43 protein-coding genes and 1 tRNA gene (2 of these 44 only partly in view) are annotated in these 57,671 nt (G+C 41.7%); 29 read left to right on the top strand and 15 right to left on the bottom strand.

The genetic code is table 11. From position 1 onward, the window contains the following. The 5 genes from AAHJ11_RS01000 to AAHJ11_RS01020 all read right to left on the bottom strand — a co-directional run. Positions 1-492 carry the 5' portion of an NADH:ubiquinone reductase (Na(+)-transporting) subunit D gene (locus AAHJ11_RS01000; protein WP_148367252.1) on the bottom strand. Its footprint begins 150 nt before the window's first position, so the window shows 492 of its 642 coding nt (coding positions 1-492); the start codon lies at positions 490-492; its stop codon lies off the left edge, out of view. Between the two features lie 21 nt (positions 493-513). Next, a complete protein-coding gene (locus AAHJ11_RS01005) occupies positions 514-1,188 on the bottom strand; it encodes a Na(+)-translocating NADH-quinone reductase subunit C (RefSeq protein WP_148367254.1) in 675 nt (224 codons plus the stop codon). A 13-nt stretch (positions 1,189-1,201) separates the two neighbouring features. Then, positions 1,202-2,374 carry an NADH:ubiquinone reductase (Na(+)-transporting) subunit B gene (locus tag AAHJ11_RS01010; protein WP_004306321.1) on the bottom strand — a complete coding sequence of 391 codons (1,173 nt, stop codon included), beginning with the start codon at positions 2,372-2,374 and terminating at the stop codon, positions 1,202-1,204. A gap of 121 nt (positions 2,375-2,495) precedes the next feature. Beyond that, entirely contained in the window at positions 2,496-3,845 is a 1,350-nt protein-coding gene (locus tag AAHJ11_RS01015; RefSeq protein ID WP_413578930.1) for a Na(+)-translocating NADH-quinone reductase subunit A, read from the bottom strand. Between the two features lie 204 nt (positions 3,846-4,049). Then, on the bottom strand, positions 4,050-5,450 hold the full coding sequence (locus tag AAHJ11_RS01020) for a C1 family peptidase (protein WP_413578931.1): 1,401 nt from the start codon (positions 5,448-5,450) through the stop codon (positions 4,050-4,052). Positions 5,451-5,668: 218 nt separating this feature from the next. Here AAHJ11_RS01020 and AAHJ11_RS01025 point away from each other — a divergent pair, with 218 nt between their 5' ends. The 18 genes from AAHJ11_RS01025 (at position 5,669) to AAHJ11_RS01110 (ending at position 29,795) form a co-directional block, all read left to right on the top strand. Next, the gene (locus AAHJ11_RS01025) at positions 5,669-6,898 is read left to right on the top strand and encodes a BamA/TamA family outer membrane protein (protein WP_320974667.1); all 1,230 of its coding nucleotides are present in this window, start codon (positions 5,669-5,671) and stop codon (positions 6,896-6,898) included. A gap of 137 nt (positions 6,899-7,035) precedes the next feature. Next, positions 7,036-7,782: a TolC family protein gene (locus AAHJ11_RS01030; protein WP_055236218.1), complete on the top strand. Its 747-nt coding sequence runs from the start codon at positions 7,036-7,038 to the stop codon at positions 7,780-7,782. Between the two features lie 11 nt (positions 7,783-7,793). Further along, positions 7,794-10,019 (top strand): hypothetical protein, encoded by a 2,226-nt coding sequence (locus AAHJ11_RS01035; RefSeq protein ID WP_320974666.1) that lies wholly within the window; start codon positions 7,794-7,796, stop codon positions 10,017-10,019. Then, entirely contained in the window at positions 10,009-11,340 is a 1,332-nt protein-coding gene (locus AAHJ11_RS01040) for an O-antigen ligase family protein (RefSeq protein WP_320974665.1), read from the top strand. The genes AAHJ11_RS01035 and AAHJ11_RS01040 overlap by 11 nt, the downstream gene beginning before the upstream one ends. Then, positions 11,337-12,311 carry a glycosyltransferase family 2 protein gene (locus AAHJ11_RS01045; RefSeq protein WP_320974664.1) on the top strand — a complete coding sequence of 325 codons (975 nt, stop codon included), beginning with the start codon at positions 11,337-11,339 and terminating at the stop codon, positions 12,309-12,311. Before AAHJ11_RS01040 ends, AAHJ11_RS01045 begins: the two co-directional genes overlap by 4 nt. Before the next feature lie 12 nt (positions 12,312-12,323). Beyond that, the gene (locus AAHJ11_RS01050) at positions 12,324-13,520 is read left to right on the top strand and encodes a glycosyltransferase family 2 protein (RefSeq protein WP_320974663.1); all 1,197 of its coding nucleotides are present in this window, start codon (positions 12,324-12,326) and stop codon (positions 13,518-13,520) included. A gap of 88 nt (positions 13,521-13,608) precedes the next feature. Next, a complete protein-coding gene (locus AAHJ11_RS01055) occupies positions 13,609-14,724 on the top strand; it encodes a glycosyltransferase family 1 protein (RefSeq protein ID WP_320974662.1) in 1,116 nt (371 codons plus the stop codon). A 1,001-nt stretch (positions 14,725-15,725) separates the two neighbouring features. Beyond that, positions 15,726-16,841, top strand: coding sequence for a glycosyltransferase family 1 protein (locus AAHJ11_RS01060; protein ID WP_281219743.1), 1,116 nt, complete (start codon positions 15,726-15,728; stop codon positions 16,839-16,841). Next, positions 16,834-18,288 (top strand): lipopolysaccharide biosynthesis protein, encoded by a 1,455-nt coding sequence (locus AAHJ11_RS01065; protein ID WP_281219744.1) that lies wholly within the window; start codon positions 16,834-16,836, stop codon positions 18,286-18,288. Before AAHJ11_RS01060 ends, AAHJ11_RS01065 begins: the two co-directional genes overlap by 8 nt. A gap of 41 nt (positions 18,289-18,329) precedes the next feature. Then, the gene (locus AAHJ11_RS01070) at positions 18,330-19,457 is read left to right on the top strand and encodes a glycosyltransferase family 1 protein (protein ID WP_320974661.1); all 1,128 of its coding nucleotides are present in this window, start codon (positions 18,330-18,332) and stop codon (positions 19,455-19,457) included. 28 nt (positions 19,458-19,485) lie between these two features. Then, on the top strand, positions 19,486-20,661 hold the full coding sequence (locus AAHJ11_RS01075; RefSeq protein ID WP_281219746.1) for a glycosyltransferase family 4 protein: 1,176 nt from the start codon (positions 19,486-19,488) through the stop codon (positions 20,659-20,661). Further along, positions 20,658-21,410: a glycosyltransferase family 32 protein gene (locus AAHJ11_RS01080; protein WP_320974660.1), complete on the top strand. Its 753-nt coding sequence runs from the start codon at positions 20,658-20,660 to the stop codon at positions 21,408-21,410. Before AAHJ11_RS01075 ends, AAHJ11_RS01080 begins: the two co-directional genes overlap by 4 nt. A gap of 18 nt (positions 21,411-21,428) precedes the next feature. Beyond that, positions 21,429-22,286, top strand: coding sequence for a glycosyltransferase family 2 protein (locus AAHJ11_RS01085; protein ID WP_281219748.1), 858 nt, complete (start codon positions 21,429-21,431; stop codon positions 22,284-22,286). A gap of 27 nt (positions 22,287-22,313) precedes the next feature. Further along, positions 22,314-23,090: a class I SAM-dependent methyltransferase gene (locus AAHJ11_RS01090; RefSeq protein ID WP_413578934.1), complete on the top strand. Its 777-nt coding sequence runs from the start codon at positions 22,314-22,316 to the stop codon at positions 23,088-23,090. Then, positions 23,074-24,630: a CotH kinase family protein gene (locus tag AAHJ11_RS01095; protein WP_281219750.1), complete on the top strand. Its 1,557-nt coding sequence runs from the start codon at positions 23,074-23,076 to the stop codon at positions 24,628-24,630. The genes AAHJ11_RS01090 and AAHJ11_RS01095 overlap by 17 nt, the downstream gene beginning before the upstream one ends. 30 nt (positions 24,631-24,660) lie before the next feature. Beyond that, positions 24,661-25,875: a glycosyltransferase family 2 protein gene (locus AAHJ11_RS01100; protein ID WP_320974659.1), complete on the top strand. Its 1,215-nt coding sequence runs from the start codon at positions 24,661-24,663 to the stop codon at positions 25,873-25,875. A 72-nt stretch (positions 25,876-25,947) separates the two neighbouring features. Further along, on the top strand, positions 25,948-28,617 hold the full coding sequence (locus tag AAHJ11_RS01105) for an ATP-binding protein (protein ID WP_320974658.1): 2,670 nt from the start codon (positions 25,948-25,950) through the stop codon (positions 28,615-28,617). A gap of 77 nt (positions 28,618-28,694) precedes the next feature. Then, the gene (locus AAHJ11_RS01110) at positions 28,695-29,795 is read left to right on the top strand and encodes an endonuclease/exonuclease/phosphatase family protein (RefSeq protein WP_320974657.1); all 1,101 of its coding nucleotides are present in this window, start codon (positions 28,695-28,697) and stop codon (positions 29,793-29,795) included. A 353-nt stretch (positions 29,796-30,148) separates the two neighbouring features. On the opposite strand, the gene AAHJ11_RS01115 is transcribed toward AAHJ11_RS01110, so the two are convergent. The 3 genes from AAHJ11_RS01115 to ettA all read right to left on the bottom strand — a co-directional run bounded on the left by AAHJ11_RS01115 (position 30,149) and on the right by ettA (position 37,225). Continuing rightward, positions 30,149-31,708, bottom strand: coding sequence for a hypothetical protein (locus AAHJ11_RS01115; RefSeq protein ID WP_258980425.1), 1,560 nt, complete (start codon positions 31,706-31,708; stop codon positions 30,149-30,151). Positions 31,709-32,011: 303 nt separating this feature from the next. Next, entirely contained in the window at positions 32,012-35,317 is a 3,306-nt protein-coding gene (locus AAHJ11_RS01120) for a TonB-dependent receptor domain-containing protein (protein ID WP_320975298.1), read from the bottom strand. Positions 35,318-35,533: 216 nt separating this feature from the next. Continuing rightward, positions 35,534-37,225 (bottom strand): energy-dependent translational throttle protein EttA, encoded by a 1,692-nt coding sequence (gene ettA / locus AAHJ11_RS01125; RefSeq protein WP_148367308.1) that lies wholly within the window; start codon positions 37,223-37,225, stop codon positions 35,534-35,536. 120 nt (positions 37,226-37,345) lie between these two features. Here ettA and AAHJ11_RS01130 point away from each other — a divergent pair. Beyond that, positions 37,346-37,418, top strand: a tRNA-Lys gene (locus tag AAHJ11_RS01130). A 112-nt stretch (positions 37,419-37,530) separates the two neighbouring features. Here the strand turns inward: AAHJ11_RS01130 and AAHJ11_RS01135 are convergent. From AAHJ11_RS01135 to AAHJ11_RS01145, 3 genes are all read right to left on the bottom strand, one after another. Next, positions 37,531-38,481 carry a helix-turn-helix domain-containing GNAT family N-acetyltransferase gene (locus AAHJ11_RS01135; RefSeq protein WP_298047014.1) on the bottom strand — a complete coding sequence of 317 codons (951 nt, stop codon included), beginning with the start codon at positions 38,479-38,481 and terminating at the stop codon, positions 37,531-37,533. 126 nt (positions 38,482-38,607) lie between these two features. Continuing rightward, complete coding sequence (locus tag AAHJ11_RS01140) at positions 38,608-40,479, bottom strand: PAS domain-containing sensor histidine kinase (RefSeq protein ID WP_320975306.1); 1,872 nt, start codon at positions 40,477-40,479, stop codon at positions 38,608-38,610. A 193-nt stretch (positions 40,480-40,672) separates the two neighbouring features. Then, entirely contained in the window at positions 40,673-42,058 is a 1,386-nt protein-coding gene (locus tag AAHJ11_RS01145; protein ID WP_148367311.1) for a GDSL-type esterase/lipase family protein, read from the bottom strand. 91 nt (positions 42,059-42,149) lie between these two features. Here AAHJ11_RS01145 and AAHJ11_RS01150 point away from each other — a divergent pair, with 91 nt between their 5' ends. From AAHJ11_RS01150 to mtgA, 3 genes are all read left to right on the top strand, one after another. Continuing rightward, positions 42,150-43,502: an MATE family efflux transporter gene (locus AAHJ11_RS01150; RefSeq protein WP_320975307.1), complete on the top strand. Its 1,353-nt coding sequence runs from the start codon at positions 42,150-42,152 to the stop codon at positions 43,500-43,502. Between the two features lie 164 nt (positions 43,503-43,666). Beyond that, positions 43,667-44,383 (top strand): OmpA family protein, encoded by a 717-nt coding sequence (locus AAHJ11_RS01155; RefSeq protein ID WP_148367314.1) that lies wholly within the window; start codon positions 43,667-43,669, stop codon positions 44,381-44,383. Then, positions 44,361-45,104, top strand: coding sequence for a monofunctional biosynthetic peptidoglycan transglycosylase (mtgA, locus tag AAHJ11_RS01160; protein WP_148367316.1), 744 nt, complete (start codon positions 44,361-44,363; stop codon positions 45,102-45,104). Before AAHJ11_RS01155 ends, mtgA begins: the two co-directional genes overlap by 23 nt. 91 nt (positions 45,105-45,195) lie before the next feature. On the opposite strand, the gene AAHJ11_RS01165 is transcribed toward mtgA, so the two are convergent. Beyond that, the gene (locus AAHJ11_RS01165; protein WP_004300346.1) at positions 45,196-45,699 is read right to left on the bottom strand and encodes an RNA polymerase sigma factor; all 504 of its coding nucleotides are present in this window, start codon (positions 45,697-45,699) and stop codon (positions 45,196-45,198) included. Positions 45,700-45,939: 240 nt separating this feature from the next. Between AAHJ11_RS01165 and AAHJ11_RS01170 the strand changes: the two genes are divergently transcribed. From AAHJ11_RS01170 to AAHJ11_RS01180, 3 genes are all read left to right on the top strand, one after another. Beyond that, positions 45,940-46,500: a LemA family protein gene (locus AAHJ11_RS01170; RefSeq protein WP_074557147.1), complete on the top strand. Its 561-nt coding sequence runs from the start codon at positions 45,940-45,942 to the stop codon at positions 46,498-46,500. Between the two features lie 45 nt (positions 46,501-46,545). Continuing rightward, entirely contained in the window at positions 46,546-47,508 is a 963-nt protein-coding gene (locus AAHJ11_RS01175; protein ID WP_074557146.1) for a M48 family metallopeptidase, read from the top strand. A gap of 125 nt (positions 47,509-47,633) precedes the next feature. Next, positions 47,634-48,131, top strand: coding sequence for a DUF4251 domain-containing protein (locus AAHJ11_RS01180; RefSeq protein WP_074557144.1), 498 nt, complete (start codon positions 47,634-47,636; stop codon positions 48,129-48,131). 8 nt (positions 48,132-48,139) lie between these two features. Here AAHJ11_RS01180 and AAHJ11_RS01185 read toward each other — a convergent pair whose 3' ends face one another. Then, complete coding sequence (locus tag AAHJ11_RS01185) at positions 48,140-48,763, bottom strand: trimeric intracellular cation channel family protein (protein ID WP_074557143.1); 624 nt, start codon at positions 48,761-48,763, stop codon at positions 48,140-48,142. A gap of 92 nt (positions 48,764-48,855) precedes the next feature. Between AAHJ11_RS01185 and wecB the strand changes: the two genes are divergently transcribed. The 4 genes from wecB (at position 48,856) to AAHJ11_RS01205 (ending at position 55,170) form a co-directional block, all read left to right on the top strand. Next, positions 48,856-49,944, top strand: a complete 1,089-nt coding sequence (gene wecB, locus AAHJ11_RS01190; protein ID WP_074557142.1) for a non-hydrolyzing UDP-N-acetylglucosamine 2-epimerase — start codon at positions 48,856-48,858, stop codon at positions 49,942-49,944. A gap of 317 nt (positions 49,945-50,261) precedes the next feature. Then, entirely contained in the window at positions 50,262-52,838 is a 2,577-nt protein-coding gene (locus AAHJ11_RS01195) for a DUF5686 and carboxypeptidase-like regulatory domain-containing protein (RefSeq protein WP_195650421.1), read from the top strand. A 6-nt stretch (positions 52,839-52,844) separates the two neighbouring features. Beyond that, positions 52,845-54,116 carry a replication-associated recombination protein A gene (locus AAHJ11_RS01200; RefSeq protein WP_074557141.1) on the top strand — a complete coding sequence of 424 codons (1,272 nt, stop codon included), beginning with the start codon at positions 52,845-52,847 and terminating at the stop codon, positions 54,114-54,116. A 97-nt stretch (positions 54,117-54,213) separates the two neighbouring features. Then, on the top strand, positions 54,214-55,170 hold the full coding sequence (locus tag AAHJ11_RS01205; protein WP_099145810.1) for a D-2-hydroxyacid dehydrogenase: 957 nt from the start codon (positions 54,214-54,216) through the stop codon (positions 55,168-55,170). Positions 55,171-55,338: 168 nt separating this feature from the next. On the opposite strand, the gene cydB is transcribed toward AAHJ11_RS01205, so the two are convergent. Further along, positions 55,339-56,481, bottom strand: a complete 1,143-nt coding sequence (gene cydB, locus AAHJ11_RS01210) for a cytochrome d ubiquinol oxidase subunit II (protein ID WP_004300336.1) — start codon at positions 56,479-56,481, stop codon at positions 55,339-55,341. Positions 56,482-56,518: 37 nt separating this feature from the next. After that, positions 56,519-57,671 carry the 3' portion of a cytochrome ubiquinol oxidase subunit I gene (locus tag AAHJ11_RS01215; protein WP_074557140.1) on the bottom strand. The gene runs 395 nt beyond the window's last position, so the window shows 1,153 of its 1,548 coding nt (coding positions 396-1,548); the start codon falls outside the window, past its right edge; its stop codon occupies positions 56,519-56,521.

Raw genomic sequence — 57,671 nt, forward strand, 5'->3', positions numbered from 1 at the left:
ACCGAGCAATGTTCCCGAGCCAAGCAGTTCGCGGAAGAAAGCGACGATTATCAAAATTTTGGCATATCCCAAACCATTACCTACACCGTCCAAGAAAGACTCCCAAGGACCATTCTGCATGGCAAATGCTTCCAGACGCCCCATCAGGATACAGTTAGTGATAATCAAACCTACATATACAGAAAGCTGAACACTTACATCATAAGCATACGCTTTCAGAACTTCACTTACAATAGTTACCAAAGCGGCTACCACTACCAACTGAACGATAATACGGATACGGTTAGGAATGGTTTTGCGCAACAATGAAATAACGACGTTAGCAAATGCAGTAATCACTGTTACTGAAAGTCCCATTACAATAGCAGGCTCCAGTTTTGCAGTGACAGCAAGTGCAGAACAGATACCGAGCACCTGTACGGTTACCGGGTTATCAATTCCCAACGGAGCAGAGAATACTTCTTTATTTCTCTTTGAAAACAGTTGTCCCATATTCTATCTTTCTCCTCCTTATTATTTAGTTAAAAAACTCAAGTAACTATTCAGGCAAGTCTTCAGCATGGCATCTACACCTACAGAAGTGATTGTACCACCAGAGATACCGTCCACCTGATATTCAGGTTTTTCCACCTTGCCATTCTTCACAACTCCAAGAGCAATAGAGCCATCCTCCAAAGTCTTCTTTCCAACGAATTCATTCTGGAAATGTTCGGTTGCAATTTCAGCACCCAAACCCGGAGTTTCACTAGCGTGTGAGAAATAAGTACCGTAAACGGTATCTTTATCCTCGTTCAGTGCAACATATCCCCAGATAGCTCCCCAAAGACCGGCACCATAAACAGGAACCACATATTTGGTCTGACCGTCCACTTCGCATACAAACACGTGCAGACGTTGTTGTTCTTTCGCTTCTTTCTCGTAGTTGGTAGCAAATTCACCTGTATTTTCAGTCAGCGTACCGTCTACGTTCATCAGCATGTCCCCTTTCACATATTTCTTATATTCAGCATCCGCATCTTCCACATTTTTAATGTTCAATGCAGCGAGTATCTGTTTCTTAGTGTCCAACTGCACATTCTTATCTTGTGTAGATTTCAATGAAGAACTAACGAATGCCAGCAGGAATGCTACGATAATAACCATTACCGAAGCATAAATGATAGTATAACTATTACTATTCGTATTCATTTTCTTTCGGTATTTATTGGTTAGACTTGATAGCGCGTTTTTCGCGACGGCTGATGTTACCCTGTACTACACAGTAGTCGATCAGCGGAGCGAAGATGTTCATCAGCAGGATGGCAAGCATCATACCTTCCGGATAACCCGGATTCAGTACGCGGATAACGATAGCCATCACACCGATCAGGAATCCGAAGATATATTTACCTCTTTCCGTACGAGCGGAAGTCACAGGGTCAGTAGCCATAAATACGGCACCGAAGCAGAAACCACCGAGAACGAGGTGTTCGTACCAAGGCATTTGAGCCATTGTGTTGTTTTCCATGCCGATTGAGTTGAATACCCATGCCATAAATGCACCACCGACAAATACGGAAATCATTGTCTTCCAACTAGCAACGCCTGTCCAAAGCAAGATAACCGCACCAATCAGAATAGCGATCACGCTGGTTTCACCGATAGAACCCGGAATCAGACCTGTAATCATATCCATGTTGAATGCAGGAACACTACCAGATGTAGCAGCTTGTCCCAGCGGAGTGGCAACGGTAAGTCCGTCTACGCTTTGTCCCAGACCGAAAATGCTGTCGCCTGATACCCAAACGGCATCACCGGACATCTTAGTCGGATATGCGAAAAACAGGAATGCACGCGTAATCAACGCAACGTTGAATACGTTCATACCTGTACCACCGAATACTTCTTTTGCAAAGATAACAGAGAATGCAGTAGCTACGGCAAGAATCCACAGCGGACAGTCAACCGGAACGATCATCGGGATCAAGATACCGGAAACGAGGAATCCTTCCTGTATTTCTTCTTTCTTCCATTGAGCTACCACGAACTCAATACCCAAACCTACTACATAAGATACGATAATTTTAGGCAGTACTGCCAGGAATCCGTATGCAAACATTTCGATAAAGCTGCCAGTAGCACCCGTGTGAGTGAAATGCTGGTAACCTACGTTATACATACCGAACAGCAAAGCCGGTACCAACGAAATAACCACAATCGACATGATGCGCTTGCTATCAATTGCGTCATGTATGTGCGTTCCCGTTTTCGCAGTCTTGTTGGGCACGAACAGGAATGTTTCGAAGCCGTCAAACACCGACTGGAATGCGTGGAATTTGCCGCCCTCTTCAAAGTTCGGCTTTATCTTATCGAGATAATTTCTTAACGCTTTCATTTATTAAATTGAGAATTGAAAATTGAGAATTGAGAAATAGCTACGCTGTGTTTACCAGAAGACAATTTCATAAAGTCTCAACTATCATTTTTTAATTTTTAATTTTTAATTCTTAATTCTCCTATGCCATTTCCGAACGGAGCATATCAAGTCCGGCACGAACGATGCGTTGCAGTTCCATCTTCGAAGAGCAGACGAATTCGCAAAGAGCGAAATCTTCAGGAGCCACTTCATAGATGCCAAGTGCTTCCATACGGTCGATGTCACCGGCGATGATTGCTTTAATCAGATATTCGGGCAGGATATCCATCGGGAATACCCTATCGTATTCACCCGACATAATCATGTGACGTTCGCCACCTTTGATGCGGGCATCCAGCGTATATTCCTTCTTACCCATCAACCAGCTGAAATAAGAATGGTTGGCACTGAACTGGTTGAAGCGCGGCATGATCCATCCGAGCATTTCGTGAATGTCGTCACCTTCGGGGATCACAGTCAGTTGGCTGTGGAATGCTCCCAAGAATCCGTTCGGAGATACTTGCTTTCCTGTCAGCACATTACCGCTGATATAGCGTAAGTCTTTGTCTTTTGTTACATTACCGGCAAACACGTTGGTGAGCAATGCGCCTACCCGGAGTTTGCAGTATGCAGGTTTCAACACTTCGGAACCTGTCACAGCTATTGTACGGGTGAAATCTACACGACCTGTATTGAAAAGGCGGCCAATGAAGATTACGGCTTGCGGATCAATAGTCCATACCGTTTCTCCCTTGGATACGGGGTCGAGATGGTTGATCTGAACACCTACATTACCCACAGGGTTCGGTCCGTCGAAAGCGGTGATTGTAACATTCTTAGCCTGTGTCAGTGCAGCAGCGTTCTGTTTCACACTGATATTCAGATAGGTTTTTGCCAGTTTGGCAAGAGCATCAAGTCCTGTCTGGAAGTTTGTTTCTTCACCTTTGAGGGCAAACTCAAAATCCGGAGCTAACGGATTAGTGTCGAATGCGGATACAAAGATTCCTTTCGGAGTGACCGTCGGATCAGCAATGATGTCATAAGGGCGCTGTTTGATAAACGCGAAAAGTCCGGCTTCCAACAAAGCGGTTTTCACAGCTTCAGCATCCATCGAAGCAACATTCTTTTTTCCAAAATCTTCATAGTCCTGCTCTGCAGCAGCTTCCACTACGATGTTCAACACCTTACGACGAGCACCACGTTCAACACTCGTCACCACGCCGCTCACCGGCGAAACAAATTTCACTTCAGGATGATACTTGTCGATAAACAAGGGTCCACCAGCCATTACATACTCCTGCTCTTTCACGACTACCTTAGGCGTCACTCCAGGAAAGTCATCGGGTACGAGTGCGTAGAACCCCGGTTCTTTTACTGTTGCGTACGTTTCAGCAGCTTTACCTTTCAGGTTTATGTCAAGGCCTTTACGTAACTTTATTACATTTGCCATGCTAGATAAAATAATGGTTTCATAAATTTGCCGCAAAAGTAATAAATAAGATTGGGATTCGGGAGGAAAAAAGAAAGGAATTACGGAAAAATATCCGTAATTCCTTTCGTGTTCGTGCACGTTCTTTCTTTTGTCTCTTTGAAGCAAAAGAAAGAACCAAAGAAAAATTGGAGACCTCGCGGCATACAGGTCTATGCAAAGTGGTTATTCCTCTCCGGCAAACATAGGGTCCCAGGCAGGAAGTCGAATAGGTTTCTGTTTCAACACCTCAAGAGCTTTTTTCGATGCGTATTTCGTTTCTACTACCAGACGGAACATATATTCATCAAACCAGTCATCCGTCATGATGAGATGTCCTTGATAACCGGAGGTTGCTCCCCAACTATTTTCAACCATCCATTTCGTCGGTTTTCCGTTTTTGTCAAGATCGACGGCCATAAGAGTCATGGCGTGACTGGAGCCACTGGCGAAACTTTGGATGCGTTGCTTCTTGTTCATGCCAAAAGAAGTACCCATAAGAGATTCGTAATCGTAGTTTTTGACATCCAGTAAACCACGATCGGAGTTTAGGAATTTACCTACATCGCAAGAAAAATACATCATTGTGCTATCCTTGAGAGAAGAAATAGCCATTTCTTTGATGTCCTCGATGGGGAGATTGACATACGTCCAGTTTTTGCCGTCGTAACGGTGGCGGTCGTAGTCTATCTCATAACATTTATAATATTCACGGCTCGGATCGTTCATTAACATGACATAATTGTCAATCAGTTTTTCGTCACCATACTTCTTCAGGAAAGAAAGCGGAGTGTAAGTTTCGGTAGATACAGGCTCGCCTTTAGCGTTGTATTCAGTCCAGGTAAACTCAGTGGGAGGAACACCGAGATTCAGCACTAACATGCGATAGATGGTGCTCAACATTTCTGTTTTTGTTTTCTCAAGGGCAGCAGGTTTGGCACCTTGCGCAGCGAGATCACGGAGTTGAAGCCCCTGCTCACGAAGTTTCAGGGCGATCAGACCTGCCATGCGGGAGGTATTTTCACTGCTATTGGTTTCCGGCATCACATCTTTGGGAACAAGCCCGTATTTACTGACGATATCGGCTACACCGATGAATGTTCCACCGTCACTCAAAGGATTGCGTAAGAGCCATTCCACCATTTTATCGTCCATCGGCTTACTGCTGGTGTCGATAATACCTTGTAGAAAGAGATTAGCTTTCTCCAGCTGATCGAAGAAGAAAGGATAAGTTTGCGAGAATTCGAACGAGCCGAGGTTATGCTTGGCAATCGCTTTGGCACGCATCACATTCAGACCAGTGAAAAGCCAGCAACGACCGGAAGATTTCTGATCGGTAATACCTTTGGAAGGCACTTTGATGGAGAAATGTGTATCCATCCCCTTCAGGTTATCCTGGTTGAGAGCCAGTTTACGGATGTCGTTGCTGCCGATAGCGTTGCGGATAGCCTTGTCGGCAGGAGTGTTTGCGTAACTCTGCTTGATTTGTTGCATCATGGAGTCGCTGATGCCACCTTTCACTTCTTGCGCTTGTGTAGAATAAGAAAAAGCACAGAAAACAAAAATTGATAAAATCTGTTTATTCATTGATATAAGTAATTAATTAATAGGCTGACGGATCATGATACACTAATAAATACAGTTTGAATGTATGAGATTAAATCATGCGATTTTATTTATCAGCATATCGGAAAACATCATATTCCGCAAAAATACGATTCTTTTTTAGATTTATTATCTAAGAATATCAAAACTAATTGGAATAAAAGAGTTTTCTTTGCAGTCAAATTCCTCACAGAGAAATTATGAAGAAATATATAATAGGAATATTGATGATGCTTCCATCCATCAATATGATGTCAGCCGCGGCTAACAGTACGGCAGTAAAGAGCGATGTAGATATTGAAGACATCCCGTCAGATACCATTCCTGCCCTTTCAAAGCACGAGTTGCGCCGCCAACGTGTAGCAAAACGAAATTTGCACTATAACATATTAGGTGGTCCCAGCTACACACCGGACTTCGGTGTATTGGTAGGCGGTAGTGCCTTGATGACGTTCCGGATGAATCCGAGTGATACCACCCAACGACGTTCGGTAGTGCCAGTGGCCATTGCCTTGATGTTCAAAGGCGGGCTAAACGTGATGACAAAACCACAACTCTTTTTTAAAGGCGACCGCTTCCGTATCTTCGGAACTTTCTCATATAAAAATACAATCGAGAATTTTTATGGCATCGGCTATTCCACTAATAAAGATTATGAACGTGGAGAAGACACCAGCGAATACCGTTATAGCGGCATCCAAGTAAACCCCTGGTTCCTGTTCCGTCTGGGAGAAAGCAACATTTTTGCAGGTCCCCAAGTCGATTTGAACTATGATAAAATTACCAAACCGGCTGCCGGAATGGTTAATGAATCCTCGTATATAGCGGCAGGAGGTACAGAAAGCGGATACAAAAATTTCAGTTCCGGACTTGGTTTCCTGCTGACGTATGACACACGCGATATTCCTGCAAATGCATATAGCGGAACCTACCTCGACTTTCGGGGAATGATGTATAATAAAACGTTTGGCAGTGATAATAATTTTTATCGCCTCGAAATAGATTACCGCCAATACAAAACAGTAGGCCGTCGCAAGGTGATAGCCTGGACAGTGCAAAGCAAAAACGCATTTGGAGATGTTCCTCTGACGAAATATGTACTTAGCGGAACCCCTTTCGACCTTCGTGGTTACTATATGGGGCAGTTTCGTGACAAGTCCTCGCATGTAATGATGGCCGAATACCGCCAGATGATAAATACAGACAAAAGCACCTGGGTGAAAAAGATGTTGAGTCATATAGGATATGTAGCTTGGGGAGGATGCGGATTTATGGGACCTACTCCGGGTAAGATAGAAGGTGTGCTTCCCAACCTCGGATTGGGATTACGCATTGAAGTTCAACCCCGTATGAATGTACGCCTCGACTTCGGAAGAGACATGGTGAACAAGCAGAATTTGTTCTACTTCAACATGACAGAGGCTTTCTAATACCATTTAAGCGACGATCTGTGCACAATTTACACGAAAGATTGTAAAATAGATAATAAAAGACTGCACATAAATGAAATTAATCCTTATATTTGCGCAAGCTATAACACAGCAAGAGCAAATAATAGGATTTTTTTATGAAGCAATTTATATGTTTTTTTTCGGGGCTATTACTTCTATTCGTCTCTACCACTCGTGTAGTTGCACAAGAAGTGTCTGACTATTCTCAACTAAGTGAAGAAGATTATAGTAAAATAGTTCTCCCCCCACTATCAGTTTTATTCGAAAACGCTAAAAACAGTCCCATCTATGAGATGGCGGATGTAAAGGCAACGATAGAACGCAAATTACTCAAAAAAGAAAAATGGGCATTTTTGGGTTTCTTCAGTTTACGAGGGAGCTATCAATACGGAATGTTCGGTAATGAGTCCACCTATACGGACGTGGCAGTCGCCCCATATCTTACCTACTCCACCCAGGCACAAAACGGTTACACAGTAGGCGCAGGTTTAAGCATCCCCTTGGATGATTTATTCGACCTCAAAGGACGTGTCAGTCGGCAAAGACTCACATTAAAAAGTGCAGAGTTGGAGCGGGAAGTGAAGTATGACGAAATCAAAAAGAATATTATTGAGATGTACGCAATGGCTACCTCACAGATGAGAGTTCTTCAGATGAGAAGCGAGAGTCTTGTGCTTGCCAATGTGCAATATGAAATATCTGAAAAGAATTTTGCTAACGGAACGATAGAGTCTACGGATTTATCGACAGATAAAGAGCGTCAGTCTCAAGCCCGTGAAGCATATGAGAAAAGTAAGTTTGAACTAACAAAGAGTTTAATGATACTTGAAGTTATTTCACGCACCCCCATCATACGAAAATAAAAAACTAAGATATGAACTTTATCATTTCTATTATACGGACCCTTTTTCGCCATCGTTGGCTGATATTGATAGGAACCGCTCTCTTCACATTGATGGTCATATATTATACACGCCACATGCGGGGAGGATATGATGTAAAGGCTACACTCTACACAGGTGTAGCATCAGGATATAACCTGGAGAGTGATAAGCGTACCGACTGGGCAACAGTACAGAATTCGATGGATAATCTAATCAGTATCATGCAAGCTGAAAGTACACTCAAAAGAGTATGCTTGCGGCTATTTGCCCGTATCCTCATCCAAGGAAGTCCAGATAAAGAAAATAACGGTATTACAGCTTCCAGCTACAACTACACCTACAATCATTTAAAAAACAGTCCAAATGGTAATGAGATACTGAAACTAATCGATAAATCAAGTGAAGACAAAACAGTAGCCAATCTGGAAGCATATATGCGCCCCCACAGAGACAACTACATATATGGATTATTTTATTATAATCACCCATTTTACAGCTATAATGCACTGAAAAATATAAAAGTGCAACGCCGTTTGACCAGTGATTTGTTGGACATCAGTTACTCATCTGGTGATCCCGGTATTGTCTATAATACTGTCAGTATCCTGATGGATGAATTTGTAGAAGAATACCGCCGTATACGTTACGGGGAAACAGATAAAGTAATCAAATATTTCGAAGAAGAGTTGGCACGGATTGGCAAACAGCTTCGACTGGAAGAAGAGGATTTGACCAAATATAACGTACAAAAACGTATCATCAATTATCTGGATGAAACAAAAGAAATAGCTGCTATCAGTAAAGAGTTTGAACTAAGAGAACAAGATGCACTGTTTGCATTCAATAGCACTAGATCCATGCTTGAAGAATTAGAAAAACACATGGACAGTAATGCCAAACAGGTGCTCAAAAACATGGAGTTTGTAGATAAACTGCGAGAAGCATCCAACATTACCAGCAGAATTTCAGAAGCTGAAGCAATGACTGATTCCAAGAAAGAGGATTCTCAGTCAGTAGAAAGTGATAAAAAGCAGTTAGCTAAAATCAAGCAAGAACTGAATGATCTGACAACTTCTTACGTTGGTCATAAATACACCAAAGAAGGTGCTTCACGAACCAATATCATCGATCAGTGGCTAGAACAAACCCTACTCTATGAAAAAGCTAAAGCAGAACTCCTTATCGTGCAAAATGCTCGTCAGGAATTGAACGAGCGATATGTATTTTTCGCACCGGTAGGTACAACTATCAAGCAAAAAGAACGTTCTATCAACTTTACCGAACGTAATTATCTGACTGTATTGCAAAGCTACAATGAAGCCTTATTAAGAAAGAAGAATTTGGAAATGACTTCTGCGACCTTAAAGGTATTGAATGAGCCGACCTATCCGATTGCGTCCAACTCAACTAACCGGAAGCAAATTGTTATTGCCGCTTGTATAGGAAGCTTTATTATTATAGTAGCTTTATTACTGTTGATTGAAATGCTTGACAGAACTCTACGAGATGCCAGTCGTAGCAAACGAGTAACCGGTTTCAAAGTTATAGGCGCTGTTCCCAGTACAAAATCCTCCCGTTATGGTGGATTAGCCAAAACTTATGTCCAAATTTCCATAAAAGAGTTGAGTAATGCGTTACTTCGTTTCTTAACCAAGCGCAAGTCTCCAGGTGTATTCATCATCAACCTCTTCAGTACCAGCGACCATTCCGGGGAAGAAGAACTAGGAAATTTGATCTGTGGATATATGCAAAGCCGTATGCTAAATACAAGATTCATTACCTACGGAGTAGATTTCAACACAGACTCCACACAATACCTGCTTGCAAAAAATATCACAGACTTTTATACTTTACAAGGAGAAGATATATTGATAGTTGCCTATCCACCATTGTCTAAGAGTAATATCCCGAGTGCGCTACTACATGACGCTAACGCCAACATTTTGGTAGCCCCAGCAGACCGTGGTTGGAAAACTATTGACAAGCAACTTTGCGAACAACTTATGCAACAACTGGGTAAAACTGATGTTCCATTCCGTCTCTGCCTCACCAATGCTTGTCGCGAAGCAACAGAGGACTTTACAGGACAACTTCCTCCCTATACATTATTACGTAGAATCGGTTACCGTTTCAGTCAATTGTCATTAACAGAAAAAATGATATTCAACCTCAAGAGAAAAGCAAAAGAAGCAGAAGACGAGGACGATGACGAATAGGGTAATTACATTCCATATCCTGCTTGCCGCACAGTTTGCGCTGATTGCGGTAAGTATGCTTGTAAACGTTAAGACAGGACTATTCTCAATGGTACTTATCTTACTGTTTACCGCCATCTGTCTAATACAACTTAGCAATGACGAGCGTACAAATTGGAAACCCGGTCAAAATATAATGACCTACCTCTTTATTGTCTGGCTACTGTTTTACGTAGCAGAAATATTGAATCCCAACAATGTGATGGCAGCATGGAACATCAATCTCACTCCATACGCCCTCATTTCGTTAATATGTGCATTCGTCGTTCCGGTTGTCATACGTACCAAGAAGGACGTTGAACTACTGCTAATAATATGGTCGATATTCGTCATAATATTCACCCTAAAAGGTTATTGGCAAAAAAATCATGGTTTCAGCTCCAAAGACCTTTATTTCTTGCATGTACTGGGAGGCGCACGCACTCACATTATCTGGTCGGGAATCCGTTACTTCTCCTGCTTCTCAGATGCCGCAAACTATGGTGTACACGCTGCCATGTCGGCAGTCACCTTCGCCATTGCTGCATTTTTTGTTGATTCGAGATGGAAGCGTATCTACTTCCTTTTTATCGCTTTTTGCGGTATTTACGGAATGGGGATTTCCGGAACCCGTTCTGCCATGGGTGTTCTTATGGGTGGTATGCTAATGATAACCATCATAGCTAAAAACTGGAAAGCACTATTAGGCGGCATATTCATATCCATTAGTGTATTTGTGTTTTTCTATTATACCAATATTGGAAGTGGAAATCAATATATCCACAAAATGCGTTCCTCTTTCCATCCTACGGAGGACGCTTCATACCTCGTACGTATTGAAAACCGGCAAAGAATGAAAGAATTGATGGCAAGAAAACCTATCGGATACGGCATCGGACTCTCTAAAGCTGGAAATTTTGAATCAAAAGAACAAATGCCCTATCCTCCCGACTCATGGTTGGTAGCCGTTTGGGTAGAGACAGGAATCGTCGGTCTGATTCTCTATCTTGCCATTCATGGTGTCCTCTTTGCGTGGTGTTCATGGATATTAATGTTTAAAGTACGCAATAAAAGTTTACGCGGATTAATAGCAGCATGGATATGCATGGACGCAGGTTTTTTCATAGCCGCTTATGTCAACGACGTAATGCAATACCCTAATCAATTGACTGTATATATAGGATTCGCACTCTGTTTTGCTGCTCCACATATTGACAAACGTATCAGCGAAAAGAAAGCGGAAGAAGAAACAGTAACGGAAGAAGATTTAATATCCACCCAAGAATTCAACGAACAAAAATGACAAACAATACTCCGGACATATCATTTATAACAATCTGCTATAACGGATTCAAAGACACCTGTGAGTTGATAGAGTCCTTGCAAAGCAAGATACACTCTGTGAGCTACGAAATCATTGTTGTTGACAATGCCTCACGCGAAGACGAAGCAACCCAAATACACAACCTGTATCCCTCCGTCATTGCTATCCGCAGTAATGAGAATGGTGGTTTTTCCGGTGGTAATAACATAGGCATCCGGGCAGCAAAAGGCAAATATATATTCCTTATTAATAATGACACCTACATTGAGTCAGACAATATCGCATATTTAATAGAACGACTGGAAAGTCGTCCGGAAATAGGAGGAGTATCACCTAAGATACGTTTCGCATTTCCACCGCAACACATACAGTTTGCCGGCTTCACCCCTTTATCACAAATCACACTACGTAACAATATGCTGGGATTCGACTGTCCGGATGATGGTACATTCGACACTCCCCACCCCACTCCTTACCTGCATGGCGCCGCCATGATGATAAAGCGGGAAGTCATTGAAAAAGTTGGAATGATGCCAGAGATATTTTTTCTCTATTACGAAGAATTAGACTGGAGTACGAGTATGACCCGTGCTGGATATGAACTGTGGTATGACCCTCGCTGTACCGTTTTTCATAAAGAAAGCCAAAGTACAGGACAGCTAAGCAAACTGCGTACTTATTTCCTGACGCGCAACCGTCTGTTTTATGCACGACGCAATCTGAAAGGATGGAACCGTATCGCCTCCATCCTCTATCAAAGTACCATCGCTGCCGCAAAAAACAGCCTGGTCTATGTACTTAAAGGACGTTTCGACTTAAGCGCTGCAGTATTCTATGGAGTAAATTCCGGGCTTTTCCGCTCTTCATCTGAAAAGAAGAGCACTATTCTACCGAAAAAGGGAGGTACTCCCCTATACGAATTATCCGAAAAGCAAACTACCACTGTATAAACTCTAAATACTATGAATATCGTCGATTGGATTCTCTTCACCCTCCTTGGACTTTGCGTATGCTACTTATTGCTATACGCGATTGCCTCCAAATTCTACCGGGCACCCCATTTTCCGGAAGCCCGCACATTCCGGCGTTTTGTCGTACTCTTCCCAGCTTACAAGGAAGACCGTGTTATTGTGTCCTCCGCGCGCAGTTTCCTAGAGCAGGATTACCCACAGGAATTATTCGACGTCATCGTTATTTCCGACCAAATGCAATTTGCAACCAATGACACACTGCGTTCTCTGCCTATTTGCCTACTGATAGCGGATTACAAAGAAAGCTCCAAAGCTAAAGCCCTAACAATGGCAATAGATTCTATCGAAGGCGAACCTTACGACATTGTAGTCATCATGGATGCCGACAACCTGACTTCCCCGGATTTTCTGGCAGAAGTAAACCGTGCATTTGACAACGGTGTAAAATCTGTACAAGCTCACCGAACAGGCAAGAACCTGAACACAGATATTTCTGTTCTCGACGGTATTAGCGAAGAAATCAATAACGGCATTTTCCGCAGTGGGCACAACGCCCTTGGACTTTCAGCTGCTCTGTCCGGTTCAGGAATGGCTTTTGAAGCAGAGTGGTTCAGGCAAAATGTGAAACACCTCGAAACGGCAGGTGAAGACAAAGAGTTGGAAGTATTGCTTTTACAGCAACGAATTCACACCACTTACCTGCCACAGATACCAATCTATGACGAAAAGACACAGAAAGAAGAAGCCATCAGCAATCAACGTAAACGTTGGATAGCTGCACAATTCGGCATTCTCCGCAGTTCACTGTCCGGACTATGGAAAGCAATCTGTCAAGGCAATATCGACTACTGTGACAAAATAATACAATGGATGCTTCCGCCACGATTGATACAACTGGCAGCTGTTTTCGGACTGACGCTTATTTTCACTGCTATCGGCATCTGGTTAAGCCTTCAAAGCAATTCCTCCGGACACGAATGGACAATAGCCATTAAATGGTGGATATTATCTGCAGCCCAGATAGCAGCAATGATACTCCCTATACCGAACAACCTGCTCAACAAGCAATTAGGAAAAGCTATCATCAAGATACCCATGCTGGCACTTACCACTATCGCCAATCTATTTAAGTTGAAAGGAGCCTACAAGAAGTTCATCCATACAGAGCATGGAGAAGAACATTCATAACCAGAATTTACTTAACGCAGCAACTTTAAAAAAAGCCTTATTATAATAAGAAAGAAAAACATCATCACCCCACTAAAAAGAAAAGATTATGAAAATAGCCATTGAAGCCCAACGTATCTTCCGTCCTAATAAACATGGAATGGATTTCGTCGCTCTCGAAACAATTCGAGAGTTACAGAAAATGGATCATGAGAATGAATACTTTATCTTTATTAGTCCGGGCGAAGACAGATGCCTCGAAAGTTCGGACAATGTACATATCATCGAATTAAAGTGCCCCACATATCCGCTTTGGGAACAAGTGGCTCTTCCTCGAGCAGTGAAAAGCATTAAACCTGATCTGTTACATTGCACCAGCAACACGGCTCCTCTCCATTGTCCTGTACCATTGGTGCTGACACTACATGACATTATTTACCTAGAAAAACGACAGTCGTCCAGCCTGTCATGGTATCAGGAAATGGGGTGGCATTATCGTCGGCTCGTCGTCCCCCGTATACTTCCCAAATGCAAAAAGATTATCACTGTCTCACAATTCGAACGAAAGCGGATTCTCGAAGCGTTACACTTACCAGAAGAACAATTAGTAGCTGTGTACAATGGCTTCAACAGTCACTTCCATCTACAACCGAAAGCTCCTGAGATAACCCGGAAATATATCGATGCAGAAAACTACCTGTTCTTTTTGGGAAATACTGATCCTAAAAAGAATACCCCAAGAGTATTAAAAGCATACAGCGACTACCTGAAACAGTCGGTACAAAAACTCCCATTACTTATTGCCGACCTCAAAGAAGACGCTATCGACCGGATCTTGGAAGAAGAAAAGATAACTGAAATCAAAAGTTATCTTCGCTTCCCCGGATACATTGCGAATACTGATCTTCCAGCACTTTATGCTGGAGCATTCGCATTCCTTTATCCTTCTCTTCGGGAGAGCTTTGGTATCCCGATGTTGGAAGCAATGGCCTGTGGAACACCTATCATAGCAGGTAATACATCGGCTATGCCTGAAATAGCCGGGGAAGGTGCTTTACTAGCCGACCCGTTTAATACTAAAGACATTACAGAAAAAATACTGCAACTGGAAAGTGATGAAACATTCTATCAGAAACAAGTAGAATATGGATTAAAACGCAGCCAACAGTTCTCTTGGCGGAACACAGCAGAGTCACTGCTAGATATATACAAAGAGTTTGCTTAATAAAAAAATAATAATTAGAAATAACAAAAAGAGCGGGGCTTCTATAACAGTGCCCCGCTCTTTTTGTTCGCCTCATGAATTCTCATGTGGTCTCCAGGCATCCCACTATTTTTTATCAAATTTTCGAACGACATAGTACATAGGTAAAAAAAACATCTATCATACTATCATACATTTCAATAATCATCTAATTATCAAAAGAATAAACATGAAAGATGACTTTCAAAAAATGTATCTATCATATTTTTATTGCAAAAAACAGGTATCTATCACGTCTATACTATGTCTATTTTAGTATAGTATTAGATGAAATTAGCCTTTAAAAGGCATAAAGATGCACACTTTATAGGAAATAACCTGTATCTGACAGCTTAATAATCTATTGGGAGCGGTGGTCTTTCTATAGTTCACACATGCAGGCTGTATAGCCCACGCATGTAAACCGTACAGCCTACACATATGGGCTGTGCATCACACAGATGTGGGCTATAAACTTATCGCTGTTAAAGTTGGATTATTAAGCCATGATAATCGTATTTATACGGATTAATTACAACAAAAGCAAGCTATCTCATGCATATAAGACTTTTATTCGGCTATTTTGTAGATGATAGATAACCTGTTTTTGCTAGTAAAAGTATGATAGATACATTTTTTTAAAGCCATCTATCATACTTATTCTTCTAATAGTAAGGAGACTATTAAAATGCATGATAGTATGATAGATGTTTTTTTCACTATGTAGTATTTAGCTGAACGTTTTTCTGTGTCATCAACATTCACAACATTTGTTACCAGATAGTAAAAGCTCTGTTAAACGAGAAATGCCAATAAAGAAGAGGCTATACTCTTAAAATACAGGAAGCTTGGTGCGAACAAGAAGAAGAATGGTTCGTTCAAGGAGCCGAGCAATGAAAAGAAGATCAAAAAAAGATAGTTATTTTCATATCTTTTATTACCTTTGTGGCACAGCTTAGCTGTTCAAAATCAAAGGAAAAAACATGAATGAGAGTGAAGACACAAGCAATCCATCGGTAAAAGCACTCATTGTCTTTAGAGAAAACGGGGATACGGACAATTTGTTCGTACCAATTTTGTGCGATGCGATCAGGATGGCTGGCATTGACGTGCGATGTTCCACAAAAGAGTTTTGGGACTCGGATACGGATTATGATATCATACATTTCCAATGGCCGGAAGAAGTTATAGGCTGGACATGTAGCAACCCCGACACTATTCGCCGACTGGAAGAACGTATCCGTTTTTTTCGTTCACGAGGAACACGGTTTATCTACACACGACACAATGTCCGTCCACATTATGCTAATGAAATCATAAGCCGGGCCTATGATATTATCGAATCGCAGAGTGACATCGTCGTACACATGGGGCGTTTCAGTCGCGACGAATTTCTCACAAGATATCCTGACAGCCAGAATACAGTGATCCCTCACCACATCTACCAATACACTTACAAAGAAGATATCAGCGTAGAACGCGCACGCCAATATCTCAATCTCTCGCAAGATGCATTCATTGTCACTGCCTTTGGAAAATTTCGCAATCGTGAAGAAATACGCATGGTGCTCGGAGCGTTCCGCAGCTGGAATGAGGAACGCAAGATGCTGTTAGCTCCACGCCTCTATCCTTTTTCAAGACACAACAACTATGGCAGAAATTTCCTCAAACGATGGATTTCAAGGGCCGGATATTATCTATTCATGCCACTGCTTAACCGTATATATAAACTACAGGCAGGAGCCAACGACGAGCTGATAGACAACTGTGACCTGCCCTACTATATAGCTGCTTCAGACGTGATATTCATCCAACGGAAAGACATATTAAATTCGGGTAACGTACCCCTTGCTTTCCTCTATCACAAAGTGGTGGTAGGTCCCAAAGTGGGAAACATCGGCGAACTGCTTTCCGAAACCGGTAACCCGACATTCAATCCCGATAACAAAAAAGACATCTTGCGAGCACTCGAAGAAGCCCGCCGACTTGCCGCATGGGGACAAGGGGAAGTGAATTACACGTACGGCATGGAAAATATGAGCATCCACAAAGTGGGACAAGCATACGCACAAACATATAAACAAGCAATCAATGGCTAATAACATTAAGAGTCAATTATTTTCAGGGGTATTTTACACTGCATTGGCTAAATACAGCGGCGTCTTCATATCCCTTGTCGTAGCAGGAATACTGGCCCGCCTATTATCACCGGATGACTTCGGAATCGTAGCTGTCGCTACCGTAATCATCGCGTTCTTCAATCTTCTCACCGACATGGGAGTATCTCCCGCCATCATCCAACACAAATCGTTGACTAAAGATGATTTGTCGGATATTTTTTCATTCACCGTATGGACAGGTATCGGAATCAGTGTCTTATTCTTCGCTTCTTCGTGGATTATTGCCGATTATTACCAGAGCGATACTCTACGGACTTTGTGTCAACTGCTGTCTGTCAACCTCTTTTTTGCCTCTGCCACCATCGTGCCGGGAGCATTGTTCTACCGGAACAAAGAATTTAAATTCATAGCTATCCGTAGTTTCGTTATTCAAATCTCCGCAGGTGCAGCCGCCGTGACCGCTGCCCTTTGCGGAGCAGGACTATATGCATTAATTATCAACCCGATTGTATCCAGCATACTGATATTCGTTATCTCCTTTCAGCGTTATCCGCAACGGCTGCGCTTCACATTGGGGTTGACGGTACTCCGGAAGATATTTTCCTATTCTGCCTACCAATTCCTGTTCAACGTCATCAACTATTTCAGTCGAAATCTGGATAAACTACTGATTGGCAAATACATGGGCATGTCCGACTTAGGATATTATGAGAAATCTTACCGCTTGATGATGCTGCCTTTGCAGAATATCACACAAGTCATCACTCCGGTGATGCACCCTATTTTCAGTGATTTTCAGAATGACAAAGGAAAACTGTTAAGTTCTTACGAACACATTGTCCGTTTTCTTGCCTTTATTGGTCTTCCACTTAGTGCACTGCTTTTCTTCACAGCAGAAGAAGTGACAATTATTATTTTCGGTAATCAATGGATGCCGTCCGTACCTGTATTCCGAATTCTGTCACTCTCCGTAGGGATTCAGATTATACTTTCTTCGTCCGGTTCCATCTTTCAAGCAGCAGGCGATACACGGAGCTTGTTTGTGTGCGGAGTATTTTCATCTGTACTCAACATGGCAGGTATATTGCTCGGAATCTTCTACTTCGAAACGCTGACAGCAGTGGCAAGTTGTATCGTGATAACGTTCACCATCAACTTTATACAATGTTATTGGCAAATGTACCGGGTAACTTTCCAAAGAAGTGCCTGGCCATTCATGCGTCAGCTTATTTCTCCATTGATAATTAGCACTTTGATAGTGCTAGCCCTTATTCCGATGCAATATGTACTGGAAGGAATGAATATTTTTGTGACAATTATTGCTAAAGGAATAATTAGTTTTATTATCTTTGGGGGATATATACAGGCTACGCATGAGTATGACATTATAGGGAAAGTGCGGAGTATCATGTGTAAGAGAAAGTAAATAGACAAAATAAACAATATACAGAGATTTATATATAACGAATGAAAGCCTTGTTCCTTATATTCCATGGCTTTGACAAAGCCAATGGAATTAGTAAGAAAATACATTATCAAGTGAAAGCCCTCAAAGAATGTGGAGTGGACGTTCGCCTGTGTCATTACGATATCACCGCTTATGGTGAACGCCGCTGGATAGTAGATAACGAAGTCATTGCCGACTTTGGCACAGGAGCTGCCGCCAAAGTTTGGAAACGTGTCTATTATTCTCCTATTATAGAATATGCCCGCCGCGAAAAAATCGAACTGGTATATATCCGTTCCCATCACAACGCCAATCCGTTTACCTTACGACTGGTGAAACTGTTAAAACAGACAGGTGCCAAAGTGGTAATGGAAATTCCAACTTATCCATACGATCAGGAATACACTTCCCGGTCTATGAAATTTTATTTGCTCATCGACCGTTGCTTCCGACACCAACTAGCTAAACATCTGGACGGCATTGTCACTTTCTCCAACGCGGAAACGATCTTTGGAGGAAAAACCATACGTATCTCCAACGGGATAGACTTTGATGCCATTCCCATGAAGCAAAGCCAAAATGACACTTCACATGAACTGCATCTTATCGGTGTAGCCGAAGTACACTATTGGCATGGATTTGACCGCATGGTGAACGGAATGGCAGAGTACTACCGGACTAACCCCAATTATAAAGTATATTTCCACATCATCGGTCCACTATCCGGCGAACGGGAACGGGAAGAAATTCTGCCTGTCGTCCGCAACAATCATTTGGAACCGTATGTTATCATGCACGGACCATTACATGGTGAGGAACTGGATATCCAATTTGAAAGAGCAGATTTCGCTATTGGTAGCCTCGGACGCCATCGAAGCGGTATCACTTATATCAAGACACTGAAAAACCGTGAATATGCCGCACGGGGATTTGCCTTCACATATTCGGAAATGGACGAAGATTTTGACTCCATGCCTTATGTATGGAAGGTTCCTGCTGACGAATCGCCAGTAGACATCCCGACGTTGGTTGAATTTCAGAAGTCATTGAAAACCACGCCACTTGAGATTCGCGAATCGGCCCGTCCATTATCATGGAAAGCCCAAATGCAAAAAGTAATTGAGAAGATAGGATTTAAGACACAGTAAATATAACCAAAGTTACAAACAATAGTTGATGAGCAAACAGATTAAAATAGCCTACTGCATTCCCTCTCTCTATTACCCCAGCGGTATGGAGCGGGTGTTAACGCTAAAAGCAAATTATTTTGCTGAACATTTCGGCTATGAAATACATATCATTCTGACAGACGGCAAAAACAAGAAGCCTTATTATGAACTTCACCCGTCTATCACCCTCCACCAACTGGATATTAACTACGATGAAATGTACGGGCGCACTTTGCCAAAAAGGATTCTCGGATATTGGAAAAAACAACGATTGTTCAAAAAGAGACTTAATGAATGCCTCTGCAACATCCGTCCGGATATTACAATCTCCCTCCTTCGCCGTGATATTAATTTCATCAATAAAGTGAAAGACGGAAGCATAAAAATCGGAGAAATCCATTTCAATAAATCCGACTACCGTGCATTCAATGACAATCACCTTCCCATGTTCTTGCAACGGATCGTGAAGGAACACTGGAGACGACAACTCATACGTCAGTTGCGCCAACTGAAACGCTTCATCGTTCTTAGCCATGAAGATGCCGCTCAATGGACAGAGTTAAACAATGTAAGCGTGATATACAATCCACTTCCTTTTTACCCGGGAGTATCTTCCGACAATTCACAAAAACAGGTAATAGCTGTCGGACGATATGTACCGCAAAAAGGATTCGACCGCCTGATTCCTGCCTGGAAGATTGTCAGTGAACAACATCCAGATTGGACGCTACGCATTTACGGAGATGGCATGCGCGAAAAACTACAACAACAGATTGACTCGCTTGGCATTTCATCCAATTGTGTTCTGGAGCATAGCGTACCGAATATTGTAGACAAATATTGCGAAAGTTCCATATTTGTCCTATCGTCACGGTTCGAAGGGTTTGGAATGGTTATCATTGAAGCAATGGCCTGTGGCGTCCCTCCGGTGTCATTTACCTGTCCCTGCGGTCCGCGCGACATCATTACTGATGGCAAAAATGGTCTATTGGTAGAGAATGGAGATATCGAAGGCTTGGCAGGGAAAATATGTTATCTCATTGAGAATGAAAAAGTACGGAAAGAGATGGGCAAACAAGCACGCATCAATGTGGAACGTTTCAAGATTGAACACGTGGCACAAGAATGGAGAGAGTTATTCGAAACATTAACAAAACAACCTTATAGCGATCAATTATCATGATACCAAAACTAATACACTTATGCTGGCTAAGCGGAGATCCTTATCCGCATAAGATACAGAAATGCCTGGACAGTTGGAAGAAGCACCTTCCCGACTATGAAGTTATGTTGTGGGACTGTAACCAATTTGATCTGAAAAGCAGTCTGTGGGTAGAACAGGCTTTTGCAGCCAAAAAATATGCTTTTGCGGCAGATTACATCCGCATGTATGCTCTCTATCACTACGGAGGTATTTATCTCGACTCTGACGTAGAAGTGCTAAAAAGCTTTGACGAATTTCTGAAACTTCCCTATTTTGTAGGAGCTGAAAATGCAGGCACTATCGAAGCAGCTATCATAGGCGCGGAAAAAGGATGTGACTGGGTAAAAGCTTGCTTGGATTATTATCAAGACAGGAAGTTTGTAAAAGAAGACGGGCAAATGGATATCCGTATGCTACCGGAAATAATGAATGAGACGATACAGAAACTGAAATCTGTATATAATCTTCCATCCGGAAGCAGGATTAATGAATTGGAAAAGATAGATATGCAGACAAAGGTATGTGTGCTTCCGTGTGAATACTTTTCTCCAAAAGTCTTCGATTCGCGACAAGTGATTTTGACTCCATATACGTATGCGATCCATCATTATCAAAACTCGTGGTTCTCACACAAAGCATTTTTCTATTACCGTACAAGAACGCTTCTTATCAGAATATTCGGGTATCGGTGCGTCAGAAATATAGAGAGATTCTTACGAAAAAAATAATATAAATTAGATACAACTATGAACAAATGGTACAGTAAATATCTGCAAGTATACGAAAAACCGTTCTCTGAAGCTTCTCCATTCATAGTTGAAGAAGTGCGCCAGAATATTGCAAAATTACAAAGCAATAACCCAATTGTCACAGTGTCACTGATCGGGTATAATGAGGAAAAGCATTTACTTGCCTGTCTATGGTCTTTGAGCGAAATGCAATGTAAATATCCTGTTGAGATTATCGGTGTAGACAACGAATCAAAAGATCGGACAGCCGAAATTTTTCAAGCATGTGGAGTGCCTTATCATACGGAAACCCAGCATAGCTGTGGTTTTGCCCGACTTTGTGGTTTGAACAACGCACGGGGAAAATATCATATCAATATTGATTCCGACACGATGTATCCACCCAAGTACGTAGAAATGATGGTGGATGCTTTAGAGCGTCCGGGAGTGGTGGGAGTCAGCTCCTTATGGAGTTATATTCCTGACGAAAATCATTCACCGTTCGGATTGAAAATCTATGAAGCTGCCCGTGATTTGCATCTGTGGATGCAATCTTTTAAACGTCCCGAACTTAGTGTACGCGGTCTTGTATTTGCCTATCGCACAGAGTATGCAAAGAAAACAGGCATCCGCACGGATATTATTCGCGGTGAAGATGGATATCTGGCTTTACAGCTTAAACAATTTGGTAAAATCGCATTTGTACGTAACCGTAAAGCACGCGCAGTAACAGGATATGGAACGGTGGGGGCAGACGGAAGTTTATTCAACAGTTTCAAAGTGCGCGTTGTAAAAGGGTTGAAAGGTATTGGAGGTATATTCACAAAGAAAAAAGAATATAAAGATGAAGATAGCAATCTGATTAAAAACAAATAACTTTCACACACTCTAAAAAAGAATACTATGATTATCCGTAATCCATATGACAGAGATGACCTGAATATTGGTAAGAAAGACAGGGTACTAGAAGTAGGGTCGGGACATAATCCGACTTACCGGGCTGATGTTATTGTAGAGCAGTACATAGAAACGAACTATCACCGATGCGGAAATCTTAAGATTTATCCACACCAGGATTTTATCAATGCAAACGGAGAAGCATTGCCGTTTAAGGATAAGGAGTTTGATTATGTGATTTGTAACCAAGTACTTGAACACGTTAAAAATCCGGCAGATTTTATTCGTGAACAATGCAGAGTATCTAAGAGAGGATATATGGAGACTCCTAGTCTGTTGGGCGAGTTTCTTTTTCCCAAAAAATCTCATAAATGGATTATCCTCTATCTGGATAAAAAACTAATTCTTTTTGAGAAATCGAGGATGCCGGGAAATTATGAAAATAATTATGGTGAACTGTTTCTAAATTATCTGCCTTACCAGTCGCTGACCTACAAACTGCTATGGCTCACCGAAGGAGACTTGATGCTGAACCGATGCGAATGGAAAGATAATATAGAATTCATCGTTAACCCGATTGATGAAAAATATACTGATTTCTTTACCAAACCGTGGAGCCGGCAGATGGTGGAACAGTTATATCCACGCAGAAGTGCAGTAAAAGAATTAAAGAAAGTGGGTAGCGCTCTCTATTATATGATAAAAAATAAAGTAAAAAATAAGACTCATAGACATGTTCCGATAACTTTGGAGGAATATATGAAAAATGAAAAGAAAAAATAATATGATACTCAATTTTGTCTTATCTAAAATGTTTATAAGATCGGCATGTACTCTATCGATTGTACTATTGTCTAGCTCTTGCATTGATACAAAAAACAATTTGTTTATTGACAAGGGGAATTTACTTTCGTTCAAATTTGAAAAAAAATTAAATCCTCAATTAGCAGAAGATATAGAACTACCTATATATACTAGTCATAATAAATTAACTTGGTATTTAGACAAACCCATTGATGCAAGCAACCTAATAGCCTCATTCAGTACAGAAAGAGGTAAATTATACATCAACAATAAAGAACAAAAAGATGGAGTAACCGCTAACGATTTCAGTGAAATCATCACATATACCTTTAAAGGAGATAATGGAGAAACAAAAGATTATCAAGTCCGATTGTTACCATATACAGGACTGCCAGTTGTCATAATCAAAACTAATGGAGAACACCCACTACTGGATCGGGAGAATTGGCTCACTGCATCATTCGAAATTAAAGGAATGAATCATTTTGAAGATTTCAAAGATTCTATTGAAGTAAAAGGAAGAGGAAATGGTACATGGAGATTTCCTAAAAAACCATTCAATGTGAAACTAAACAATAAATCAAGCATACTTGGAATGCCTAAACACAAAAGATGGAGCTTCCTCGCTAATTATAGAGATAGAACCTTACTTCGAAATGATGTCACATTTCATATCGGCTACATAGCTGACAACCTACAATGGACCCCCAAAAGCCAATTTGCTGAAGTAATCTTTAATGGTGAGTATCAAGGGAACTTCCAAGTTTGCGAACAAATCAGAGTTGACAAAAACAGAGTTAATGTTAAAGAATTAACTGCAGAAGATATGGATGAGCCACAAATTACTGGTGGATATCTATTAGAATATGACTCATATTATGATGAACCTAACAAATTCAGGACTCCCATCAACAATTGGCCGGTCAACATAAAAGAGCCAGATGAAAAAGTGCTCAACAAAGCGCAACTTGAATACATAGAAAACTATACAAACACATTTGAAGCACTTCTTCAGGCTGGAGAATATGAACAAGTATACAACGAATATATCAATGTTGAGTCCTTTATCGACTATTGGATGGTACAAGCAATAGTTGGAAATAAAGAAATGGGATACATATATAGTGTATACTGCTATAAAGACCGCAATAAGAAATTGTATGCCGGCCCATTATGGGATTTTGACTATACAACTTTTACGACAGAAGCCGAGAACAATAATAAAAGTGCTGTCTGGTACAAATATTTATTCAAAGATCCTAATTTCAAAAGAAAGGTTGTAGAACGTTTCTACCAACTTAAACCACAGTTAATAGGGATTGCTGATTATATCTCCGAAAAAGCAACTGCACTTTCTCTGTCTGAAAAGGAAAATTCAAAATTATGGCCACTATCAAATCTTGATAGTACCATCATACCAAACAACGATGAAAAATTATCGTTTAACGAAGCAGTCAGTCGAATGAGAAGTATTTATCTAAAAAGATTGGAATGGATTGAACAGCAACTAAATAATTAATTTTATAACTCTAATAAAGAATATACAACTATGAACGAAACCATTGCCCTCTGCCTTGAAATTATTTTCTGGCTTGCCCTGTTCATTGTGTTCTACACCTATCTGGGCTACGGAATTGTGCTTTACGTTCTCGTTAAGTTGAAAGAGCTTTTCGTGAAGCCTGTAAAGCGTTCGTTACCAGCATCGGACGCAGACCTGCCGGAAATTACCCTCTTCATTACGGCATTCAACGAAGAAGATGTAGTGGACGAGAAGATGGAAAACAGTCTTGAGCTGGATTATCCTGCGGACAAGCTGCACATCGTATGGGTGACGGACGGAAGCGATGACGGTACGAACGAACGACTGCAGACGCGTTGGCAGGGAAAAGCAACCGTACATTTCCAACCGCTCCGGCAAGGTAAGACGGCTGCAATGACACGTGGAATGACGTTGGTGGACACTCCGCTCGTTGTTTTTACGGATGCCAACACGATGGTGAACCGGGAGGCAATACGGGAAATCGTGCTTGCTTTCCAGGATCCGAAAGTGGGCTGCGTGGCTGGTGAAAAACGGATTGCCGTGCAGACTAAAGACGGGGCGGCTGCCGGTGGTGAAGGTATTTACTGGAAATACGAATCAACCCTAAAAGCACTTGATGCACGGCTCTACTCTGCTGTAGGAGCAGCAGGCGAACTGTTTGCCGTGCGTAACGAGCTGTTCGAAGCTATGGAACCGGATACGTTGCTCGACGATTTTATTCTTTCGCTCCGGATCACAATGAAAGGTTACACCATTGCTTATTGCACCAATGCTTACGCTATCGAAAGCGGTTCGGCAGATATGCGCGAAGAAGAAAAGCGAAAAGTGCGCATTGCTGCGGGAGGATTGCAGTCTATCTGGCGGCTTCGTCCGTTGCTGAATCCTTTCCGATACGGGCTACTTAGCTTTCAATATACGTCGCACCGGGTATTGCGGTGGTCTATTACTCCGTTCCTGCTGTTTGCCCTCTTCCCGCTGAATATTGCGATTCTGCTGTTGGGTGGTTCCACGATATTTTACGGAGTGCTGCTTGCCATGCAGGTTCTTTTTTACGGGTTGGGATATTGGGGATATTACCTGTCTACGAAACAGATAAAAAACAAGCTGCTTTTTATCCCCTACTACTTTTTATTTATGAATGTCAATGTATTGAAAGGCATCCGATATCTGAAGAAGAAAAAAGGAAACGGAGCCTGGGAAAAAGCAAAGCGTGCTGAAAAGTAAAAACAAACGCTATTATCTTTTGTTATCCTTAATTATAAGACATAAGTCTCTATCATCTAATAAAAAACAGACATGGACAGAATATTACATGATGCGAATAACGCACAAAGAATACTGAAACTGACAGCAGACACAATGCTATTGGTTGACAGGCATGGCGTCTGCGTAGACATTGAACCTCATTGTGATCTGTGGTTCCTGCAAGAAAACATTCTTTTAGGAAAAAATATATTTGAGCTTTTACCGGAATATACAAAAGAGAGGGTGATGCCCATCTTTCAGACTGTGCTCGAAGAGCAACGAAGCATCAGCAAGAACTTCAAGTTGGTACTGAAAGACGAAACTTTTTATTTCAAATGTCTCATGTTTCCTTATGACGGCATGGTGCTTTGCCAATATCGTGACATCACGCAAAGAAGTAACGTAAAAAGACAGCTGGAACAGGCGAATCTCACCCTGCGGGCCATCCAAAAGGTAGCCCAGATAGGACAATGGACGTACAATACGAACCAGAATATTTTCCACTATTTGGGATATACGGGTGTCCTGTGTGAGGAAAGTGTGCAAAACCTTGCCATTGAAAAATATGTGGAACTGATTGTAGAAGAAGACCGACAAAGCTTCAGGGAATGGTATCAGCTAAACGAGAAAAAACTCAATATGGAAAGTATCAGCTACCGCATCCGCCTGAACGGGGAAATCTTCTATATACGCATCCAGACTTATCTGCGTGAACAGCTTTCCGACGGTAGTTTCAACATCGAAGGATATATCCAGAACATCACGGACATACAGCTTCGTAGAAATGACATCAATACGCTGACACATGCCATCAACAACGCCAGAGAGAGCATCTTTGCCGCCAAGCCCGACGGCACGATCATCTTCGCCAACCGTCGTTTCCTGCACAATCACGGCATTTCCGAAAACGAGGATATCAGTCAATTAAAGATTTACAATGTCGCCGCAGATATGCCTACGAAAGAGGCTTGGAACGAACGTTGCAAAGATGTCATACACGGTGGCAGCAGCAACTTTGTGGCGCATCATCCGTCAAAAATCAATAAAGATATATTGGCTTACGAAGGTACGATGTACAACGTCACCAATGACTCCGGAGAAGAAAGTTACTGGTCGTTTGCACATGATATCTCCGAGCGAATCCGGTACGAAGCCCAAATCAAACGGCTTAACCAAATCATGGACACGACTATCAACAATCTCCCTGCCGGAATTGTAGTGAAGGAAATCAACAACGACTTCCGATACATCTACCGGAACCGGGAAGCTAACAACCGTGATCTCTATAAGAACGATCCTATCGGAAAGAATGATTTCGATTTCTACCCGCCTATCGTAGCCGAGAAGAAAAGACAGGAGGATATCCAAGTGGCCACCACCGGAAAAGGGCTGCACTGGACCATTGAAGGAAAGGACAGAAACGGAAACCAGATTATCCTCGACAAACGGAAAATCCGGGTGGACGGTGACGAATTGTCTTCGCCTATCATCGTCAGCATCGAATGGGACATCACGGAACTGGAAATAATAAAACGGGAACTTCAATCGTCGAAAGAGAAAGCGGAAATGTCTGATAGCCTGAAATCGGCCTTCCTCGCCAACATGAGCCATGAAATACGTACGCCGCTGAATGCTATTGTAGGCTTCTCGCATCTCATTGCCGAAAGCGAGGATGCGGAGGAACGAAAGACGTACTATAACATCGTAAACGCGAACAACGAACGTCTCCTACAACTTATCAACGAGATTCTCGACCTCTCGAAAATTGAATCGGGGACTATTGAGTTTTCTTTCGGACCTGCCAGTCTACATAATCTCTGCCGGGAAGTACACGATGCTCACATATTCCGTACTCCACAGGGAGTGAGTCTTGTCTATGAGCCTTCGGACGAGAGTCTGGTGGTTGAAACGGACAAGAATCGGGTATTCCAGGTGATTTCGAATCTGATTGGGAATGCTGTTAAGTTTACGAAAGAAGGAAGTATCAGTTATGGTTATAAGCTGGTGGATAACCAGATTGTTTTCCACGTAACAGATACCGGAACGGGAATTGAGCCGGAGAAAGTGGGTCGTGTGTTCGAACGTTTTGCCAAGCTGAACAACCATGCACAGGGCACTGGGTTGGGATTATCTATCTGTAAGTCTATCGTTGAACGTCTCGGGGGCAAGATTTCCGTCAGCTCCGAATTTGGTAAGGGAACGACGTTTACATTTACTTTGCCGTATACGGTTGCAAAATCTGTAAATGCAGATTCGGAGAAAGAGAATGGTGAAGGAAACAGTGAAGGGATAGAATCTACCGGCAAAGCTGATGATTCGAGTAATCAAAGTGCAGAGAATGAAAAGGCAAAAGGTGCACGACGTCTCTGTATTCTGGTAGCGGAAGATACGGACAGTAATTTCGAACTACTGGAAGCAATTCTATATAAAGACTACCGTCTTATACGTGCACATGACGGAATGGAGGTTGTCACGATGTTCGATGAGGTGAAACCCGATCTTATCCTGATGGATATCAAGATGCCGAATTTGGATGGATTGGAGGCTACGAAGATCATTCGGGAACTGTCTGCCACTGTGCCTATCATTGCTCAAAGTGCCTTTGCCTATGAGCAGGACCGGAAAGCGGCGAAGGAGGCCGGATGCAACGATTTTATAGCTAAACCGATAGCGGATGATAAGCTGAAAGCTATGATTCATAAATGGCTGTCGCCTCCGTAAAAGGGCACATATTGTAGAGTACATATTATATAGAAAACGATTTAATAGTGATATAATTACCCAATAATTCAGATTAGATGAAAGCCTTTTACAGACTGTTTTATTACATATCCATCGTGCTGACCAGTATTTTGGCAGGAGTTACCATTGCGGGCGCCTTCGTAGGTAATACCGCACCGGATAGTTTCAAATTTATGCCTTTCATCGGTTTGATATTACCGATACTTTTGTTGGCTAATCTTGCTTCTGTCATTTACTGGACGATCCGTTGGCGGTGTTGGGTTTTCATCCCTCTGATTGCTATATTTAGTAACTGGAGCTATATTAGTTGTGTGATTCAATCTCCTTTTTTCAGCCCGGCTTCGGCTCCAATGGTCAAAATGAACGCGTATACTCCTGGTGTTCTAACTGTTGCTACTTACAACGTTGATGCTTTTAATCATGAGCATACCGGTTATTCATGCAAAGAGATAGCCTCTTACATGAGAAATCTGCAAGCAGATATTCTCTGTTTTCAGGAGTTTGGCATTAACGATGAGTTTGGTGTAGACAGTATAGCTGCGGTTCTTTCTGATTGGCCGTATCATTTTATTCCTATTTCTCCCGAGGGAAAACATTTGTTGCAGCTGGCTGTTTTCAGCCGCTACCCCATCAAGGAGGAGAATCTTATCGTCTATCCTGATTCGAAAAATTGCAGTCTCTGGTGTGATATTGAGATTAATGGCCGTACTATCCGCCTGTTCAACAATCATCTCCAAACAACGGAAGTGAGCCAGAACAAGCGCAAACTGGAAAAGGGACTCCGCACGGATGATTCTCAAAGGGTGGAACGTGCTGCTTTGGGATTGATTGACGGATTGCATGAGAATTTCCAGAAACGTGCCGCACAAGCTGATATCCTAAAACAACTGATAGCTGCCTCCCCCTATCCTACTATCGTCTGCGGTGACTTTAACTCTCTGCCGTCTTCGTATGTTTATCACACTGTAAAAGGTGATAAGTTGCAGGATGGTTTTCAGACGAGCGGCCATGGGTATATGTATACTTTCAAGTTTTTCAAGCATCTGTTAAGAATCGACTATATTCTCCATTCACCGGAACTGAATAGTACGGATTACTTCTCTCCGGATCTTAATTATAGCGATCATAATCCGGTGGTGATGAGGGTGAAGTTATAATTTACATATAAAAAACAATCATATTATAGTATAAGTAGAAAAAACTTACGACTACAAGTTTTTGCAATCATTTATAAAATTCAATAAGATACCTTCTCAAAAGAATACCATTTATTTTTACTAACTTCCAAGAGAGCTACATACTAAAGTATGAATCTAAAATTTAAAAGACATAATAAATGAAGGACAAAGACTATAAAAGGCTACTCTTTATCCTTCAAATTATAGAAAAAATTCCTAGCACAATAAGTTTAAATAAAACAGAAAAAGGATAGATAGGAATATTTAATTTAATTCTTTCCGCCTTTAATTTTTACTATTCTCGCTATAAAATGCTATATTCATCAATATTGCTAACATCCAATATATGTATCTCCTTCTAACGTCATTGCAAATGATTTCATTATAATAGACGAAGGAGCGCCATTCTTTGGCGATACTTTTATAGTAAAACGTAAAACTGGATCTTCCTTAAGAAACCATGAATTACCTAAATCATCAAAACGTGCACTAAGAACTGTTAAAGGATTCACCTCACCATTCCATAGTATATCCTGCCTCACTATTTCAACATCTGCAAGATTATCCACTTCAGGATTTATTACCAGCAAATCAGAATAATCAAATCTTGTCGGTAATATATAATAAATTCTATAAGAAAACATTGTATCTCCATAAGGTCCTTCAAATTCAGAACGTTCACATTCTGGATAAACAGTATATATAGGTTTTTTAACCATATTAAAAACACCCAAATTTTTATTATATAATGGTATATAACCAACAGCATCAGAAGATATTTTCGTGCCTGGTATCCAAAATGTCATAGGAGTAGAAGGGAATGCTCCTCCTTCTCTGCCAGTTCCAGTTAATGTCATATTGACCTTCATTGTCATGCTTATTGGAGTCTCAGTACTTCCCCCACCAATAATAGCACTAAGTAACTTTATAGCAGCACTAGGCAAATCTCCTCCTGCAGCAGACAATGCACTTGATATTCCTTTTGATAAGTCTTTAAAAATAGATTTACCTAATCCTAATTTATTCTCTCCTGTATCTGCATTTATTGTATTATGAGTAATAAAATCTTGTCCAATCCCAGCAAGTACTCCTGTACCTACTACCTTTCCAACACCAATTAATGGAGTGAATAAATCAGGTCCAGATACTCCTCCTATTATGCCATTCAATTTACCGACTGCTGTTCCACCTAACTCCACTTCTTGAATATTATAATAATTTAAGTTCCAATTTAATTGAGCTTCATTATATGGAACATTCATTAAATTGGGATCAAAAGCCATTTCATATTGCATCATATACCATCTATTTGCAGCTAAAGGTAATGAACCATCAAATGGAGCTGGTTGTATTTGTACATAATGAGTATTTATTTTATCAACATCAACCACTTCTTGCCCTAAAAAGCTTAATAAACTAGTTGTATGATTAGAAACAACAGAAATTCCATCTTGGATATATGAAGAGGTAGTAACAAATGGGGTTGTTAAATATAAATATACACGCATTATTCCTCGGTACTTATTATAAAGTATAAAATAAGGATTTACCAAAGGAGCAGTTACATTCGAATCGAATGTATTATACAATAATTCCCATCCATCAAAAGACTTTCTATCGTTAAGAACGTCAAGTCCATAACTCCCAGCCAAACTTCCTTGCCCTATCCAAGGGACAGGAATTCGAGACTGCATTGAAGGAGTAGGCATCCAATCTATATTTTCCCAATCAAATGAAGGAGTCGGCACAGCTCGTGTTTGAACATTCGTCGCATTAACGTTATCATTAAACTCTTCGAATTCATTGTCACTACAACTACCAACAGAGAAACCTATAAAAAGGCTTAGAACGAACAAATAAATAAAATACAAAGGACTAACAATTGCTTTCATTATGTTCTAGTTTAAAGTTAATGACTTGATATGAAAAACAAAATGTCGATTGAATACGACAATAGAGAGAGGTTTTTATATTTCCATAGGCTATTTGTTTATGTGTCTTTCAAATATAAGGAATAAAACTGACAGCACAAAGATAAAAGCAACTTATTTTAAAACATAGACATATAATATACATGTAAATAATAAACTCGGCAACAGATCTATATATATACTCCACTTTATTCTTATAATATAAAGAAAGCCGAACAATTAAAAGATTGCCCGGCTTTCTTTATTATGATATTTAAACTACTATTAATTGAAAATATAACGTACACTAAACTGTACTGAATAAGTAGATTTAAAGCTTTGGAAATCACGATAAGTACTTGTCAGCGTCTCACCAGCATTCTTATTCATAGTGAATTCTCCATTTTTATATTGCAACAAGCTAGAATTGATTACTTGCTTATAAAGTCCCCAGCTATTATTCAACAAGTTAGGAAGATTTTTGATATCAACTCCTACTTGCAACAAGTTTCGCTTACCACCAACGTTTAAATAGAAGTCTTGATTCAATTTAAAGTCAACCTGATGATGCCATGGCATAACAGCTCCACCTCTTTCAGCATATTTACCTTTGCGATTCTTCAGATATTTATCTTGGTTAATATAATTCCAGAAATCATCTCTTTGTTGTGTAGCAGGATAAGAAGCAGCATCACTAAACTTCCAGTTATCCAATTCTTCACGCGTTGCAGGAATATACAATAAGCTATTTGCACCCGCATCACCAACAACATTACCAGAGAAAGTATATGAGTAACGGCTATATCCCCATGTTCCGGCATATCCCATCTGCATTCCTTCATATAATAAAGAAACACTGGTTGCAAAATGCTTACCATATTCTTTCTTATAACCAACTGTAGCCAAAATACGGTCAGGAGCTACATAAGTGCCATAACCCAATTCGTGTTCATTAATACCATTTACTGAATAAGTATTAGTTTTATAAGCAGAAGTTACCTGGTCACCAATACCATCGCTATATGAACGAGATTTTGAATGTGTATAAGCAAATGATAAATCTAAACCAAAATCAAAGTTCTTACGCAATTGAGCTGAAATTGAATAGTAATATGCACCTTTTTTCCAATTTTCTAAAAGATAAACATTCTGACCTTTATTATATATCTTATATGTATCACGAACGTCATTTGGAGAAAGAGTTAATTTTGCATCTTGTACCTCATAACCACGATTAGTTATCACAACAGGATTATAATCACGACTGTAAATTCCTTCTAATGTAAAATTAATATCACCCGGCAATCTCATATCAAGGGCTAATGAAGTCTTCCAAGTAGAAGGCATCTTCAAATCTTTATCAATAATGGTAGGGTCTTTAGGAAGCTCTACTTTTGAATGTGACTGACCGCCATAGAGATCTTTCAATATCTCATCACGATTTGCATGGAAGCCTGGTTTGTATTGAGCAGTAGCAGCATCCGTATAATAATAAGTAGTTTGTCCCACGCCTGAATTTCCCACAGCAGAAATCAACCATACGAAAGGCATACGCCCAACAAATAGACCTGTACCACCACGAAGAACATACTTACGGTCTCCTGTTATATCCCAATTAAAACCAACACGCGGCGACACAGATACTTTCGCACTCGGAAGTTGATCTGTAGAATAATGCTGACCACCAAAATCTAATTTGGCAAACTCTTCATTATAATTATTCTTTAAAGAAGGATAAGTTGGCAATTCAAAACGAAGTCCACCTGTTACTTTAAAGTTTTCTGAAACAGAGATTTCATCTTGCAAATACAAAGAATATTGTTGGAATTTCAATTCTGCAAGGAATTGAGACATATCAGGTGAATTTGAGTGGGTTATAGCAAAAGCGTATGGGGTTTTATTATTTACAAAATCACTCCAAGTTGAATAAACATAGTAACCAGCACCTCCTAGCATATAACCATTAATAGCTTTCGTATGCTCATATTGGAAACCAGCCATAAACTTATTAATACCTACATTCCAGTTGAACTCATCTGTAATAGTGAATACTTTTGTCTGACGCAGATTACCTGCAGTAAAAAGGTCTGCGCCAAAATTAGCATATACGGCACCATCTTGTAATATATCAACAGTTGGGAAAAGAGGGCCATCAAATGAACGAGGCTCATCTTGATAGGAATATGCAAAACGCAACATATTATTCATTGCTCCTTGAGCCATACGCGAGTTCCATTCACCTGCAACAGAAGTAAAATCACGCACTTGATAATAGTTGGAATTAGAAAAACTTAATGCATATTTAGATGTGCGTCCCTGTCCTGAAGCAATGTCACCAACAGGCTTACCATCTATAACTTCATTAGATTTACCTCCTGGATAAAGATCTGACGAATACAATGGATTGGTTGAACTAGTAGGGAAGTTAGAATCTTTAGTATGCGTTCTGGTAAAGCGGAAACTAACCTTATTATCTTGATTGGCATTCCAGTCAATACGAGCCATAATACGATAAGCAGGAGTATCCGTTGAATAATCATTATACTTTCCTGGATCAAAATCGTATTTTTTTAATAAGAAACTGCGTATGTCATCCATATCACTTTGAAGAGGGCGATGTACATTACCACTGCTATAGCTTTCTCCAAGTGCAGTACGAGGACGATAACTTGATCCCGCAGTTACATTGTCTTCATATTCTCCATTCACAAAAAAGAACAACTTATCTTTTATAATCGGACCACCAAAGCTTGCGCCATAAGTATAATATTGAGCTTTGGAGCGTAAAAGTTCATAATCATCAACCTTGCTTCCTTTTAGATTCTCATTATTAAAATACATATAGGCAGTTCCACGGAATTGATTATCTCCTGAACGGGTTACTGCATTAATTGCACCTCCTGTAAAACCACTCTGACGAACGTCGAACGGAGTTACAGCCACTGTAACTTGTTCCAAAGCATCCAAAGAAATTGGAGACCCGTTAGCCGGAAGATTACCTCCTAATCCGAATGTATTATTAAAAGCAGCACCATCAACTGTGACAAATGACTGACGATAGTTACCACCACCTACTGCAAAACCGTTACCAACATCAGCACCTTGTGGAGAAAGACGCATGATATCGCTGATACTACGAGAAATAGTCGGAGTACTATTAATCATATCACGATTGGCATTCATAATAGCACCTGCTCTGTCAGACTTCATATTACTCTCTTTAGAAGCAGTCACTACTACTTCGTCCAACAGTTCTGAACTCTCTTTTAAAGAAACATTTAAAACATAATTCTCTCCCAGCAAAAGATTAATTCCCTTGTAAATTGCTGTTTGATAACCAACATAAGAAATTTCTACTTTGTAAGGGCCGCCGGTACGCATACCGTGCAGATTAAATTGACCACTGACGTTAGTCACTGTACCATAACGAGTGCCTGATGGTTCGTGAACCGCAACGACTGTTGCTCCAATGATTGGTTCATCTTGTGCGGTCACTTTACCACTCATCGTGGCTGTTGTAACCTGCGCGCTCATCGTGACAGCAATAAACAACATTACTAGCACTAAGAAAGATCGCATTCTCTTTAACATAAATGTAGTTGATTAGTTAATATAAATTGTTTGCTTTTAAAAACTGTGCACAAATATAATTAATAATATTTAGAACTACATTACGATTATACTACAATTTTTTAAGAGAGATAAACGTTTTACTACCTTATAAAATGATAAAGGCTCTACAATATTTGCAGAGCCTTTTATTTTGAAACAGAAAGCATTAGAAATGCTTCAATCTATTACTTTATACTAGTCAGTCATTAACTTTCTATAACGAACACGCTTCGGCTCTTCATTTCCCAAACGTTTCATTTTATTTTCTTCGTATTCTGAATAAGACCCTTCGAAGTAGAATACATTGGAGTCTCCTTCAAAAGCCAGAATGTGTGTACAAATACGGTCGAGGAACCAACGGTCATGCGAGATAACTACGGCACAGCCGGCAAAATCTTCCAGACCTTCTTCCAAAGCACGCAGTGTGTTTACGTCAATATCATTGGTAGGCTCATCGAGCAACAGTACATTGCCTTCTTCTTTCAAAGCCATCGCCAAGTGTAAACGGTTTCTTTCACCACCGGACAGTACACCGCAAAGTTTTTCCTGATCGCCTCCGGAGAAATTGAAACGGGAAAGGTATGCACGCGCATTGATGTCACGTCCTCCCATGCGGATCAACTCATTGCCACCGGAAATTATCTGGTAAACACTCTTATTCGGATCAATGTCTCTGTGTTGCTGGTCTACATACGCCACCTTTACAGTCTCTCCTACTTCAAATTCTCCTTTATCTACTGTCTCCAATCCCATAATCAGACGGAACAGTGTCGTCTTTCCCGCACCATTGGGACCGATCACACCGACAATACCATTAGGAGGAAGCATAAAGTTCAAATCGTCAAACAATAGTTTATCGCCGTATGCTTTGGCCACCTGTTTCGCTTCAATGACTTTATTACCCAAACGCGGACCATTCGGAATGAAGATTTCAAGTTTTTCCTCTTTCTCTTTCACGTCTTCATTCAGCAACTTGTCATAAGAGTTAAGACGTGCCTTACCCTTTGCCTGACGGGCTTTCGGAGCCATGCGCACCCATTCCAACTCACGTTCCAGTGTTTTGCGACGTTTGCTGACGGTCTTTTCTTCCATTTCCATGCGTTTTGTCTTCTGTTCCAGCCAGGAAGAGTAGTTACCTTTCCAGGGAATACCTTCACCACGGTCCAGTTCAAGAATCCATCCGGCTACATGATCGAGGAAGTAACGGTCGTGCGTCACGGCAATAACCGTACCTTCATATTGCTGAAGATGTTGTTCCAACCAGTCGATAGATTCTGCATCCAAGTGGTTGGTAGGTTCGTCCAGCAAGAGCACATCCGGTTTCTGCAACAACAAACGACATAAAGCTACCCGGCGACGTTCACCTCCGGACAGGTTTTCTACCGGCTGATCTTCAGGCGGACAACGGAGAGCATCCATCGCACGCTCCAGTTTGCTATCCAGATTCCATGCATCAGTCGCATCAATGATATCTTGCAGTTCGCCCTGACGAGCAAAAAGAGCATCCATCTTATCCTGATCCTCGTAGTACTCCGGTAAACCGAACTTCTGATTGATTTCTTCGTATTCTGTCAGTGCGTCAACAATGGGTTGCACACCTTCCATTACTACTTCTTTTACTGTCTTTGTGTTGTCTAAATAAGGTTCCTGTGCCAGGTAACCCACGGAATATCCCGGAGAGAACACCACTTCTCCCTGATAGGATTTCTCCAAACCGGCGATGATCTTCAATAACGTTGATTTACCGGAACCGTTCAAACCGATAATACCGATTTTCGCTCCATAGAAAAACGACAGGTAAATGTCTTTCAGCACATTCTTATTGGGGGTGAAAGCCTTGCTCACTCCCACCATCGAGAAGATAATTTTTTTATCGTCAGCAGCCATATGTATGATTATATATTGTTGATAATGGCACAAAGATAAGAAAAATGTTTGAATTCTTTTGGAGTTATAAAAAAATGTTCTACCTTTGCACCCGCATTCGAAAGAAAGCACTGAAGGACCGATTCGCTAGCTCAGCAGGTAGAGCACAACACTTTTAATGTTGGGGTCCTGGGTTCGAGCCCCAGGCGGATCACTGAAACACAGAACAGAAAAAGATAACTCCTACAATATCAAGGTATTGCAGGAGTTTTTTTTATATTATATCCGTAACCAATAATCACTATCATATTTTCTAAAAATGATAGTCACACTTTTCTCTGCAACTCTTTCACCATATGAAAAGGTGCGTCCTGATAAAGCCCTGACTTATCTAATGCACTACTTATATGCTTATATCCGCATTTTTCATACATAGCAACAGCATTTCCAAACTCGTGATATGAAACAATATACATATGTGTATATCCTGCCTTTATTGCTCGTTGTTCTATTAGTTGCAGTAGACGTTTTCCAATTCCTTTTCCCCTAAGTTCCGGTTTAAAATGGAATTTTGACAATTCAGCATACTCTTGGGGCAGGCCTTTAGTTGGATAAAAGCCGGCACCACCCAATATTACACCGTCACATTCAACCACCCAATATTCTGCATTTTTTATATTAAAAGTCTGAAACATCATATCTGTATGTGGATCATCATAAAATGTACCGACTTTAGGAGCGTCATGTTCTTCAACTGAAGCACGAAGTACACAAGCAATTGAAGTATTATCTTCTTTCTCTATTGGACGTATAACAATGGGCGCAACCTTCTTAACTGCAAGATTTGTTTCCTTTTCGTTCATTGTATTATAAATGAAGTCCATACTATTTATTATCTTTTGCAGTTGGTTATCATTCAGGTGTGCAAAAATTTCCTCCACAGATTGATTAGCGGCAGCATTTAAGCGATGATAAATTTCACATCCTTTTTGTGTGAGATTTATCAGCCCCATGCGACTATCTCTTTCTGTTCCTTTTCGACATATATACCCTTTTTGTTCCAGTTGTTTTAATAAACGGGAGAGCAAACCTTTATCCATGTTTAACTCACTGGATATATCTTTGGAACTTCTATCAGGGTGCAAATAAACATCCTGAATAATGCGAACCTCGGGAAGTCCAAATTCACTTTCTAAATAATACTTATTAAGTACGCCTAACAACTTTGTATAGAACCTATTAAAGGCTCTTATACTATTCAAATGTTCCTGTTTCATGGCGCAAAGATACGCCCTTTAGTTGACTTTGTCAACTAAAGGAAGAAATATATTATTTATCACAAACTTTCATGGCAACAGTCATGAACAAAGGGGATCTTTCTTTTTTATATTTTCCCAATATACTTATTCAACAGGCATAGAATGGCACGGTAATTCGATTACAAAAGTAGTACCTGTTCCCAGTTGGGAATCTACTATTATCCGTCCGTTCATCTTTTCGACAATCAACTTACAGATGGATAAGCCCAAACCTGCCCCTTGAGCAAAAGAGTCCAACTTCTCAAACCTTTCGAATATCTTTTCAAGCATATTCTGCGGAATACCCCGGCCGGTATCTTTAACACCGATTCGGACAAGCTGCCGGTCTACCTCATAGAAGACTTCCACATATCCGGTGGTGGTGTTCTTTAAGGCATTCGAGAGGAAGTTTCTCAATATCAGCTTAATGCGCGGCCTATCCAGTTCCGCCAAAGAATCATGCTCCGGATAGTGGGTCAGGAGTTCAACACCGGAGGGTACTTGATGAATGTGCTCCGCTACACTCTCGTCAAGAAGTTCGGTAAGATTGACCCAATCCGGATGCAGTTCCAGATAACCGGACTCTATCTTAGAAAGATCAATCACATTATTAATCAGATCAAGCAGAAGTTTGTTGTTATGACTGATCTGGGAATTATAAAATTCTTTTTCCGCCGCATTTTCCGTACTGCCCAACAGACTTGAGAATCCAATAATGGCATTTAAAGGAGTACGGATCTCGTGGCTCATATTAGCCAGGAAAGCAGACTTTAAACGATCGGATGCCTCGGCTTTATCACGTGCTTTGACAAGCATTTCTTCTGTTTTTTTTAGCTCTGTAATATCATAATTAATGCTGATAATTTCAATCATCCGGTCTTGCGGAGCGTATCTCTTTACTAACAGATTGACATACGTCCATGTGCATGTGCCGTCCTCCCTAAGGATACGCATCTCTTTACCTAGTTTGACAGCAAGTCCCTTTCGTGCATTGTCCAGAAACTGAATCAGCAGGGCACGGTCGTCGGGATGAAAATGCCGGTATGTACCAAGAATCTCGGATAACGGAGTTCCATCCGATTCACCCACATTTCTGTACCAGTTTTTTTGGGCATAGCCGTGTCCATTCAAAACATTAAAGTGAGCATAACCGACCTTGGCATAATCGCCAACCAGTTCGAAAAACTCCTCAAACTCCTGTATTTTATTATAGGCTATGGTTGTTTCTGTCTTATCTGCATTAATCAACAAATAATTGATCGGTTGGCATTTGCTATCATATAATGTAGTCACTTTAGTCACCAAATCAATCGTGCCTTCCTTTCGGGAGCTCTGATAATAGGTTCCGACTTTCGAGAAGTCATAACGAAAAGTAAAGTCGGCATCCTCATACATCTTCAACCGTTCTTTCATCTCCTTCGGGAAAATTGGGTTCTCGAAAATATTGATACCCAAGATGTCTTCTTTCTTCTCCACATGAAACATCTCCAATTCCCTATCGTTCAAATCCACCAACGTCCCATCCATATCATACAACTCGATACCAATGGGTAAATGCTTGAAAATGTTATATAAGAGACGTTCACTGTATTGCAAGGCCTGATAAGCAGATGCCATATCAGGACCATCCTGCACTTCGGCTATTCCATAAACAATTTCATTTCCGTCTTCGTCTGTTTCTCGAAAGCAAATCTTACTGCGTATCCAAACGGCTCCTTTTACTGTATCGAGCAAATATACCGTTTCCGGTCTTTGATGCACACCAAAAGAATGAACAGTTGTAGGAGGTTGCTCTTCTTTCAGAATACGTTTATTGAAATCTTCAAAACTGATCATTCCGGTCTGATCCAGACCTAACAACTCCAATATAAGTTCAGAACATTCATAACTTGCAGTTGATAAATTGGCTTTCCACCACCCCATGTTAGCGTTAGCCATCAACTGCGAGAAAAAAGTAAAATCTTGTAGTCTATTCATAACGCTATTTATCATTTTAATATTTTTCGGGCGCAAAAATAGATATTACCGCCAAACCGGACTTTCAAAAAGATACTTTTTTAGCATATTATAAGAAGATTATTCGTCATTAAACTAAAAAACAAACGGTTAGAGCAATCTCTTTGAGAGAAAGTTCCAACCGTTTGTTTGGGGTAGTTCTCGCGTTTCTGTTTTACTTTTTCAAGGACTGATAAACGGCTTTTGCCATCACTTTAGCGCCTTCTTCATTCGGATGAATCTTATCAGGGAACAAATCAGGCATTCCGTCCATTGCCGCATGAAGATCGATAACAGGCAGGCCATTTTTCTTAGCAACCTTCCTTATCATCGGAATAATTTCTTTAGAGATAATATCATCGTTAATATTATCTCCTGTCTGATAGGCTTTGGAAGGATAGCAAAGATAAATCTTCGGTTGAGCAGGCAATGCTTTGAAAGCATCTACCATCGTCTGCAAATCTTTCGTGAAGTCTGCCTTATACTTCCAATTGAATGATTTACTGTCATTTGTACCCAATTTGATAACAACGATATTGGGATTGAAGGCCAGTGCATCCCGATAAGCCTTCTCATTCATATAAGGATGATCGCCCTTGTTCAACAGAGTGCGTGCACTTACTCCGAAATTCTTTACCCAATAAGCCTCCCCCAACATACGACTTAACACAGCCGGATAACTGTCACGATTGCGATTCTTGATACGTGCCCCATACGTAATGCTATTGCCGATGCAAGCTACACGGATAGCATCTTTATGAGGCACTTTGAAACTACGGAGCCAGGATGTCAGTTCATTCAGCATTTCATTCTTGTAAAGAAAACCTTCACGAATCCCCCATCCATGCCCGCCGGAAGGATAGATATGAAGTACTGAAGGAACATTATTCTTGTTCAGAGCCAGATAATAATTAACTCCATTAGCAGGTGGAACGACCTTATCGTCATCACTATATACGATAAAAGCACGCGGCGTATCTTTCGTCACTTGCTTTTCATTGGAATATTCTGTTTCCAGTTCGGCAGAAGCATCTTTACCCAATAGATTATCATGAGATCCCATGTGGGTATATGACTTATCCATCGTAATCACAGGATAGAAAAGAATCTGGAAATTCGGACGAAGTTCCGGTTTAGCATGAGTGGCAATGGTGGATGCCAGATGTCCGCCGGCAGAAGAGCCCATAATACCGATGTCATTCGGATTCAGATTCCATACATCAGCACTGTCACGCACAGTTTTCATAGCAGCTTCGGCATCCGAGATTGGCAGTGTGCGGTCGCCTTTCGGCATCCGGTATTTCAAAACAATCAACGCAATTCCTTGTTTGTTGAAATAGGGTGCCCAATCATACCCCTCGTGGTTGACTGCCAAACCGCTATATCCGCCACCCGGACAAGCGACCACGGCACGCCCCGTTGCCAGTTCCGGTGCAGGAAGGAATACGCGAAGTGAGGGCTGTTCGATATCAAAAGGTTTCGGAGCATTCTGTGCTACCACTTGTGAACCTGCCAGTAAGATAAATAACAGGAGAAAAATAGTAGAAAATTTCTGTTTCATAGTATCTATATACTTTGTTTAATGAATAATTAGACGTGCGAAGATAGTAATTTTACGTATCTTTGCACCTCATTTTGAATAGAAAAATTATATGCAAGGAATAAAGAATCTGACAAAAGGCCCCATCAACCGTCAACTGTTTAATCTGGCAATGCCAATCATGGCAACGTCGTTTATTCAAATGGCATATAGTCTCACAGACATGGCATGGGTAGGACGGTTGGGAAGTGAAGCCGTAGCCGCCATCGGTTCCGTCGGAATCCTGACGTGGATGTCCGGTTCTATTTCCTTATTAAATAAGGTGGGATCTGAAGTGAGTGTCGGACAATCCATCGGTGCACAAAGCCAGGAAGATGCCCGCCACTTCGCGTCCCATAATATCACGATTGCTTTGATTATTTCCATTTGCTGGGGCGGGCTCCTTTTTATATTTGCAGAACCTATCATACGTATTTACGAACTTGAGGAACATATCACGACCAATGCCATTCAATATCTGCGGATTGTTTCTACCGGATTACCTTTCGTTTTCCTTTCCGCTGCCTTCACCGGAATTTATAATGCAGCAGGACGTAGCAAAATCCCGTTCTTTATCAGTGGCACAGGATTGATTTTGAATATCATTCTGGACCCACTCTTTATATTCGGTTTCGGACTGGGAACAAACGGTGCGGCATATGCCACTTGGATTGCGGAAGCAAGCGTTTTCCTGATTTTCATCTATCAGTTGCGTTGCAGGGATGCCCTGCTGGGCGGTTTCCCTTTCTTCACCCGGCTAAAGAAAAAGTACACGCGGAGAATCCTTAAACTGGGATTACCCGTAGCCACCTTAAATACACTGTTTGCCTTCGTCAACATGTTCCTCTGCCGCACTGCCTCTGAACAGGGAGGACACATCGGCTTAATGACGTTCACCACCGGGGGACAAATCGAAGCAATCACCTGGAACACCTCACAGGGATTCTCCACCGCACTAAGTGCCTTCATCGCCCAAAACTATGCTGCCGGACGAATCGAACGGGTACTTAAATCCTGGTACACCACCCTATGGATGACGGGAATCTTCGGTACACTCTGTACTTTGCTATTCGTTTTCTTCGGAAACGAAGTTTTTGCCATATTCGTGCCCGAACAGGCAGCCTACGAAGCCGGAGGTGTATTCCTTCGGATCGACGGATATTCCCAACTCTTCATGATGCTCGAAATCACCATGCAGGGAGTTTTCTACGGCATCGGACGCACCATACCTCCCGCCATTATCAGCATCAGTTGCAACTATATGCGTATTCCGCTTGCTATCCTGTTTGTGCGGATGGGCATGGGAGTGGAAGGAATATGGTGGGCAGTCTGCGTCACCACCGTTGCCAAAGGTTTAATTCTTTTGAGTTGGTTCATTATTATTAAAAAGAAGTGCTTAAGTATTCCTTCAACGATAAAAGGATAATGATCATTTTCCTTTATTAACAAACAAAGGGATTCATCCGAGTTATTTTAACTTAAAAAGTACACGCTTGCCAAATAATATGTATCTTTGCATTGTTATTTATAATACGAAGCGATTCGTATAAAAACATTATTTATAAACCAATTTAAAAAAACATCAACATTATGAACAAGATGAAATTTATGGTTCTCTTCATGAGTATTGCCATGATTTTTGGTAGCTGTGGAAGTATGAACAACACTGGTAAAGGTGCTGCTATCGGTGGTGGTTCGGGTGCTGCACTGGGTGCAATCCTGGGAGGTGTTATCGGTAAAGGTAAAGGCGCCGCTATTGGTGCTGCTATCGGTACGGCAGTAGGTGCAGGTACGGGTGCTCTTATCGGTAAGAAGATGGACAAAGCAGCAGCAGAAGCAAAACAAATTGAAGGCGCACAAGTAGAACAGATAACAGACAACAACGGATTGCAAGCCGTGAAAGTAACATTCGATTCGGGTATTCTTTTCACTACCGGTAATGCAACTCTAAGTGCTGCTGCTAAATCTGCTTTAAGCAAGTTTGCCAACAATGTGCTCAATCAGAACCGGGATATGGACGTGTCTATCTACGGATACACCGACAACCAGGGCTGGAAAAACAGCACTGCCGCACAAAGCCAGCAGAAAAATCTGAACTTGTCACAAGAACGTGCACAGAGCGTGTCCAGTTATTTGTTGAGCTGTGGTGTTTCCACCAATCAAATCAAAGGTGTACAGGGAATGGGTGAAAGCGATCCCGTTGCAAGCAATGACACTGCTGCCGGTCGTGAACAAAACCGTCGTGTAGAAGTATACATGTACGCAAGTGAACAGATGATTAAAGATGCACAGGCAGCTGCTAATTAAAAAAATTCTGCGCTATACGCGCAACCTGCTGATTTTCTTCTTTGCATCCACCCTGTTGGCAGTGATTGTGTATCGGTTTATGCCGGTTTATGTCACTCCGTTGATGGTTATCCGAAGCGTTCAGCAGATTTTTTCAGGAGATAAACCCACGTGGAAGCACACGTGGGTTTCTTTTGATAAGATATCTCCCAACCTGCCGATGGCGGTCATAGCCTCCGAAGACAACCGTTTTGCCGAACACAACGGATTCGATCTTGTAGAAATCAAGAAGGCGATGAAAGAGAACGAAACACGCAAACGGAAACGCGGAGCAAGCACCATCAGTCAGCAGACAGCCAAGAATGTGTTCTTATGGCCGCAATCTTCATGGGTACGCAAGGGACTCGAAGTCTACTTTACGTTTCTCATCGAACTGTTCTGGTCGAAAGAACGGATCATGGAAGTCTATCTCAACTCTATAGAAATGGGAAATGGCATCTACGGCGCACAAGCTACCGCAAAGATCAAATTCGGAACAACAGCCGCCCAGCTGACCCGGGGACAATGCGCACTTATCGCCGCTACCCTGCCCAATCCGATACGGTTTAACTCGGCGAAACCTTCGTCATACATATTAAAACGACAAAAGCAGATATTACGGCTAATGAATCTGGTTCCAAAATTTCCACCTGAAGAAAAAGCCGTTGAAAAGAAAAAAGGCAAAAACAAGAAAAGCAAGTGACAATTGAATCATAAATAAAAAGAAAGGAGCAACGAGGATCTATCCCCTTGCTCCTTTTGCTTATAAGCTTGTTTGTATGCGTTATCCTCATTTATACAAAATCTTTCAACTCTTGTTGTAAACGTTGACGGGTGAAGAATATACGGCTCTTCACTGTACCTAATGGTAATCCTAATTTCTCTGCAATCTCACGGTATTTGAAACCTGATACATGCATGGAGAAAGGAATCTTATACTCCCGGGGGAGTGCGTTGACGATGCGATGCATCTCTTTCAGGTCATAAGCACCTTCGGTACTTTCAAATCCTGAATCTTGTGGCAGATTTAAGTGATAATAATTATCAGTGGTATCAACAAAGGTCTGATCGCGTACTATTTTGCGGTAGTTATTAATAAAGATGTTACGCATGATTGTGTACATCCATCCTTTGAAATTTGTGTCCGGAACATATTTCTCTTCATTGTCTAATGCTTTTAAAGATGTTTCCTGCAATAAATCATTTGCTTCTTCACGGTTGGCCGTTAATTTATAAGCGAAACGAAGCAACTCCTCCTGTACTCCAATTAAATCTTTTCTGAAACTTAAACTTTTCATACTTTAATGGTTTTATGGTTAATATTTCGTTTTTCTCGACGTTTGCAAGTTTAAAGGTTTTTTGTGTATCCAACAGGGGATAATTCGTCATTTTTTAGGGGGTTATTCTATCAAATGATAGATTTTAGGTGCTTTCTGATAGTTTTTAGGTGGTATTTAGTAAATATATTCTCTATCTCTTGGTTAAAAGAACCAAATAGATTACTTTTGATTTTATATTACTAAATAAAACAAAAGGCTATGACCATACTTATTATTGTAGGAATTATTGTATTGCTGGGCATTATTTTCGCCTCCATGTACAACTCATTAGTGAAATTGAGAAACAATCGTGAAAACGCATTTGCCGACATCGATGTGCAGTTGAAACAACGTCATGATCTCATTCCACAACTGGTAGACACAGTGAAAGGATATGCCGCACATGAGAAAGAAACGCTCGACCGGGTGATTCAGGCACGTAACGGTGCAGTCAGTGCAAAAACGATTGACGATAAGATAGCTGCCGAAAACCAATTAAGCTCCGCTCTTGCCGGATTGAAGATTACCCTCGAAGCTTACCCCGATCTGAAAGCTAATCAGAATTTCCTGCAATTACAGGAAGAAATTTCTGACGTAGAAAATAAACTGGCTGCTGTCCGCCGCTACTTCAACTCGGCCACTAAAGAATACAATAATGCCGTGCAGACATTCCCGTCGAATATAATAGCAGGAATGACCGGATTCCAAAGAGAAATAATGTTCGACTTGGGAAAAAACGAACGTGCGAATCTGGAGCAGGCACCTAAAATTAGTTTCTAAAACCTTTATTTACACCGTCCATCCAATTACAAAAGTCGAACACGCATGCAATACGTCGGAATCCAAACACAGCAGAGCCGGAATAATCTGCGCTCTGCGTTTCTGCTATTCCTGTTTCCTTGTCTCGTAGCGGCACTCCTCTATTTATCCTGTTACCTGTTGGTTCTTTTTGGATACGGAAAGAGTATGGAAATAGAAATAATGCCAATGGTCAATCATTTCTTCTTCTCTTCGTTGCCATATACCATGGGGATCGTATTAATTTGGTTTCTGATTGCCTATTGGGCTAACACAAGTATTATCAATTCCGCCACCGGTTCCAAGCCGTTGAACCGTCGGGAGAATAAACGAGTTTATAATCTGGTGGAAAACCTCTGTATGTCTCAAGGCATGAAAATGCCGAAAATCAATATCATCTATGACAGTTCCCTGAATGCATTTGCCAGCGGTATCAACGAACGCACATACACCGTTACCCTATCGGAAGGTATCATCCGGAAACTAAATGATGAAGAACTGGAAGCGGTAATTGCGCACGAGCTAAGTCACATCCGTAACCGTGACGTGCGCCTGCTGATTATTTCCATCGTCTTTGTCGGGATCTTTTCCATGCTGACAGAAATCACATTTTATGCCATCACGCACATACGCGTGCGTAGTAACAATAAAGGTAGCGGCGGCGTATTTCTCTTTATTCTTATCGCTTTAGTGATAGCCGCCATCGGCTATCTCTTCGCAAGCCTGATGCGCTTTGCCATTTCACGCAAACGCGAATACATGGCAGATGCAGGTTCGGCAGAAATGACGAAAAACCCATTAGCACTGGCCAACGCTCTCCGCAAAATATCGGCAGACCCTGCCATCGAGGCAGTAGAAAGGAAAGACGTGGCACAATTATTTATTCAGAATCCCAAAAAGAATTCTAAAAGTATATTCAGCGGACTTAGCGGGTTGTTCGCCACTCATCCTCCTATCGAAAAGCGAATTGAAATACTGGAACAGTTCTAAATCGGGCTAAACTTATAAAAGACAGGGATTTCTGTTTAATTTTCATTAAAAGAAACAGAAGTATCCCTGTCTTTTTAGTATATTTGGTTGTTATACATATATACATCAACCTAAATACAACTGATATGAGAACGAAGAAACAAATCTTTATGCTGTTATTAGCCTTATTAATGGGAATCCCTACCCTTTCGGCTCAAAGTAAGAAGGAAAAGAAGGAACAGAAAAAAGAAGCGGTAAAGAAACTGATTGAATCAGAAAACTACAAGATAGATGTCAACACTGCCATGCCGATGCGCGGACGCTCCATCCCTTTGACGTCTTCCTACTCACTGACAATCAGAAATGATTCGGTTATTTCTTATTTGCCTTATTATGGACGGGCTTATAGCATCCCGTATGGCGGAGGTGACGGACTGAATTTCAAAGCCATCCTTAAAGAATATAATATGGAAATGGACAAGAAAGGGAATGCCGTTATCAAATTCGTTGCACGTAATCCTGAAGACAGATATGAATTCAGAGCCAAAGTCTTCCCCAACGGTTCGGCAAGTATCGATGTCAATATGCAAAACCGTCAGTCCATTAGTTTTCAGGGAGAACTGGATATAAAGGAGGAAAAGTAATGCCGTCCTTATTCTTCCGGCTCTTCACTACCTTTTAATATAGGCAGGCAGATATGATATTTGACAGCTAAGATGCGGGTCAAGAATACCGCCAGTCCGCCAATCAACTGACAGGCGTATGATTCCAGACCTGTGGCGTCGCAAATCCAGTATGCAATACCACCTACGACGCAGGCCATTGCATAAATTTCTTTTCGGAAAATGAGAGGTATTTCATTGATAAAAACGTCACGAATCACTCCACCTGCTGCTCCCGTAATGCTACCCATGATAATCGCCACCCAGAAAGGATAGCCTAAAGCAATGCTCTTGCCTACACCTACCACGGTAAACAATGCCAAGCCGATAGTGTCGAAAATAAAGAAAGTATTATTGAGCCGTATGAGCGAACGTCCGAAACAGATCACCCACAGCAAAGCCAGTCCCGTACAAATCAGATATATAGGATCAGTCATCCATCCCGGTGTCACATCGAGCAGGACATCACGGATGGTACCGCCACCGATAGCTGTAGCAAGTCCTACCACATAAGCACCGAACCAGTCGAAACGTTTCGCCGAAGCCAGCCGGATGCCACTAATAGCAAAGGCAAATGTGCCTATAAAATCAAGAATTTGAACGAATGTGGGCATATATTTGTTATTTTGTATGCAAAGTAACAAATAAATTCCGTAAGAAAATGTACTTTTGCTTCACGAATTAAACCGAATAAGATAGAAACAATATGAAAATAACAATTGTTGCGGGGGCACGCCCCAATTTTATGAAGATAGCTCCCATTACACGCGCTATTGAGGCCGCACGGGCGCTGGGTAAAAGTATCTCTTACCGACTGGTATATACAGGAAGGAAAGACGATACAAGTCTGGATGCTTCTCTCTTTTCGGACCTTGATATGAAAGCTCCCGATGTTTATCTGGGAGTGGAAAGCAGTAATCCAACGAGTTTGACAGCCGGAATCATGATAGCCTTCGAACAGGAACTGACGGAGAATCCGGCACACGTAGTTCTCGTGGTAGACGATCTGACTGCCACCATGAGCTGTGCCATCGTTGCCAAGAAACAAGGAATCAAGGTAGCGCATCTCGTAGCCGGAACCCGTTCTTTCGACATGAAGATGCCGAAAGAGGTCAACCGCATGATTACAGATGGAATATCCGACTATCTATTCACTGCCGGCATGGTTGCCAACCGCAACCTGAACCAGACAGGAACGGAAAGTGAAAATGTATATTATGTAGGCAACATTCTCATAGATACCGTTCGTTACAACCGGAACCGTTTGCTCAAACCGATATGGTTTTCCGTATTGGGACTGCAAGAGGGAAATTATCTCCTGCTCACCCTCAACCGTCGCGTATTGCTGAACAACAAAGGAAACCTGCGTCAGTTGCTGAAAACAATCATTGAAAAATCTGCCGGTATGCCTATCGTAGCACCGCTGCACACATACGTACGAAATGCCATCAAAGAATTAGGCATCGAAGCTCCGAACCTCCACATAATGCCGCCACAGAATTACCTGTTCTTCGGTTATCTGATAAACAAGGCAAAAGGAATCATTACGGATTCGGGCAATGTGGCCGAAGAAGCAACATTTATGGGTATTCCATGTATCACGCTCAACACGTATGCCGAACATCCCGAAACATGGCGCATGGGAACCAACGAACTTGTCGGGGAAGATCCTGCCCTGCTTGCCAAAGCAATGAACACCCTGATGCAAGGTGAATGGAAAAGAGGCGAACTTCCCGAGCGTTGGGACGGGCGTACAGCAGAACGTATCGTGCAGATATTGACTGATAAAAAATAGTACTGCTACAGGGATACATTTCATCTTCCGGCACGTTACTTTCCATTTCATGCCGGAAGACTTTATTTACCCCGTAAGGGAACTGTTGTTTCCCCGTAGAGAAACAAGAGTTTCCCCATAGGGGGAACAAAGGTTTCCCATAGAGAAACAATCACTATCTACGCGGGAAACTAATTTATCGAAAGGTGAATTGCCCCATTCCCTTTCATTGACGGACAACCAAAGCTTGTAAACAACAAAAAACGATGGGTAAAAAAAGTTATATATTCTGTTATCCTTAGAGTTATTTGTTAACTTTGCGCCCTACTACGTACGTTATGAAACAACGATATAGCAAAATACTTATACTGTTCTTACTCGTATTGGCAGCTTCAAATGCTTTTGCGCAGCAAATAAAAGGGGTAGTCACTGATTCTGTTACCCACGAGCCATTGATGTATATCTCTGTTTACTATCAGGAAAAGAGAGATATGGGTACCATCACCAATATTGACGGAGAATACAGTCTTGAAGCCCGCAGAAACGGAGGAACCCTTGTGTTCTCCGCTGTAGGTTATATCAGTAAAACAGTTAAAGTCGGTTCCAACAATCAGACGGTAAACGTTAAGCTGGCTCCGGATAATGTGCTCCTGAACGAGGTTGTAGTGAAACCTCAAAAGGAAAAATATTCCCGTAAAAACAACCCGGCAGTCGAATTCATGAAGAAAGTAATCGAACACAAAAAGGCACAAGTCCTTGAAGTGAATGAATACTATCAGTACGACAAGTACGAGAAAATGAAGATGTCTATCAACGACCTCACGCCGGAAAAACTGGAAAAAGGAATCTACAAGAAATATTCATTTCTAAAAGATCAGGTGGAAGTTTCGGAAACAACCAATAAATTGATTCTCCCGATTTCCGTACAGGAGACGGCTTCGCAAACCATCTATCGCAAAAATCCCGAAAACAAAAAAACGATCATCAAAGGCAAGAACTCCAATGGTATAGAAGAATTCTTCTCCACAGGAGATATGCTCGGCACTGTACTGAAAGACGTATTTGCTGACATCAATATCTACGACGATGATATCCGGTTGCTCCAACAGCGCTTCGTGAGCCCTATCGGTAACAATGCCATCTCATTTTATAAATATTATCTGATGGACACATTGATGGTAAACAGGCGCGAATGTGTCCACCTCACGTTTGTCCCGCAAAACTCGCAGGACTTCGGATTCACCGGACATCTTTACGTATTGAACGACTCTACTTATGCCGTTCAGAAGTGTACGATGAACCTGCCTAAAAAGACAGGGGTAAACTTCGTCAACCGCATGGACATCGTGCAACAGTACGAGCAACTTCCTAACGGCAACTGGGTATTGGCGGATGATGACATGACCGTAGACCTATCCTGGAATTCCAACAAAACGGCAGGCGGATTGCAGGTGGAACGAACTACAAAATATAGTAATTATAAATTCGATCCTATCGAACAACGACTGTTCCGGTTGAAAGGCAGCGTGATAAAAGAAGCGGATATGCTTTCGAAAAGCGATGAATATTGGGCAAGTGTCCGTCAAGTACCGCTGACGAAGAAAGAAAGCTCGATGGATGTATTCGTCAACCGCCTCGAACAGATACCGGGATTCAAGTACATCATCTTCGGAGCGAAAGCACTGATTGAAAACTTTGTGGAAACAGGAAGCAAAGGCCATCCGAGCAAAGTGGATATCGGCCCTATCAACACCATGATTTCGAGCAACTACATTGATGGTACCCGTTTCCGGTTGAGCGGCATGACAACGGCTCATTTCCATAAACACTGGTTCTTGAACGGATACGGAGCTTACGGTCTGAAAGACGAACGCTGGAAATATAGCGGTACGGTGACTTATTCGTTTAATAAACGCGATTATGTAGTCTGGGAATTCCCGAAACATTATCTTTCGGCTACGTACAGTTATGACGTAATGTCTCCGATGGATAAATTCCTGTTCACGGATAAAGACAATATCTTCCTGTCGGTAAAAACAACGACAGTAGACCAAATGTCGTATATGCGTGACGCCACCATTAATTATGAACTTGAAACGCTGACAGGATTCGGAGTGAAAGCCATGCTGCGCCATCGTAACGACGAGCCTACCGGCAAACTGGAATATCTGCGCAATGATGCCGCACAAACCCGTGTACATGATGTCACGACTTCGGAAGCAAGTCTGACACTGCGCTATGCTCCGGGCGAATCATTTGTCAACTCCAAACAACGCCGCGTGCCCGTATCGCTGGATGCTCCTATCTTTACATTGACTCACGCCATGGGTTTCAAAGGAGTACTAGGCGGAGATTACAGTTTTAACCGTACGGAAGCAAGTGTGTGGAAACGTTTCTGGCTTCCCTCTTCCTGGGGAAAGATTGACTGTAGCTTAAAAGCAGGTGCTGAATGGAACACGGTTCCTTTCCCATTGTTGATCTTGCCGGAAGCTAACTTGTCCTACATCACCCAGCGCGAAACGTTCAACTTGATTAATAACATGGAATTCCTGAACGACCGTTACGCTTCCATGTCATTATCTTATGATATGAATGGAAAACTATTCAACCGTATTCCCCTTATCAAGAACTTGAAATGGAGGGAAATGTTCCGCGTACGTGCCTTGTGGGGAACATTGACGGATAAGAATAATCCGTTTAAGAGCAACAATCCCGATTTGTTCCGTTTCCCGACACGCGACGGTAAGTTCACCAGTTTCGTAATGGACCCGAAAGTGCCGTATATCGAAGGAAGTGTAGGTATCTACAACATTTTCAAGTTGCTGCACATTGAATATGTACATCGTTTCACTTACCGTGATAATCCGGGTATCAACAAAAACGGTATTCGTTTCATGGTATTAATGGTATTCTAAAAAATTATGCAACCTTTAGCAGAACGGTTACGGCCAAAAACTTTGGATGAATATATCGGTCAGAAACATTTAGTTGGACCGGGAGCCATCTTGCGGAAGATGATTGACGCAGGGCGCATCTCTTCTTTTATTCTCTGGGGACCTCCCGGAGTAGGTAAAACGACTCTTGCACAGATCATTGCCAACAAACTGGAGACGCCTTTCTATACTTTGAGTGCTGTAACTTCCGGTGTGAAGGATGTGCGCGAAGTGATAGACCGTGCCAAGAGCAACCGTTTCTTTTCGCAGTCCAGTCCGATTCTGTTTATCGATGAAATCCATCGGTTCAGCAAGTCACAGCAGGATTCACTGTTGGGAGCTGTAGAGAACGGAACAGTCACGCTGATTGGTGCAACAACGGAAAACCCGTCGTTCGAGGTCATCCGCCCTCTCCTGTCCCGTTGCCAGCTTTATGTACTCAAATCTTTGGAAAAAGAAGATTTGCTGGAACTTCTGCAACGTGCCATCACTACGGATACCGTGCTGAAGGAACGAAAAATTGAATTGAAAGAAACAACAGCCATGCTGCGCTTCTCCGGTGGAGATGCCCGCAAACTGCTTAATATATTGGAACTTGTTGTACAATCGGAGACGGAGGAAATAGTTGTCATCACCGATGAAATGGTGACCGAACGCTTGCAACAGAATCCACTGGCTTATGACAAGGATGGAGAGATGCATTATGACATTATCTCGGCTTTCATCAAGTCTATCCGCGGCAGCGATCCTGACGGAGCGATCTACTGGCTTGCCCGTATGGTAGAAGGAGGCGAAGATCCTGCTTTCATTGCCCGCCGGCTTGTGATCTCTGCTTCCGAGGACATTGGTTTGGCAAACCCGAATGCATTGCTTCTCGCTAATGCGTGCTTTGATACATTGATGAAAATCGGTTGGCCCGAAGGACGGATTCCTTTGGCTGAAACAACGATTTATCTGGCTACCAGCCCTAAAAGCAACTCGGCATACAGTGCAATTAACGATGCATTAGAGTTAGTCCGGTCAACTGGTAATCTGCCTGTCCCCTTGCATCTGCGCAATGCTCCGACCAAACTGATGAAACAGTTGGGATACGGACAGGAATATAAATATGCACACAGCTATGAAGGTAACTTTGTCAAACAGCAATTTCTTCCGGACGAATTGAAAGACAAACGGATATGGCAACCGCAAAACAATCCGGCAGAGCAGAAACATGCCGAGCGAATGATACAGTTGTGGGGAGACAAATTTAAGAAATAAGTGTTCGTAAAATAAGTCACTCCCTTCTGTAAGAAAAGCTAAAAGCAAAATAAAGCAGTAGGAAACATTATAACATATTAATAATATTGAAATTGAAATGAAGATTGTAGTTTTAGACGGCTATGCCGCCAATCCCGGAGATTTATCCTGGGAGGGTATGAAGGTGCTTGGAGAATGTACAATTTATGACCGTACAGCTCCGGAAGAGGTATTAGAACGTGCAGCCGGTGCAGAAGCAATTCTGACTAACAAGGTAATCATCAATGCAGACCACATGGCTGCACTGCCCGAACTGAAATATATCGGTGTGTTGGCTACCGGATACAATGTGGTAGACACAGCTGCTGCAAAAGAACGGGGAATCGTCGTTACTAATATTCCTTCATACAGCACCGCTTCCGTTGCTCAAATGGTATTTGCGCATATCCTGAACATCACTCAACAAGTGCAACACCACTCTGAAGAAGTGCATAAAGGTCGTTGGACCAACAACAAGGATTTCTGTTTTTGGGACACTCCGTTGATGGAACTGCGGGAAAAGAAAATCGGTCTGGTAGGACTGGGAAATACCGGATATACCACAGCGCGTGTTGCGATCGGTTTCGGTATGCAAGTGTATGCATTGACTTCTAAATCGCACTTCCAGTTACCACCGGAAATCAAGAAGATGGATTTAGATCAGTTGTTCAGCGAATGTGATATTATCAGTTTGCACTGCCCGCTTACTCCGGAGACACGCGAAATGGTAAATGCACGCCGTCTCGCCATGATGAAGCCGACAGCTATCTTAATCAACACCGGTCGCGGCCCGCTTATCAACGAACAAGACCTTGCAGACGCTTTGAACAGTGGCAAAATTTATGCAGCCGGAGTAGACGTGCTTTCTACTGAACCGCCTTGTGCCGACAATCCATTACTAACTGCAAAGAACTGCTACATCACTCCGCACATTGCCTGGGCAACCATCGAGGCTCGTGAACGTCTGATGAATATTGCAATCAGTAACCTTCAGGCTTATATCGCCGGAAAGCCGGAGAATATAGTCAACAAATAAAAAGCGATCTATTTGAAAAGATAGAAAAGGCTTATACATAAAAAAACTCCCCTCATTTAACTTCTCTACCATGACATAGAGAATTAAATAAGGGGAGTTTATTTGCTCCTGCAAGAATCTCAATGTTGAAATTCTATACAGACAACATATTATGAGTCGAACAAAGTATTAATATGAGTGTCCTCCTTCATCCATTTCCTTCTCGGTTATTTTGTGACGATCGATACTACGCCAAGCATAGAAAATATATGCAATTACGAACGGAACAAGAATAGAGACATAGGCCATTGTCTTTAGCGTAAATTCGCTGGAACAGCTATTGGCTAAAGTTAATGAGCTTTGCAAGTCTGTATATGACGGATAATAAGCAGTATTGTTGTACCCTGCTACCAGCAATAAAGATAAAACAGTCAGTACCGTACCGATTCCCGTAAACCAGATTCCTTTGTCAAACGTCTTTTTAAGCAATGTCTTTCCAATGCCGAAAAGAACCAGTACCACACCAATCAGGAATAAAGCTAGCACTACCGGCATTTCGATAAAGTTAGTGAGATACTTATATGGTTGCATATAAATTTCCTGTGTATCCGGATTAACGGCAAAACCATCAGATACCAATGTACGAATGACAAATGCCAAAAAGAATACAAGGAACAAAACTGTATTATTGCGTACTGCACGACGACATTTATCGGTCAACTCTTTATCATCAATATTATTAATGAAGTAGAGCGATCCCAACACACGCGCAAGGAAGAAGACAGCCAATCCAAGAATTACATTCCAAATGTTGGTCAACGCATCCAATCCGTGCCAGCCATTTCCCCAATGACTGATTACCGGCATAATGGTATCCGTCATATTAGCCTTATTAATATAGAAATCAGAACCGGTAAAGAATGTAGCCACTGCCCCACCAAGTAACACAGGACCTACCACTCCATTAATCACCAAAAAAGTCCGGTATGTCTTTTTACCTAACAGATTTCCGGCCTTACTCTGAAACTCATAACTGACAGCCTGCAATACAAAACTGAAAAGTATAATCATCCAAAGCCAATATGCACCACCGAAACTGGTACTGTAAAACAACGGGAAAGAAGCAAAGAAAGCTCCCCCAAACGTAACCAATGTAGTAAACGTAAACTCCCACTTACGTCCGGTAGAATTCACCATCATCTTACGATGTTCTTCGGTTTTACCCAGACAGAACAACAATGAATTACCTCCTTGTACAAACAATAAGAACACGAGTATGGCCCCTAACAAGGAAACGACAAGCCACCAATATTGTTGCAAAAATATATACATATAGCTAAAATATTAAGTAATAAGTAATAGGTAATTATCAATTCTCCGGTCCTTTTTTGATAGCCTTTACCATAATTCCGACACCTGCAATCAGCATCACTGTAAACAGGAGCAGGAAGATAAAGAAAGTCGTTTGTACAGAGCTTACATCCAGTTTGGAGATGGCAGCCATTGTCGGCAGCATATCGCGGATCGCCCACGGTTGACGGCCACATTCGGCAACCACCCATCCGGCTTGTCCGGCGATGTATCCCAAAGGAATCGTCAGCAGAGCAATCCAGTGCATCCAACGCATCTGGCTTAAATCTTTCTTATAGATAAAGAAGAGAACGACAATAAAGAACAGGATGAAGTATCCGCCCAAGATTACCATTACACGGAACGCATAGAAGTTCAGAGGAACATTCGGAACCAGTTGGTTCACATCTTTGATATATCCGTAACCGAAATATGGAATATTCTCCTGCAATACTTTATATGCAATTTGAGCATCCTCCTCGTGTCCTGCACTCTTTGCAGCACGATAGGCAGCCAATGCACCGATAGCCGTTTTTCCACGTTCTATCTTCTCGGCAGCAGAAAGAGCTGTCGATCCGTCTTTCTGTTGATAACCACCCTCGATGATATTCGTAATGCCCGGAACGTAGCCGTTTACATCACGTTCTGCAAGGAAAGAAAGCATACTGGGGATTTCAAAACGGAAGAGGAAAGGATCTTTTCCATCATTGTAAGTCTTCTTTTCCGGATTCAATACTCCTATTCCAACCAGACCTACATGGGTGCCGCCTTCATACAAACCTTCCACAGCAGCCAGTTTCATCGGTTGCGTCTGGGCAATCTGATAACCGGAACCGTCACCTGTCCAAGCAGAAAGCAATGATGCCACTAATCCGAAAATAGCACCAATCTTGATGCTGGCAAGCGCAAACTCACGATTACGTTTCTTCAGCAGATACCAACAACTGATGCCGACTACAAAAACAGCGCCCAGCACCCAGCCGGACAATACCGTATGGAAGAATTTATTGACCGCTACGGGTGACGTAGCCACTGCCCAGAAATCTACCATCTCATTACGAACCGTATCGGGATTGAATTCCATGCCTACCGGATGCTGCATCCATGCATTGGCTACGAGAATCCACCAGGCAGAAATCGTAGCTCCCAAGCCTGTCAGCCAGGTGGAAGCC

This window comes from Bacteroides sp. 90-K9/2 (assembly GCF_047310725.1).
Lineage (GTDB): Bacteria > Bacteroidota > Bacteroidia > Bacteroidales > Bacteroidaceae > Bacteroides > Bacteroides vicugnae.

Excerpts from the sequence above, each read along its gene's own strand:
- AAHJ11_RS01060 (WP_281219743.1), top strand. The coding sequence starts at position 15,726 with ATGAATGAGAGTGAAGACACAAGCAATCCATCGGTAAAAGCACTCATT.
- AAHJ11_RS01070 (WP_320974661.1), top strand. The coding sequence starts at position 18,330 with ATGAAAGCCTTGTTCCTTATATTCCATGGCTTTGACAAAGCCAATGGA.
- AAHJ11_RS01150 (WP_320975307.1), top strand. The coding sequence starts at position 42,150 with ATGCAAGGAATAAAGAATCTGACAAAAGGCCCCATCAACCGTCAACTG.
- AAHJ11_RS01105 (WP_320974658.1), top strand. The coding sequence starts at position 25,948 with ATGGACAGAATATTACATGATGCGAATAACGCACAAAGAATACTGAAA.
- ettA (WP_148367308.1), bottom strand. The coding sequence starts at position 37,225 with ATGGCTGCTGACGATAAAAAAATTATCTTCTCGATGGTGGGAGTGAGC.
- AAHJ11_RS01180 (WP_074557144.1), top strand. The coding sequence starts at position 47,634 with ATGAGAACGAAGAAACAAATCTTTATGCTGTTATTAGCCTTATTAATG.
- AAHJ11_RS01040 (WP_320974665.1), top strand. The coding sequence starts at position 10,009 with ATGACGAATAGGGTAATTACATTCCATATCCTGCTTGCCGCACAGTTT.
- AAHJ11_RS01010 (WP_004306321.1), bottom strand. The coding sequence starts at position 2,374 with ATGAAAGCGTTAAGAAATTATCTCGATAAGATAAAGCCGAACTTTGAA.
- AAHJ11_RS01200 (WP_074557141.1), top strand. The coding sequence starts at position 52,845 with ATGCAACCTTTAGCAGAACGGTTACGGCCAAAAACTTTGGATGAATAT.
- AAHJ11_RS01045 (WP_320974664.1), top strand. The coding sequence starts at position 11,337 with ATGACAAACAATACTCCGGACATATCATTTATAACAATCTGCTATAAC.
- AAHJ11_RS01015 (WP_413578930.1), bottom strand. The coding sequence starts at position 3,845 with ATGGCAAATGTAATAAAGTTACGTAAAGGCCTTGACATAAACCTGAAA.
- AAHJ11_RS01185 (WP_074557143.1), bottom strand. The coding sequence starts at position 48,763 with ATGCCCACATTCGTTCAAATTCTTGATTTTATAGGCACATTTGCCTTT.
- AAHJ11_RS01095 (WP_281219750.1), top strand. The coding sequence starts at position 23,074 with ATGAAAAGAAAAAATAATATGATACTCAATTTTGTCTTATCTAAAATG.
- AAHJ11_RS01065 (WP_281219744.1), top strand. The coding sequence starts at position 16,834 with ATGGCTAATAACATTAAGAGTCAATTATTTTCAGGGGTATTTTACACT.
- AAHJ11_RS01155 (WP_148367314.1), top strand. The coding sequence starts at position 43,667 with ATGAACAAGATGAAATTTATGGTTCTCTTCATGAGTATTGCCATGATT.
- AAHJ11_RS01080 (WP_320974660.1), top strand. The coding sequence starts at position 20,658 with ATGATACCAAAACTAATACACTTATGCTGGCTAAGCGGAGATCCTTAT.
- AAHJ11_RS01135 (WP_298047014.1), bottom strand. The coding sequence starts at position 38,481 with ATGAAACAGGAACATTTGAATAGTATAAGAGCCTTTAATAGGTTCTAT.
- AAHJ11_RS01005 (WP_148367254.1), bottom strand. The coding sequence starts at position 1,188 with ATGAATACGAATAGTAATAGTTATACTATCATTTATGCTTCGGTAATG.
- AAHJ11_RS01055 (WP_320974662.1), top strand. The coding sequence starts at position 13,609 with ATGAAAATAGCCATTGAAGCCCAACGTATCTTCCGTCCTAATAAACAT.
- wecB (WP_074557142.1), top strand. The coding sequence starts at position 48,856 with ATGAAAATAACAATTGTTGCGGGGGCACGCCCCAATTTTATGAAGATA.
- AAHJ11_RS01050 (WP_320974663.1), top strand. The coding sequence starts at position 12,324 with ATGAATATCGTCGATTGGATTCTCTTCACCCTCCTTGGACTTTGCGTA.
- AAHJ11_RS01035 (WP_320974666.1), top strand. The coding sequence starts at position 7,794 with ATGAACTTTATCATTTCTATTATACGGACCCTTTTTCGCCATCGTTGG.
- AAHJ11_RS01145 (WP_148367311.1), bottom strand. The coding sequence starts at position 42,058 with ATGAAACAGAAATTTTCTACTATTTTTCTCCTGTTATTTATCTTACTG.
- AAHJ11_RS01110 (WP_320974657.1), top strand. The coding sequence starts at position 28,695 with ATGAAAGCCTTTTACAGACTGTTTTATTACATATCCATCGTGCTGACC.
- AAHJ11_RS01140 (WP_320975306.1), bottom strand. The coding sequence starts at position 40,479 with ATGAATAGACTACAAGATTTTACTTTTTTCTCGCAGTTGATGGCTAAC.
- AAHJ11_RS01170 (WP_074557147.1), top strand. The coding sequence starts at position 45,940 with ATGACCATACTTATTATTGTAGGAATTATTGTATTGCTGGGCATTATT.
- AAHJ11_RS01120 (WP_320975298.1), bottom strand. The coding sequence starts at position 35,317 with ATGTTAAAGAGAATGCGATCTTTCTTAGTGCTAGTAATGTTGTTTATT.
- AAHJ11_RS01085 (WP_281219748.1), top strand. The coding sequence starts at position 21,429 with ATGAACAAATGGTACAGTAAATATCTGCAAGTATACGAAAAACCGTTC.
- AAHJ11_RS01205 (WP_099145810.1), top strand. The coding sequence starts at position 54,214 with ATGAAGATTGTAGTTTTAGACGGCTATGCCGCCAATCCCGGAGATTTA.
- AAHJ11_RS01025 (WP_320974667.1), top strand. The coding sequence starts at position 5,669 with ATGAAGAAATATATAATAGGAATATTGATGATGCTTCCATCCATCAAT.
- cydB (WP_004300336.1), bottom strand. The coding sequence starts at position 56,481 with ATGTATATATTTTTGCAACAATATTGGTGGCTTGTCGTTTCCTTGTTA.
- AAHJ11_RS01195 (WP_195650421.1), top strand. The coding sequence starts at position 50,262 with ATGAAACAACGATATAGCAAAATACTTATACTGTTCTTACTCGTATTG.
- AAHJ11_RS01030 (WP_055236218.1), top strand. The coding sequence starts at position 7,036 with ATGAAGCAATTTATATGTTTTTTTTCGGGGCTATTACTTCTATTCGTC.
- AAHJ11_RS01100 (WP_320974659.1), top strand. The coding sequence starts at position 24,661 with ATGAACGAAACCATTGCCCTCTGCCTTGAAATTATTTTCTGGCTTGCC.
- AAHJ11_RS01075 (WP_281219746.1), top strand. The coding sequence starts at position 19,486 with ATGAGCAAACAGATTAAAATAGCCTACTGCATTCCCTCTCTCTATTAC.
- AAHJ11_RS01090 (WP_413578934.1), top strand. The coding sequence starts at position 22,314 with ATGATTATCCGTAATCCATATGACAGAGATGACCTGAATATTGGTAAG.
- mtgA (WP_148367316.1), top strand. The coding sequence starts at position 44,361 with ATGCACAGGCAGCTGCTAATTAAAAAAATTCTGCGCTATACGCGCAAC.
- AAHJ11_RS01020 (WP_413578931.1), bottom strand. The coding sequence starts at position 5,450 with ATGAATAAACAGATTTTATCAATTTTTGTTTTCTGTGCTTTTTCTTAT.
- AAHJ11_RS01115 (WP_258980425.1), bottom strand. The coding sequence starts at position 31,708 with ATGAAAGCAATTGTTAGTCCTTTGTATTTTATTTATTTGTTCGTTCTA.
- AAHJ11_RS01165 (WP_004300346.1), bottom strand. The coding sequence starts at position 45,699 with ATGAAAAGTTTAAGTTTCAGAAAAGATTTAATTGGAGTACAGGAGGAG.
- AAHJ11_RS01175 (WP_074557146.1), top strand. The coding sequence starts at position 46,546 with ATGCAATACGTCGGAATCCAAACACAGCAGAGCCGGAATAATCTGCGC.